This window comes from Candidatus Limnocylindrales bacterium (assembly GCA_035559535.1).
In the GTDB taxonomy this organism is placed as follows: Bacteria; Moduliflexota; Moduliflexia; order Moduliflexales; family JAUQPW01; genus JAUQPW01.
On the sequence record DATMBG010000044.1, the window covers coordinates 173,015 to 230,685 of the forward strand.

General features: G+C 44.7%; 49 protein-coding genes (1 of these 49 cut by a window edge). 27 read left to right on the forward strand and 22 right to left on the reverse strand.

The window, feature by feature from the left end; all coding sequences use genetic code 11:
• From VNM22_17170 to VNM22_17185, 4 genes are all read left to right on the forward strand, one after another.
• On the forward strand, positions 1-135 hold the 3' portion of the coding sequence (locus VNM22_17170; GenBank protein HWP48889.1) for a hydantoinase/oxoprolinase family protein. The gene continues 924 nt to the left of window position 1, outside the view; 135 of the gene's 1,059 nt are visible here — the last part of the coding sequence; its start codon lies beyond the left edge, outside the window; it ends in the stop codon at positions 133-135.
• A gap of 27 nt (positions 136-162) precedes the next feature.
• Positions 163-843, forward strand: a complete 681-nt coding sequence (locus VNM22_17175; protein ID HWP48890.1) for a hypothetical protein — start codon at positions 163-165, stop codon at positions 841-843.
• Between the two features lie 6 nt (positions 844-849).
• Positions 850-1,764, forward strand: coding sequence for an ATP-binding cassette domain-containing protein (locus VNM22_17180; GenBank protein HWP48891.1), 915 nt, complete (start codon positions 850-852; stop codon positions 1,762-1,764).
• 244 nt (positions 1,765-2,008) lie between these two features.
• Complete coding sequence (locus VNM22_17185) at positions 2,009-2,812, forward strand: ABC transporter permease (GenBank protein HWP48892.1); 804 nt, start codon at positions 2,009-2,011, stop codon at positions 2,810-2,812.
• Positions 2,813-2,847: 35 nt separating this feature from the next.
• On the opposite strand, the gene VNM22_17190 is transcribed toward VNM22_17185, so the two are convergent.
• The 4 genes from VNM22_17190 to VNM22_17205 form a co-directional block, all read right to left on the reverse strand.
• Positions 2,848-4,257 carry a tetratricopeptide repeat protein gene (locus VNM22_17190; protein HWP48893.1) on the reverse strand — a complete coding sequence of 470 codons (1,410 nt, stop codon included), beginning with the start codon at positions 4,255-4,257 and terminating at the stop codon, positions 2,848-2,850.
• Positions 4,258-4,273: 16 nt separating this feature from the next.
• Positions 4,274-4,975, reverse strand: a complete 702-nt coding sequence (locus VNM22_17195; GenBank protein ID HWP48894.1) for a hypothetical protein — start codon at positions 4,973-4,975, stop codon at positions 4,274-4,276.
• 42 nt (positions 4,976-5,017) lie between these two features.
• A complete protein-coding gene (locus VNM22_17200; protein HWP48895.1) occupies positions 5,018-5,335 on the reverse strand; it encodes a hypothetical protein in 318 nt (105 codons plus the stop codon).
• Between the two features lie 76 nt (positions 5,336-5,411).
• Positions 5,412-6,389 (reverse strand): hypothetical protein, encoded by a 978-nt coding sequence (locus VNM22_17205; GenBank protein HWP48896.1) that lies wholly within the window; start codon positions 6,387-6,389, stop codon positions 5,412-5,414.
• 358 nt (positions 6,390-6,747) lie between these two features.
• On the opposite strand from VNM22_17205, the gene VNM22_17210 reads away from it, so the two are divergent.
• The 3 genes from VNM22_17210 to VNM22_17220 all read left to right on the forward strand — a co-directional run bounded on the left by VNM22_17210 (position 6,748) and on the right by VNM22_17220 (position 10,493).
• Positions 6,748-7,908, forward strand: coding sequence for a pyridoxal phosphate-dependent aminotransferase (locus VNM22_17210; GenBank protein HWP48897.1), 1,161 nt, complete (start codon positions 6,748-6,750; stop codon positions 7,906-7,908).
• Between the two features lie 206 nt (positions 7,909-8,114).
• Positions 8,115-8,471, forward strand: a complete 357-nt coding sequence (locus VNM22_17215) for a c-type cytochrome (GenBank protein HWP48898.1) — start codon at positions 8,115-8,117, stop codon at positions 8,469-8,471.
• A 381-nt stretch (positions 8,472-8,852) separates the two neighbouring features.
• Positions 8,853-10,493 carry a hypothetical protein gene (locus VNM22_17220; protein HWP48899.1) on the forward strand — a complete coding sequence of 547 codons (1,641 nt, stop codon included), beginning with the start codon at positions 8,853-8,855 and terminating at the stop codon, positions 10,491-10,493.
• 258 nt (positions 10,494-10,751) lie between these two features.
• On the opposite strand, the gene VNM22_17225 is transcribed toward VNM22_17220, so the two are convergent.
• The 5 genes from VNM22_17225 to VNM22_17245 all read right to left on the reverse strand — a co-directional run bounded on the left by VNM22_17225 (position 10,752) and on the right by VNM22_17245 (position 17,556).
• A complete protein-coding gene (locus VNM22_17225; GenBank protein HWP48900.1) occupies positions 10,752-11,681 on the reverse strand; it encodes a c-type cytochrome in 930 nt (309 codons plus the stop codon).
• 32 nt (positions 11,682-11,713) lie between these two features.
• A complete protein-coding gene (locus VNM22_17230; protein HWP48901.1) occupies positions 11,714-12,460 on the reverse strand; it encodes a transporter substrate-binding domain-containing protein in 747 nt (248 codons plus the stop codon).
• A gap of 215 nt (positions 12,461-12,675) precedes the next feature.
• Positions 12,676-14,397, reverse strand: a complete 1,722-nt coding sequence (locus tag VNM22_17235) for a PQQ-dependent dehydrogenase, methanol/ethanol family (GenBank protein ID HWP48902.1) — start codon at positions 14,395-14,397, stop codon at positions 12,676-12,678.
• Between the two features lie 545 nt (positions 14,398-14,942).
• Entirely contained in the window at positions 14,943-16,685 is a 1,743-nt protein-coding gene (locus tag VNM22_17240) for a methanol/ethanol family PQQ-dependent dehydrogenase (protein ID HWP48903.1), read from the reverse strand.
• Positions 16,686-16,953: 268 nt separating this feature from the next.
• The gene (locus VNM22_17245; protein ID HWP48904.1) at positions 16,954-17,556 is read right to left on the reverse strand and encodes a Rieske 2Fe-2S domain-containing protein; all 603 of its coding nucleotides are present in this window, start codon (positions 17,554-17,556) and stop codon (positions 16,954-16,956) included.
• Positions 17,557-17,899: 343 nt separating this feature from the next.
• Here VNM22_17245 and VNM22_17250 point away from each other — a divergent pair, with 343 nt between their 5' ends.
• Positions 17,900-18,502: a 5-formyltetrahydrofolate cyclo-ligase gene (locus VNM22_17250; GenBank protein ID HWP48905.1), complete on the forward strand. Its 603-nt coding sequence runs from the start codon at positions 17,900-17,902 to the stop codon at positions 18,500-18,502.
• A gap of 25 nt (positions 18,503-18,527) precedes the next feature.
• Positions 18,528-19,415, forward strand: a complete 888-nt coding sequence (fhcD, locus tag VNM22_17255; protein HWP48906.1) for a formylmethanofuran--tetrahydromethanopterin N-formyltransferase — start codon at positions 18,528-18,530, stop codon at positions 19,413-19,415.
• Positions 19,416-19,842: 427 nt separating this feature from the next.
• Here the strand turns inward: fhcD and VNM22_17260 are convergent, their stop codons facing one another.
• Entirely contained in the window at positions 19,843-22,203 is a 2,361-nt protein-coding gene (locus tag VNM22_17260; protein HWP48907.1) for a hypothetical protein, read from the reverse strand.
• A gap of 488 nt (positions 22,204-22,691) precedes the next feature.
• Here VNM22_17260 and VNM22_17265 point away from each other — a divergent pair, with 488 nt between their 5' ends.
• The 13 genes from VNM22_17265 to VNM22_17325 all read left to right on the forward strand — a co-directional run bounded on the left by VNM22_17265 (position 22,692) and on the right by VNM22_17325 (position 35,848).
• Positions 22,692-23,672 (forward strand): beta-propeller fold lactonase family protein, encoded by a 981-nt coding sequence (locus VNM22_17265; GenBank protein HWP48908.1) that lies wholly within the window; start codon positions 22,692-22,694, stop codon positions 23,670-23,672.
• A 122-nt stretch (positions 23,673-23,794) separates the two neighbouring features.
• A complete protein-coding gene (locus tag VNM22_17270) occupies positions 23,795-24,301 on the forward strand; it encodes a TQO small subunit DoxD (GenBank protein HWP48909.1) in 507 nt (168 codons plus the stop codon).
• Positions 24,302-24,423: 122 nt separating this feature from the next.
• Entirely contained in the window at positions 24,424-25,896 is a 1,473-nt protein-coding gene (locus VNM22_17275) for an ATP-binding protein (protein ID HWP48910.1), read from the forward strand.
• 118 nt (positions 25,897-26,014) lie between these two features.
• Complete coding sequence (locus tag VNM22_17280) at positions 26,015-27,406, forward strand: sigma-54 dependent transcriptional regulator (GenBank protein ID HWP48911.1); 1,392 nt, start codon at positions 26,015-26,017, stop codon at positions 27,404-27,406.
• Between the two features lie 318 nt (positions 27,407-27,724).
• Entirely contained in the window at positions 27,725-28,258 is a 534-nt protein-coding gene (locus VNM22_17285; GenBank protein ID HWP48912.1) for a DUF2380 domain-containing protein, read from the forward strand.
• A 96-nt stretch (positions 28,259-28,354) separates the two neighbouring features.
• Positions 28,355-29,236, forward strand: a complete 882-nt coding sequence (locus VNM22_17290) for a creatininase family protein (protein ID HWP48913.1) — start codon at positions 28,355-28,357, stop codon at positions 29,234-29,236.
• A gap of 69 nt (positions 29,237-29,305) precedes the next feature.
• The gene (locus VNM22_17295) at positions 29,306-30,307 is read left to right on the forward strand and encodes an LLM class flavin-dependent oxidoreductase (GenBank protein ID HWP48914.1); all 1,002 of its coding nucleotides are present in this window, start codon (positions 29,306-29,308) and stop codon (positions 30,305-30,307) included.
• Between the two features lie 149 nt (positions 30,308-30,456).
• Positions 30,457-31,014 carry an isochorismatase family cysteine hydrolase gene (locus VNM22_17300; GenBank protein HWP48915.1) on the forward strand — a complete coding sequence of 186 codons (558 nt, stop codon included), beginning with the start codon at positions 30,457-30,459 and terminating at the stop codon, positions 31,012-31,014.
• A 92-nt stretch (positions 31,015-31,106) separates the two neighbouring features.
• The gene (locus tag VNM22_17305) at positions 31,107-31,511 is read left to right on the forward strand and encodes a hypothetical protein (protein HWP48916.1); all 405 of its coding nucleotides are present in this window, start codon (positions 31,107-31,109) and stop codon (positions 31,509-31,511) included.
• Between the two features lie 25 nt (positions 31,512-31,536).
• Positions 31,537-32,532, forward strand: coding sequence for an LLM class flavin-dependent oxidoreductase (locus tag VNM22_17310; GenBank protein ID HWP48917.1), 996 nt, complete (start codon positions 31,537-31,539; stop codon positions 32,530-32,532).
• Positions 32,533-32,638: 106 nt separating this feature from the next.
• Complete coding sequence (locus tag VNM22_17315) at positions 32,639-34,273, forward strand: FAD-dependent oxidoreductase (protein ID HWP48918.1); 1,635 nt, start codon at positions 32,639-32,641, stop codon at positions 34,271-34,273.
• Positions 34,274-34,450: 177 nt separating this feature from the next.
• A complete protein-coding gene (locus VNM22_17320) occupies positions 34,451-35,401 on the forward strand; it encodes an ABC transporter substrate-binding protein (protein ID HWP48919.1) in 951 nt (316 codons plus the stop codon).
• A 153-nt stretch (positions 35,402-35,554) separates the two neighbouring features.
• On the forward strand, positions 35,555-35,848 hold the full coding sequence (locus VNM22_17325; GenBank protein HWP48920.1) for a GYD domain-containing protein: 294 nt from the start codon (positions 35,555-35,557) through the stop codon (positions 35,846-35,848).
• A 300-nt stretch (positions 35,849-36,148) separates the two neighbouring features.
• Here VNM22_17325 and VNM22_17330 read toward each other — a convergent pair whose 3' ends face one another.
• The 9 genes from VNM22_17330 to VNM22_17370 form a co-directional block, all read right to left on the reverse strand.
• A complete protein-coding gene (locus VNM22_17330) occupies positions 36,149-36,922 on the reverse strand; it encodes an SDR family oxidoreductase (GenBank protein HWP48921.1) in 774 nt (257 codons plus the stop codon).
• Between the two features lie 23 nt (positions 36,923-36,945).
• Positions 36,946-37,548 carry a 4Fe-4S single cluster domain-containing protein gene (locus VNM22_17335; protein HWP48922.1) on the reverse strand — a complete coding sequence of 201 codons (603 nt, stop codon included), beginning with the start codon at positions 37,546-37,548 and terminating at the stop codon, positions 36,946-36,948.
• A 79-nt stretch (positions 37,549-37,627) separates the two neighbouring features.
• Complete coding sequence (gene ltaE / locus VNM22_17340) at positions 37,628-38,668, reverse strand: low-specificity L-threonine aldolase (protein HWP48923.1); 1,041 nt, start codon at positions 38,666-38,668, stop codon at positions 37,628-37,630.
• A 96-nt stretch (positions 38,669-38,764) separates the two neighbouring features.
• A complete protein-coding gene (recJ, locus tag VNM22_17345; GenBank protein HWP48924.1) occupies positions 38,765-40,489 on the reverse strand; it encodes a single-stranded-DNA-specific exonuclease RecJ in 1,725 nt (574 codons plus the stop codon).
• 86 nt (positions 40,490-40,575) lie between these two features.
• Positions 40,576-40,950: a hypothetical protein gene (locus VNM22_17350; protein HWP48925.1), complete on the reverse strand. Its 375-nt coding sequence runs from the start codon at positions 40,948-40,950 to the stop codon at positions 40,576-40,578.
• A 107-nt stretch (positions 40,951-41,057) separates the two neighbouring features.
• Entirely contained in the window at positions 41,058-43,076 is a 2,019-nt protein-coding gene (locus VNM22_17355; protein ID HWP48926.1) for a PQQ-dependent sugar dehydrogenase, read from the reverse strand.
• 129 nt (positions 43,077-43,205) lie between these two features.
• On the reverse strand, positions 43,206-45,011 hold the full coding sequence (gene mutL / locus VNM22_17360; protein ID HWP48927.1) for a DNA mismatch repair endonuclease MutL: 1,806 nt from the start codon (positions 45,009-45,011) through the stop codon (positions 43,206-43,208).
• 69 nt (positions 45,012-45,080) lie between these two features.
• Positions 45,081-45,419: a PilZ domain-containing protein gene (locus VNM22_17365; protein ID HWP48928.1), complete on the reverse strand. Its 339-nt coding sequence runs from the start codon at positions 45,417-45,419 to the stop codon at positions 45,081-45,083.
• A 21-nt stretch (positions 45,420-45,440) separates the two neighbouring features.
• A complete protein-coding gene (locus tag VNM22_17370) occupies positions 45,441-45,644 on the reverse strand; it encodes a hypothetical protein (protein HWP48929.1) in 204 nt (67 codons plus the stop codon).
• A gap of 553 nt (positions 45,645-46,197) precedes the next feature.
• Here VNM22_17370 and VNM22_17375 point away from each other — a divergent pair.
• From VNM22_17375 to VNM22_17390, 4 genes are all read left to right on the forward strand, one after another.
• Complete coding sequence (locus VNM22_17375; protein HWP48930.1) at positions 46,198-47,169, forward strand: kelch repeat-containing protein; 972 nt, start codon at positions 46,198-46,200, stop codon at positions 47,167-47,169.
• Positions 47,170-47,348: 179 nt separating this feature from the next.
• Positions 47,349-49,613 (forward strand): DNA translocase FtsK, encoded by a 2,265-nt coding sequence (locus tag VNM22_17380; GenBank protein HWP48931.1) that lies wholly within the window; start codon positions 47,349-47,351, stop codon positions 49,611-49,613.
• A 19-nt stretch (positions 49,614-49,632) separates the two neighbouring features.
• The gene (locus VNM22_17385; GenBank protein ID HWP48932.1) at positions 49,633-51,636 is read left to right on the forward strand and encodes an ATP-dependent DNA helicase; all 2,004 of its coding nucleotides are present in this window, start codon (positions 49,633-49,635) and stop codon (positions 51,634-51,636) included.
• Positions 51,637-51,740: 104 nt separating this feature from the next.
• A complete protein-coding gene (locus VNM22_17390; protein ID HWP48933.1) occupies positions 51,741-52,079 on the forward strand; it encodes a hypothetical protein in 339 nt (112 codons plus the stop codon).
• A 52-nt stretch (positions 52,080-52,131) separates the two neighbouring features.
• Here VNM22_17390 and VNM22_17395 read toward each other — a convergent pair whose 3' ends face one another.
• Positions 52,132-53,490 (reverse strand): aspartate aminotransferase family protein, encoded by a 1,359-nt coding sequence (locus VNM22_17395; protein ID HWP48934.1) that lies wholly within the window; start codon positions 53,488-53,490, stop codon positions 52,132-52,134.
• Positions 53,491-53,732: 242 nt separating this feature from the next.
• On the opposite strand from VNM22_17395, the gene VNM22_17400 reads away from it, so the two are divergent.
• Entirely contained in the window at positions 53,733-55,004 is a 1,272-nt protein-coding gene (locus VNM22_17400) for a sodium:proton antiporter (GenBank protein HWP48935.1), read from the forward strand.
• A 139-nt stretch (positions 55,005-55,143) separates the two neighbouring features.
• Here the strand turns inward: VNM22_17400 and VNM22_17405 are convergent, their stop codons facing one another.
• Both VNM22_17405 and VNM22_17410 read right to left on the reverse strand, forming a co-directional pair.
• Positions 55,144-55,563, reverse strand: coding sequence for a VOC family protein (locus VNM22_17405; protein ID HWP48936.1), 420 nt, complete (start codon positions 55,561-55,563; stop codon positions 55,144-55,146).
• A 106-nt stretch (positions 55,564-55,669) separates the two neighbouring features.
• The gene (locus VNM22_17410; GenBank protein ID HWP48937.1) at positions 55,670-57,511 is read right to left on the reverse strand and encodes a hypothetical protein; all 1,842 of its coding nucleotides are present in this window, start codon (positions 57,509-57,511) and stop codon (positions 55,670-55,672) included.
• Positions 57,512-57,671 lie beyond the last annotated feature (160 nt).

Sequence of the window (57,671 nt, forward strand, 5' to 3'; positions counted from 1 at the left end):
TGCTGTGAGCGATTGGGATTGAAAGTTGAAGGAGTTACAGAGATTTTAGGCTCTCAGGCCTCTCGGGTTGCCCCCTGTGTGGCTCTGGCTTATCTGTTGGCTGAAAAACTGGATCAGGCCGTCCGTTGTTCCTGACAGGACAATGGATGGGACAATAGATCAATGACTATAGATACGGTGATAAAAATAGGAGGAAGCCTCAGCGCCGGTGGGAATCTACATCCCCTCATGCAAACCGTTGCGACTCTGGCCCATGACCATAACCTTTTGGTCGTTCCGGGAGGAGGAGGATTTGCCGATACGATTCGCTATTACTATCGAAAATACCGTTTGAGTGAGATAACTTCTCATCATATGGCCATTTTAGCTATGGATCAATTTGGACTCCTTCTCCACGATATAACCCCCCACAGCCAAGCGGTTAGGACGATTTCCGAGGCCAGACAAGCTCTGGCCCATAAGCAATTACCCATTTTGCTCCCTTCTACACTCTTATTTAACCTGGATCCTTTACCCCATTCCTGGAGTGTTACCTCAGATTCCCTCGCAGCCTATATTACCCGAATCATAAAAGCGCGCAGGCTCATTTTAATAAAGGATGTCGATGGAATTCTCTCTTTGGACCATAACCTTCTTCGTACTTCAGAAGAAAAACAGATTTTACCTGTACTTTTACGGTCCGTATCCATCTCGGATCTTCATCAATATAAATGTGTAGATAGTTACTTTTCTAAGGCTTTAGAAGGCATCTCAGAATGCTGGATTCTCAACGGAAACCATCCGGAACGATTAACCCAGCTTTTAGAACAGGGTCAGGCCCTGGGAACACAAATACGATTTTAAAACCTTATGACAGCCATTGAAGTTAAAGATTTGGTAAAAAAATATGATTCCATTACCGCCGTAAACGGAATTTCTTTAGAAGTTAAACCAGGAGAGTTTTTTGGATTTCTGGGTCCTAACGGGGCAGGGAAAACAACGACCATCCATATCCTGTGCACGCTTCTTAAACCGACGAGCGGAAGTGCTAAAGTTAATGGATATGACTGTATCACGCAGGCTCTGCAGGTCCGTAGTTCCATCGGACTTGTATTTCAGGAAACTACCCTGGATCGAGAACTCAGTGTTTATGAAAACCTGCTTTTCAATTGTTATCTTTACAACTTAAAGAAAAAAGTTACAGAAGCCCGAATCGACGAAATCCTGGAAGTTTCCGGCTTAAAAGATCGCAAGCATCACTCCATCATGAAGCTTTCCGGCGGGATGCGCCGGAACCTGGATATAGCCAGAGGCATTCTACACCGTCCCAAGATCCTTTTCCTGGATGAACCGACCATTGGACTGGATCCTCAAGCCCGTATTCATATCTGGGATTTTATTAATAAACTCCGTAAGCAAGAAGCCATGACTGTCTTTCTCACCACACACTATATGGAAGAGGCCGAGAAGTGTGATAGAATCGGAATTATCGATCATGGTCGGTTGATAGCTTTGGGAACTCCTGCCGAGTTAAAGCGAATGATTAAAGGAGATGTTATTCATCTTCGGACAACTCGGGATCTTGAAGTTGAACAACTGATCCAAAAACAGTTCCAACTCAGTACCAAACGTACACCGGAAGGGATTTTTTTGGAAGTAGATTCCAGTGAAGCTTTTATTCCCCTTCTCTTTAAAACTTTTGGAGATCAAATTCAGGCTATCAATATCAACCGACCTTCCTTAAATGATGTATTTCTTCATTTAACGGGAAGGGAGTTTAAGTAAACTAAAGTGTCTTTTAAGCACCTGAGGGGGATTTCGTTTCCATATCTTATGTTGGTGGTAAGTTTAAGTAAACTAAAGTGTCTTTTAAGCACCTGAGGTGGCAAAAGTCTCTACCTTGCTGTTTTTAAATATTTATCTTGAAGGATCGTGAAGAGTGTATAAGGAAGTATAGGAGTAGAGGGGTAAATTCTCCTCACTTCCATACTCTTATACTCCCATACTTCTCTACTTCCACACCTCCACTATGTTGGCTTTTAAACCTATTTATATTATAATGGTTCGGGAATTTAAGCGGTTTTTTCGTCAGAAAGGACGATTTTTCAGCGCATTGGCCCGACCTTTGATATGGCTTTTTGTGATTGGATCAGGCCTTGCCCAAATCGTCCAGGCACCTGACGGATTTTCTTATAAACAGTTTATTTTTCCCGGAATTCTAGGCATGGTTGTCCTTTTTCAGTCCATGCTTTCTTCTTTATCCACTGTGTACGATAGGGAATTTGGAATTGTCCGTCTATTGCTTGTCGCTCCGATCACAAAATTAACGGTTGTCATTGGAAAAATAGCCAGTGGTTCCTTTTTGGCTACTACCCAGGGGGTTATTTTATTGATTCTGGCCCCTTTTTTAGGGATTAAGATTGGATTTGTGCAGTTCCTCAGCATGTTAATCTTTCTCATCCTCACGGCCATCGCAATCAGTTCTCTGGGAATGCTGATAGCGACCCAGATGAACTCCCTGGAGAATTTTGCTGGAGTCATGAATTTTGTTATTTTCCCTATGTTTTTTCTGAGCGGTGGGCTCTATCCGGTAAAACTCCTTCCTAGGGTCCTTCAAGTCATTGTGTATATCAATCCCCTTACCTATGGAATTGACCTCTTCAAACATACGTTACTTCCTGAGATTTACCGTACCGGAAGAGGTACCGATTTTCCGATGGAATTTGATATTTTTATGCTGTTACTCTTTACCACGGTCATGGCCTCCCTGGCCGTAGCGTTCTTCAATAGGGAAGGAAAATTGGTTTTATTGGGGCGGAGACCGAGGGGATAAGAGGATAGAAAAGGCAAAGAAAGATCTTAAGGTGTTCAGCCTGTCATCGAACTATAGACAGTTTTGGCCGGGAGTTGTTTAAGCTCTACTGGAGTTAAGGGATAAGACTCTTGGGAAGGGGGAAGAAAGTCTATTAATGTTCCCCAGTTATTGCAAAAATGACAGTAATCTCGCCACGTATCATACAAAGCCTTACATACCTCGCATTCAAAATGAATCAGCCTGGAGTCTGTAAGTTTCATGGCGGTTTGATAGGCTTCAAGGGCGGCTTCGGTTTTAGAAGAGCGCTGATAGAGAGTTGCCAAAAGGTAATATATCTGAGGGATCTCAGGATTTTTAGCCTGTAGATCTAGAAGTTTTTCTTCGGCCTGTTCTCGCATTTCCAATCTCAAATAAAGTCTGGCCAGTGCTAATTTAAGCTGGGGTAGATCTTGCTTGGTTAAAAGATCTTGATAGAGGGCAATCGCTTGCTGGGGCTTACCTTGCTGGTAATAATAATCTTCTATTTTCTTTAAAACCACAGTAGATAGGGTATTCTCCAGACTTTTTTCCCAGATCTTGCGGGCATTTTTCTGCTGATCTTCGCTCAGGTAGAGGTCTGTAAGCGCCAAAATTGCCGGCACAAAGTTGGACATAACCTCTAAGCTACTCTCCAGAGAGGATCGGGCTTTTTCTTTCTCCCCCTGATCCCTTTGCCGTAAGCCCAGCCTATAATAAAGAGAAGCTAACAGACGTTGATCTGCTTTGGACCGACTCCGTATCCGTGTAAAGGTTTCAATGGCTTCTTCATAAAGTCCTGCTTTCTCCTGTAATTCCAGAAGTTTACTTATAACTGCGGGGGCATAATAATTTATCTCCAGAACCTTTCGATAAGTTTTAATAGCCTCTATGAAATTACCCAGCAACGTCCAATCTTCGGCAGCACCCAGGAGTGCAGAAATGTTTTCGGGATCTTTAGAGAGTACGAAACTATCATGTTCCAGGGCACTTTTATAATCCTGTTTTTGTCGATAAACCTCTGCCAACTCCAGATGAAGCTCCGGTTCATCGGGCATCCTCTTAAGAATTTTTTGATAGTCCGCAATTGCCTTATCATACTCTCCCATTAAACTGCTGGCTTTGGCTCGGGCTCGAAGCGTTAAGATGGTCTGCTCTCGACTTTCAGCACGTTTTCGTTTCAGATAAGGATATAAAGCCAGAAGTGCAGCTCCCAGGGAGAGAAGAAAGGCTGCAAGGACACCAAAAAAGAAGGACATTAACACTACCACCGCAACTGAAACCTCCCCTGTTCGCCACTCCTTGTCCAAAAGAAACGGAATATGAAGATGGTAGCGCAGCTCTAGAGTACCTGGATTTTGAAAAGTAAAAATGCCTACCAAGATACAGGCGATAAGGAACATCAAAACGGTTGGAATGATAACAGCCATTGCAGGCAAACGTTTCATAATCAGGCAGTTCTTTTTACGATTGTTCTGGTTTCTTGGTTGGGGTCCCAGTGGGTTTTTCTTCAGGGCCGGGGACCGATTGGGTTTCAGGTTTTACAGGTGGCGTATTGTTTACGTTTCCGAGCTTATCCAGGATGTCGCTTAAAAGCTTGGCAACAGAAGGAGTCGGATTTTGAAGTTGAACCGCTATATCCTGCAGAGATTGCTGAAGTTTTTGAATACTGAGCTTTTGATCTCCTGCCAAAGTTTCTGAAATTTTAGATAATCGATTCCTGGCTTTCTCAATTTCGCCGGCTGCTTTCGCATAATCCCCATCCCTCAAAATAGCCATATGGGCATGTTCTATAAAACTATAAACTCCCTGAAGCTGGATAAGCGCATTTATCTGATTCACCCGTGCTTCCGTAAGCTTTATTTGTTGATCAATCTGAGATTTTGCCGATTGAATCTCATCGCTTAAAGCCTTAGATACTAACTTAACATTCTTGTCTGTATCTTGTTGGATTTTGGTTAAGTTTTGTTCGGTTTCCAACAGCTTACCTTGTAAAATCTCAATTAAAGCAGAATGTCTCATGACTTCCGATTTATAAGAAAAAGCTACGACCAGGGAGAAGAGGCTTATAATAACCGAAATAAGGGTGAGACCCTTCCAAAACAATTGGGAGGAATATCTTGTATTTTGCTTAATCCCTTGGGAGATATTTTCTGGAATTGTCATGCTCTTGAACAAAGGGTAAACTAGTCTTTTGAACACTCAGCTTTATTTAAGCTCCAGGCTCAACTTACTAATTTCCCGATCCTGTTCCGCAAGTTCTTCAATCAAGCTTTTAAGTGAAGGATCCAGGGAAGCATCCGATACTCTGTTTACAGCCGCATTAAAAACGAGCTTACCTAATTCCTTAAACTTTTTTAATCTGGTCCTTCTCAGATGGGCAAGACGTACTTTTATTGAAATTCTTCGGGTAAAATCACCGATATACCTTCTTATTTCTGAAATCCAATCTTTTACCACAGATGGAGTAAGGGGTATGGGAGTGTGGGGGTATGGAAGTAGGGGGGTATTAAAAATTTCTCCCACACTTTTCTACTCCCACACTCCCATACTTCTCACTCCTACCCTCCCATCCTGACACTCCGCTACTTCTCTATATCGGTTATACAAGTACCCATAAAATACCCATGGAATGAACAGTAATATCTAATTTCTCGGGCTTTATTTGAATACTCTCGGTCAACTTCAAATATTCTTTAAACCTCTCTTCAATGGCTACAACTTCCTGCTCTAATTCGAAGTTGAGGTCATAAAGCTGTTGTCTCAGTTCATCAAATGGGTCCAGTTTATCTGGCCTATTTTTCACTTTGTTCAGATTATCATGATCTTTCCCACTTTGAACTATCTCATCCACGGATCTCCTTCCCTGTAAGAAGGCCAAGACAGGTTCCCCGGCGGTCAAGAGCACTTCACGTTTTCTGGCTGTATACTCCATCTCATCGGATATAAGCACATCTTTCTCACTCATGAATCTCTTTTCTATTTGGTCAAAGCGTCTTTGGTAAACATTTCGGAGATTTTCAATGGCATCTTGAATTTTCTCATCAATAATCCCTTCACATTTAAGCTGAAACTCCTCCAGAGATTCTTTTAAGCCAGAGTAAATTTGTAGTCCAGGGTTATAATATATAACCAAAAAATAGTCCCTGTAAAGATGTTCTTTAAGCTCTTTCTCAAGCTCCGTGAAATCATTCATTTTACTTAAAGCACTGGGAAGTCTATCGTGAAGGGCATCCTCCTCAGGGGTAGCCTGTAAATCTGCTTTAGAGATCTGGAAGGAACTCCGGCTCCAGTCTACAAAGGGATAAAAATCCATGAATGGAGCGGCGAGATGGAACTCCTTAGACACATGAATATTGGCGCGTTTATAATCAAAATTAATCTCAACTCTGGCATAAATAGCAGGTTTATAAAGCTTTTTCCCCTTAGCTCCTTCTCGCCAGTCATCAAAAGACTTTAAGAATTTATCTGCTTCTTCTTTCAACAGAGCAGAACTTTTTAAATAAAGCTGATCCCCTGTTAACAAAGTTGAAAGCAAATGTTGAGATCTACCCTGCTTATGCATTGTAATAAAACTCACTTTAAGAGCAGATTATCCATAGGTTAAAAACCTATATTAACTTTAATGTGTAAAGCTCAGAGTTATTTTTCAAAATAACAACCCTATCATAAAAGGAAATATTTTGCCTTGTCAATAATAAAGTTGTAAGACGTAACTGTAACAATTTAGTAGATGTCACTTTTTCTGTCTGAATACCCCCCCCCGCTAGCCTCCCTCCAGGGGGGCCAGCGGGGGGGTGTTTCTTTTTCCATCTACTAAATTGATATGAATACTTTCAAGACTAACTGAAAGGCGTAAGGAAGGAAGTAGTCCTTGATGAGTTCTCTCTACCTGTGACTTTTCATCAAAGAGTACTTCATCTTATGATTCTACAGGAATGATATCTAAAAAAGCGATGGAAATATCTCCCTTTATTGTTATGGAAGTTCTAGAAAGGGCCCATGAGATAGAAAAGCAGGAAAAAGGTTCGGTCATTCACCTGGAGGTTGGGGAGCCTGATTTTAACACCCCTTCCTGCATTATCGAAGCTGCCGTAGAAGCCCTTCGACAGGGAGATACCCACTACACCCATAGCATGGGGCTTCTAGAACTTCGAGAAGCCATTGCCCGGCATTATCAGGAAAAGTATCAAGTTTGTATTTCACCGGACCAGATTATTGTAACTTCAGGAACGTCCCCGGCTCTATTTCTCATTTTTGCTTCCCTCCTTGAACCTGGGGATGAAGTTATTTTATCTAATCCTTGCTATGCCTGTTATCCCAATTTTATAACCCTGCTAGGTGGAGTTCCCTGCTATGTGGAGGTTGAAGAAAAAGAAGGGTTCCAATATACGCCGGAGAAAATTAACGAAAAACTCTCCAAACGGACCAAGGCTATTTTACTTAACTCTCCCTCAAATCCTACCGGCAACCTGTTATCTGCAGAAACCATGCAACGTATCGCTTGTTTTTCGCCTTTTATTATTTCAGATGAAATTTACCATGGTCTGGTTTATGAAGGAAGGGAACATTCTATCTTAGAATTTACCCGTCGTGCTTTTGTTTTAAACGGATTTTCCAAGCTATACGCTATGACAGGATGGCGTTTAGGTTATGTAATAGCTCCCCCGGAATTTGTTCGTCCCATGCAGAAAATTCAGCAGAACTTTTTTATCTCTGCCAGTTCCTTTGCTCAACGGGGTGGAATTGCAGCTTTAACTCTTCCTCAGGTTAAAGAAGAAGTTCAGAGGATGGTCGATCTCTACAATATAAGAAGAAAACTCATGCTAAGAAAATTACGAGAGGGTGGATTTGAAATTACCGTGGACCCTACCGGTGCCTTTTATGTATTTGCCCGCGCCGATAGGTTTGGAAAGGATTCCTATAAACTGGCCTTTGATATTTTAGAAAATGCCCATGTGGCCGTTACCCCTGGAATTGATTTCGGAAAAAAAGGAGAAGGATATCTGCGATTTTCCTATGCTAACTCCATAGAGAACATCGAAGAAGGTCTTCGAAGAATAAATCAGTATCTTCATCAAAGAATCCCCCTGGGTTAGTTAAAGAATGTCAAAATTTTTTCTTGACTTTAGATAGATAAGTCTTTTATAACAATCCGCGTAGCAGTTCTACCCTGGAAGCTATAGGTTGGGATATGGATAGGCTTCCAGGGGAGTAACTAAATAGCGTGCTGTTCCCAAAATTCAGATTACTGGAAAGGAGGGTTGGAGTGATAAGGGAAATCTTGAGGAGGACAGGTTATGGGATGGTGGCTTTTGTGCTCATGATAGCAGGTATCATGCCTCACGTGATATCTGCTGCTGAAGGAAATCCGCCTGCAGCCGGAGATCCCGAACATGGAAAAGCACTTTTTCTTAGATATTGTCAGGGGTGCCATGGCCCAGATGGAAGGGGAGGAGCCCAGACTTTTATGCCCCACGTGGATAATCTCACCCGAAAGGGATACATCGAGAAGCTTTCTGATGAGTATCTGTTTCAGGTAATATCCAAAGGAGGAGCTGCCATGGGAAAAAGTGCTTATATGCCAGCCTGGGAAAAAGTATTGCAGAGGCAAGATATCTTGGATGTGATTGCCCATATCCGGAAACTTCCTACCTATTGATATGTTTATACTCGAGTTCTAGACGGGAGTCGATCCGGGACCGGGGAAAGATGATAGGGAATCCTAAAGAAATGGAAAAACCTGGTCTTTTTCTTATCCCTCAATCTTCGATCCTCTCTCCTCGATCTTCAAACCGTTTAGTACAAAAGTTCAGTGTCTAAAGTCACCTGATGGCTTATGCGGTAAGGTGATTCAAAGAATCGGTAAAGTTTTGTAATTGGCTGGATAGAAGGTGTTGGAGAGGTTTATGCTTTTGATCTATTTCTAAAAAGATACTCATGAAAGTAGCTATATAGGTCTTCTCCTTTCTCCCAGGGCATAGAAGAGGAATGAGGAGCGGGGATAACCTGAATAGTTACAATCAGGAAGAAGGAGAAAATAATGAAAAATTTTACCTGGTTAGTACTTGCTGGGATTGTAGGGATTTTTGCTATCATGATACCAACCGATTTACAAGGAGCCAGTAAGTCTGGGGATTGGACCAGGCGTACCGCTGTAAAACCGGATCCATCAAAGATTGTAATAGCTCCCGGCTACAAAGTAGAAGTTTTTGTGGCCGGATTGGATACTCCTTCCTCTGCAACCGTTGATAAAGACGGCAATGTTTGGGTAGCGATTTCAGGGCCTTTGTTTGGAGGTCCAGACCCGACCGAGCCACCCCATGTAAAGGTTTTCGATAAAAACGGTAAACTTCTGAAAGAAATTGGCAAGGGGGTCTTCAAGACGGTAATGAATGAAATCGGATACTGCCCGGATAATAGTATTACCTATATTCCCGAATATGGCGAGAAGATTTGGGAGATCGAAGGAGTTAATGGAGAGTTACGTCTGATTATCAAAGATCTCTTTATAGGGGATCACCGTAATGGTGGGATCACCTGTAAGGATGGATGGTTATACTTTGCTCTGGGTTTTCCCAGCAATACCGGCTTTGCGGATCCAGATAATCATGGATGGACCGATATTCCCAACGATCCCTTCTGGGTCAAACACCCGGATGGGTTAGGCACCACCCCCCATGACCCCGTCTGTCGGGATATTGTCCATACAGGGTTAAACATTAAATCCTCCGATGGCCGGATGACGGGTGCCTTGATGCCGGTAGGTGTGCCGGCTAAACCTGGGCAGATCGTCAAAGCGCAGGTTCCCTGTGGTGGATCTATTATGCGGGTGAAAATTAGCGATAAGGGTCCGGATGGGATTTATCCCCATGAAAAGATGGAAGTCTATGCCTTTGGCTTCCGGAATCAATCGGGAGTTGCCTTTGGGCCCAAGGGGACGCGATTCGAAAATGCTCTGGCAGTCACCGATAACGGTGCCAATGACCTGGGTCACCGTCGGATTGCCAATGGTGCTGAAAAACTATTTATCGTAACGGAAAAGGGTCAGGATGCCGGCTTCCCCGACAAGGAAGGCTTTGGCTTTGTAACCAACAAGCGCTTTGGTTGGGAAATGTATGAAGGTAATCCGGTCAAAAATCCTTATCCTAACCTCTATATCGGGGACAAACCCTTCGTCCCTACGGTTTGGCCCTATCGCTTCCAGGTCCATGTGAGTGGTACTCGAGGAGTCCCTCTCATCGCTGCGAATCCTAATCCGAACGGTTATATCAACCCTGTTTTAGAATGGGATACCAATAACCCTATTGACGGTATTGCCTGGAGCTTCAGTGATCAGTTTGGATTCAAAGGAGACTTATTCGGGGCCGTGTACGGTATCCTGGATACGGGACCTGAGAGCCTGGTACCAACCTGGCCGGCCGTCCTCCGTATCCACTTCCTGGAACCTACCGGGGTGAAGTGGGAGTATTTCATGCGGAATATCGATATGGGACCTAACGCCTATCAGAAGCCTGAAAATGTTGGAGGGTTGGAACGCCCCAATGATGTCGTCTTTAGTCCCGACGGAAATATCATGTATGTGGTAGATTATGGGGAAGTAGCTGTGGATTTCTATGAACCAAGACCCTTTTACACCACCCCGAAGTCCGGAGTAATCTGGAAAGTAACAAAAGCCCAATAAATCTTAGCAGGGGTGACCCTCCCTGGTATCAAATTAAGGATTAGACCTGGCTCTAGAAGTGGAAATAAGGTTTCTCCCTTGCTCAGCTTAATATTTAGGGGGTGATCTCAGAGTCACCCCCTACGGTCTCAAGAAAATCCTCTCCATACCTGGGTGCTTCTTCGGTTTTCTTTTTATCCCTACGAAACCCAGGTTATCCCGACCCTATTCCTCTGAGAAGTTAACAGGAATAATTAATTATAATCTTATCCCGATTTGCTATTTCAAAGTTAGCAAATAGGCGACAATGTCATAAAGTTCTTGATCGGTTAGATTAATCGTGGGCATAAGGGATACATTTCGAGGAACCTTATTTTGAAGGTCATTCTTTGAAAAAATCAAAGATTCGTCCTGGGCAGTCCGAATTTGGATGGAGTAATCGTCCTCATGCTTGATAATCCCAATAAATCGCTTTCCCTCCTTGGTCACAATTTGTACGGGTGTAAATTCTGGAGCGATATAGGCGCTGGGATTTTGGATAGATTCTAGAAGATACTCTGGAGATCTATCTCCAATATGGCTCAAATCGGGTCCAACTTTTCCACCTTGCCCGTTTACGGTATGACAGTTAATACAGCCTGCCTTACCGTTTGGATCCTTAAATAAGGCTTCTCCGGCTTTGGGATCCGGTGTAATTCCGGCAGGAGGTTTCCATTCTGAGGTGGTTACTTTTTGAACTTCTTTGGAGGGATAACGCTGAGCCCAATCTCCATAGGTTGCCTGACTTCGAAGGTAGGCAATGATCTTCCAGATTTTATCTTCATTCAGTTTCTCAGCCGTCAGAAAAGCCCCCATCTGAGTTCCGGGTCGTCCATGGGCGATGGTCTCAAACACTGCTTCATCCGTCCCTCCCCATTTCCAAAACTCATCGGTTAAGTTAGGGCCTTTAGCCCCCCTGGCGCCTGTTCCATGACAAAAAGCGCAGTAGCTTTTGTAGAGGGCAGCTCCCTCCTCTACTGCCTGGGCATTCCCCTCGTAGGGATTTTTTACCCCAGAGCTCTGGACGGCCAAAGCAAGATTTTCGTTTAAAAATAGAAAACTAAATCCAAATATCCCCAGGAAAAGAAAAAAAATTAAAGCAGACTGACTGACCAAAGGCTTGAGAAGTTTTTTCACAACTATTCCTGTCCGTGTTCCTGAAACACTCATAGCTTTGACTCCTTTCTTTTGAAGACCCACCGCTATTCCTCTGGAAAAGGAAGATAAAAAGGTACTCCGTATTTGGAGAGAATCTCTTTAATCTGTCCACCCTTTAAGAGCTCTTCTAATATGGAATCCAGAGCCTCTTTTAAATCTTTATCTTCTTTCCTTATGGCAACGGCAATGTTCCATCGTAAAGTAGCTTCAGGTGTGTAGTTCTCAACCAATTTAGCATTACTTTCCGGGTGTTCCTTTAACGAAGACCCTGCCATGGGGGCCCAAACCAGGGCCACCTCTAATTCTCCTTTTTTCATAGCTTCCAGGATTTCAGGGACAAAGCGATATAAACTTCGCTCATATCCGTTCTTAAACAAATACCAATCGGCCGGGGTCGTCATCTCAACCCCTATCTTTTTCCCCTTGGCACTACTGAGATCCTTAATGGCATTATCATCCCGGCGGGTTAGAAGTATAAAACCGGTTCCGAAATAAGGTCTAGTAAGTATAAGCCCCTTTTCCTCCATTTCTTCCTCGGCTTCTTTACCGGTCGGTAAGCCCATAAAGGCCTCGCATTTTTTCTCTAAAATGGAGTTACGCAATGCACGCCCTAATCCACCCCGTGTACCGGTATCAATCCAGAAAAATTGAGCCTGTACCCCAAGCTTTTGGGCAATTACGTTCGCTATTTCCACATCAAACCCTGGATTTCCCGGATTATTAGCCGAAAAAGGAAAGTTGTAGGGATCTGCACAGAATGTAATCACCCCCATGGTTTTTATTCGTTCCAAGGCACTCCTTTTTTCTTCGGCTCCTTCAGAAATGGAGCAGAGTATAAGTAAGGATACAAAAAATGTTATCAATGGCTTTAGCATCGTATAGTCCTTCAGATAATTCTTCACGTTACTTATCTCCTTTTAAAAGGAAGAAGGGCAGAGAAACTCTGCCCTTCTTCCCATAAAGATATACTCCTGGAGCGACCCGATCCTTGCCTGTGGGTGATCTTTTACTCAGGAAGACCGAATACAAATACCGCACCACCTTTGGATTGGGTCTTCATCCATTCTTTATAATGTAACGGCCATAATCCACCACCCCCAGGACCTACCACGATAGCTACCAGCTGTTTACCATTCGCCGTAAAGGTAGTGGGGTTACCATGAATACCGGTCCCTACGTTGAAGCTCCAGAGCATTTCACCTGTGGTATCATCTAAGGCCATAAACATACCCTGAGGGTTCCCGTAGAAGACCAGCCCTCCGGCTGTAGCGAGAACACCACTTGTGGAAGGTGTAGAATCGGCCCGCATCCATTTAAGCTGACCCGTAGCTGCATCGAAGGCCTTTAAAGCACCGTTTCCAGGATTCAAACGGATCACCTTTGCTCCCAGATACCATTCCCCGCGTTTCCAATCCATTTTCAGAGCCTGGAGATCCATGGAAAAATTATAGGTAGGCACATAGGCCATCTGGGTTTTGGGGCTGTAGGCTATCGGATGCCATTCTTTCCCTCCATCCAGGGTCGGAGCGATATCCTTCGTAACTTTATCATAAACGACATCTTTCTCGGGCCAGTTCATCTCAGGTTTACAATTCTCACCAAATTTCTTGACCCAGTTCACACGTCCCAGAGGAACTACATAATTACACTTTGCAGTCGTCCGATCCACAGAGTAAAAATGGCCGTTTCGATCTCCATGAAGCCAGACTTTCTTTCCACCTACATCGGCTAAAACCACCTCATTAACCCCATCATAATCATAGGGATCGTTGGGAGTATACTGGAAATACATTTTTATTTTACCTGTATCCGGATCTAAAACCAGGGTTGAATTGGTATAAAGGTTATCTCCAGGTCGGACATGCCGGTCAAAATCAGGACCCGGGTTACCCACCGGCCAGTAAAGGTTATTGAGCTCAGGATCATAGGAACCCGTAATCCAGGCAGAACCACCTCCGTATTTCCAGGACTCTCCACCCCAGGTCTCAGAACCCGGCTCACCGGCTGCAGGAATTGTGTAAGTTTTCCAGACCTGTTCTCCGGTCTCTGCATCCACAGCAGCAATCCAGCCCCGCACGCCATATTCTGCTCCAGAGGTTCCAATGATGATCTTACCTCGAAGGGCCATGGGCATAAGGGTCAAACTCTCCGAGTATTTATAATCCCCCATGGGTTTATCCCATACCACCTTTCCTGTAGCATTATCCAGGGCTACAAGATGGGCATCCAGCGTAGCCAGGTAAACCTTATCATGATAGAGGGCTACTCCACGGTTTACCACATCGCAGCAGAGATGGGGATAAAGATCTGCGGGCAGTTCACGTTCATATTTCCAGAAAACTTTTCCGGTTTCACAATCTGCTGCAAAAACCTTATTAAAAGAAGAAGTTACGTAACATCTTCCGTTATAAGCAACAACTTGGCTGTCCTGACCCTCCAAAGCTCCAAAGGAAAGAGACCATTTGGGGACCAGTTTTTTCACATTGCTTTTATTGATCTGACTTAGAGGACTATACCGTGTGCTGGCATAATCTCGTCCGTACAGCAGCCAGTTATTGGGGTCTTTATCGGCATTGAGAAGCATATCATCGGTTACATATTCAGGACGTTGAACGGCTTCTATAACCTCCATACCCGGTATCTGAGCACGTACTGAAGCAGGTAACAACAGGACCAAAGATACAAACAGGACTACCACTGCTGTAGCAGAAAAAATAACTTTTTTCATGACTTTATTCCCTCCCTGGTTAAAAAATCTTACCTTACAAGGAGAATTTTTTTACCGGCCTGTTAAAAATTCCCCTGTAAATTTCAGGTTTTCATTATTTATTTAACAATCCAACTATCCGACTTTAAATCACCTCCTTCCCATGGTGAAGACGCGGCTTAGGAAAATTATAACCACCTCAGATCAACCTATTTGGGTTATCATGGGTTGAACGATTAAAATCTGAATAAATTTCTTTAAAGAAACCTCGAAATCTCCTTTACTACCAGGAATACCAAGGATTCTATCTATTTAGCGAAATTTGTCAACACAAAAAATTCCAAAATATCCCTGTCCATTAAATCGGTACTAGATTAACTCTTTTGGTGCAGTCTAAGTTTGATTGTTCTTCATAGAGCTTTCTAAGGTACCGACCAGATTAATACTGATACGCCTCCAGCATTGAAACCTATTTTCTTTGTAGTTTCTATAGTTCTAGAAAAGAAGGTGGGAACCAGCTGCCTTCTAGGGCAGCTGGTTTGGAGAGAAGAAAGCTTTCAGGATACTTATTCACTGAGTGCGAAGACCCAGATCACTCCACCTTGCAGGATGGGAATATCTTTTGAGTAGTACTTACCTTTATATCCCGAATCAATCAAGGCACCTTGCATTCTCTCGGCGTCAACACCCCAACCAGATTGGACGGCTATATATTGAACACCATCCACCATGTAGGAAACCGGTGGGGCCATAATGCCGGAATTCGTACGGAATTTCCAGAGTTCTTTTCCAGTCTTTGCATCAAAAGCTCGCAGATAACGATCATTGGTACCACCCTGGAAGACAAGGCCACCGCCTGTGGTCAATACAGGGCCAAAGGTATGACCCTCGTACTTATACGACCAGACTTTCTCCATCTTAGACAGATCCCAGGCCTGCAGATCGGCGATGGTCTTTGCCCCTTCAGCCGGGAAGGTCTTGATATCTTTAACTTCCACACCCAGATAGAGTTGACCTGGTTTTAATTCTTCCTTTTCTTTCGATTTCAGACTCCCACAATGGTTGTCGTTGGCCGGGATGTAGAGGAGCTTTGTTTTTGGATTGTAGGCTTCGGCCTGCCAGTCCTTACCACCCCACAGCGATGGACAGAATTCTATCAACTTACCTCGACCTGGTTTCCGTTCTGCAACGTATTCAGGGCGACCGGTTTTCGGATCAATACTCTTGAATACATCCTGTTTAACAAAAGGCTTGGCGGTTACAAAGGAAATTTTATCTTTACCTCGCTCTAACAGCCAGAGATAGCCATTACGCCCAGGGTGTACCAGGGCTTTAATGGTCTTTCCCTCTCTTTCTACATCAATAAGCAGAGGGGGAGTAATTTCATCCCAATCCCAGGAATCGTTCCAATGATATTGAAAATGAGCTTTTATCTTACCGGTTTCAGGCTCTATGGCCACTACAGAAGTGGTATAAAGATTATCCCCCGGATGAAAATCACCGGCCCAGGGAGCGGCGTTTCCAACACCAAAATAGGCTAGGTTAAGCTCCGGATCATAGGTGCCCTGGATCCAGACAGATCCTCCACCATTCTTCCAGGCTTCGCCGGTCCAGGTTTCAGAACCCGGCTCACCAGGACCCGGAATGGTATAGGTTTTCCATAAGATATCCCCGGTTTTTGCATCCAGTGCCGTAATATAACCTCGAATGGCCAGCTCTCCACCGGAAGTTCCCACCATAACCTTACCTTTCACAATAAGAGGAGCTATGGTGAAGTAATACCCGGAGTGATAATCCTCTATGGCTTTATCCCAAACAACTTTACCCGTTTTAGCATCGAGGGCTACGACATGGGTATCCACCGTGGCCATATAAACCTTATCTTCGTAGAGAGCGACCCCGCGGTTCGTCGGGTGCAATTGGAAAAGATCCTCCGGTAACTGCCGTCTATATATCCAGAGGACATCTCCGGTCTTTGCATCTAGAGCAATAACTTGATTCTGTGGGGTTGAGACGAACATAACCCCGTTGTTTACGATGGGTGGAGATTCATGACCCTCGATCACCCCCGTGGATAAAGTCCAGACCGGAACCAGCTTCTTGACATTATTCGTATTAATCTTGTCTAAGGGACTGTATCCCCACCCGCTATAATTGCCACGGGTCATTAACCAGTTTTCAGGTTCCGGGTTTAAAAGTCTTTGATCCGTTACCGGAGTGTAATTCTGGATTTGAGCGGCTACCAGTAAGGGGGATAATCCAACTACAAAAACGGCAAGGACCAATATACTGATACTTTTAATTTTCATAGCATTCCTCCTCATCTTTTGAATCTTTAAAAGTTACTTAGTTTTAGATTCCGAATAGCCTAAACCCTGTCAGTTACCTGACATTAACCCACTTAAAAATCATCTGGACACCTTATCTTTTCCTCCTTTTGGATAGAGTCATGATCCAGGTCATTGAAATTATTTATCCATCACCTCCCTTCAGATAGAACAACTTTGAAAATCCAGTTATAAGTCTACTTAATCAAAGTTAATATTTCCTTGTCAAGTAGAATTTTAAACTTTTCTTTTATAGACTCCTTTTAGGTCCTACAGAACCCAAAAATCCTCCGGCAGCCATTAAAACACCGTCCCCTACCTTAAGGGGAAGTGCAGCGAGCTTCCGAGGAGCCGGTCCAGCAATAACCTTGGCACCATCTTTAGGATCATATAAGGACTCGTGACAGGGGCATATAAAGATTTTCTTCACATCTTCCCATCCAGCCACATCACAGGCTTGATGCGTACAGATGGCCGAATAAGCCAGGATCCCATCCGCTGAATGGGCCCGAGTTTCTTCGGAAAGTTCGGCAGGATCTAAATGGATGAGCAGGATTCTGTTAAAACGAGATCCATCCTTCACAACCCGTGTCTTGGGATCCATGGGATAAGCCAATACCTGAGGTGCATTCAAAGGAAGATCTTTGGGAGTAATAATTTCCCCCTTCTTATCTCCGAATATGAAAACGAATTGATCACCTTCTTTCGGGGGAGCGGTTTTTGGATCCATTTCTTGAGCGGCAACAAAATCCAAAGTCTGCAAACCCACCACCATACCAAGGGCTGCCTTCAGAAGGGTACGACGCTCCAGTAACTGATTAGAATCAGGACAGGTTTTGCATTTGTTAGTCATAACTTTAATTTTTATATCCAGGATGATGAGGAAGGGGCCGATGGGTTTTTTCAACCAATTTACCGGTCATAAGCACTCTATATCCTCTATACACCCTTTGTAAGGTAAAATATTCCTTTACACTATTTCACACGACCCCTTAACCGGTACCACAATTAATTATGAGGTAATTATAAGGATTACCCAAAACTGGAAAATATCTTATCCTTTGAAGGCTTGTCAACACTTAATTAAGAAAATTTTCTTTAATTCTTGACAGATCTTTCTCCACTCCCCATTATAAACAGAAACATTAAATAACTTTTCTGTTTAAATCCCTCTAAAACCAACTTGAAATCGAAATATGCTATCCAATAATCAAGATAAGAAAGCCATACGTGAACAGGCTCATGCAGCTCGCCGGGCAGAACCGGACAAAGATGAAAAAAGTCGACAGATTTGTGAGCGTTTATGGACCCTTCCGGAATTCATAAACGCACAAGTCATTCTCTTTTACATCGATGTTCGAAGTGAAGTTCGTACCAGGAATTACATCCCAAAAGCTATGGCATTGGGTAAGAAAGTGATAGTCCCCTATTGTGTGGGGGATGAACTATCTTTATTTCCCCTGGAATCTATGGAAGAATTGGAAATCGGAGCGTTTAAAATTTTAGAGCCTAAAAAAGAATTAAGAGAAAAAGCAGAAAAACAGTACGATGTAAAAAACGTAGATCTAATTATTGTACCTGGAGTTGCTTTTGATAAAAGAGGAGGACGCATGGGCCATGGTTGGGGGTATTACGATAAGCTCCTCCATAAAGCAAAACCAGAAACCCCCAAGGTAGCCCTGGCTTTCGAATGTCAATTGTTTGACGAACTTCCCATGGATCCCCATGATATCTTTATGGACAAGATTATAACCGAGAAAGAAGTTTATGACTGTAGAGCTGCTCGTGGTTTAACCTAATCCTTGAATTCCTTATTTTCAGATTATGATAGTCGACAATACCTATGCTGAAGCTTTTAAAAGTGTTTATGCAGAAATCCTTGTAACTGCTAGAGATCGGCTATGGTTAGATCATGCGATTAACGCCGCTACCGGACATGCTTCCAGCACCATTTTATGTGATTGTGAAGCCGGATTAGATCATTATACCCAGAATACTCCAGATGGTCGTCTGGGGGCTGTTTTACAGTTTCATGTTCCGAAATTCAAAAAAAATCACCTCCGGGCTCTGGAACTTGCCCTGATTCATCGGATTGGACAAAATATCTTGACCTGTCCGACCACTTCTGTCTGGAATTCCCTGGATACTCCGGAAAAATTTAAAATTGGGAGAAAACTGGCTTACTTCGGAGATGGGTTTCAGAGAAAGTCGAATTTTTACGGGCGAAAGGTTTGGGTTATTCCCATTATGGGAGGAGAGTTTATAACGGAAGCTCTGTTCGGTTATGCAGAAGGGGTTATGGGAGGGAATCTATGGTTCATGGCAGAAACCCTGGACACCGCTTTAGCTGCTGCAGAGAAGGCTCTGGCCGCTGTTCACCGGATAGAAGGGGTTATCACTCCCTTTCCCGGAGGGATTACCTGGTCCGGATCTAAAGCCGGCAGCCGCTATTCCTTCCTCGTAGCTTCGACCTTTCATACCTATTGTCCAACCCTGCGAGATAAGATCCAAGACTCTCAGGTCCCACCTGGAGTGAACTCCATAATGGAAATTATTATCAATGGGAAGAATCCGGAAGTTGTTCAACAAGCCATGCAGTCCGGGGTACAGGCTGCCCTAAACTCCCCAGGACTTATCAAAATCTCGGCCGGAAACTATGGAGGAAGATTAGGAAAGTATAAACTCTGGCTTCAAAATAATAATAGCCAGTAGGGTAAAAGCAGGAAAAAGCCATAGGGAATTCCGTAAGTAAGGTCCTCCGACTTATTTGGATTTCATAAAATAACCTGTTCCTACCAGCAATCAGGTAATAAAGTGTATCTATATCCCTTGAGGTGGAAAAAGAAACACCCCCCAATCTTCCCCTCCAGGGGGGACTAGGGGGGTGTTCAGACAGAAAAAGTAACACCTACTCAATTATTACAGTTACTAACAACGTAATCTGGATACCGAAGGATTACTTCCCCTGAGATAATAAAAACTAACCCGTCATCCCCACTTCTAAGATCTCTATGGTCGTTTTCGTGGGGATAGGGGTAGGTTTGAACCAGCCCCTAAAGGACCCTTCAGAAATTTGCTACCTTTTACAATCTTCTGGGTACGACTGGTTATTTTCTAACCACTGCTTATTACCCCTTGCCTACTGTCGATTCGGAGCCGGTACTGTTACCGGGCTTCTCTCCATCAAGGTCCTTTCGGAAAGAATCAAAGAACTCAATCTCCCTTCCACATCGGCCAATTTGGACCTGGCAGTCTCTTTAAACTCTACAAAACCTGCAATTTGCTGATTCAAATGGGTTAAGCTGTCATCGAGTTTAGACAGGTGAGCTTTTGTATTTTCCTTAAATTCGGCAAAACTGGCTACTTGCTGGCTTAAATTGGTGAGACTGGTGTTAACCCGATCGAAATAAGATTTGGCCAGTTCGTTAAATTCCTCCATACGACCCATCTGACGATCCAAGGTACTCAGGTTCTCTGTGGCTTTGGTCAAAAGGGCATTCAGTTCACTTTTGGCCGTGCTATAGTTGGTTAAATCGACTCGTTGGGTGAGGGCACTTAAGTCCTTTCCGATTTCTGCTATACGGGTCTTAACGGTATCCTGAAATCCGGTAAAATCGGCTATCTTTCGATTAAGAGTATCCAGATCTTTTTCCAACTCTGCCAAACGAGATTTGGCCCCTTCTTCAGCTTCCCGAGCAACATTTCGAATTCTCTGACTCATCACATTGAGATCTTCCTCGATATTCCCTAACTGGGTTCTTATACTGGCACTCCACTCCTTCAAGCTGCTTACTTCTTGATTGAGTTGTTGGAAATTTCGGTCAACTTCAGTAACTCGCTCATCCATATCGGCCCTTACATTGGCGATTTGTTCATTGGTGGCATTCACATTTCCTTCTATCTTTGCAAATCGGTTATCGGTTCCCTCCTTTAAATCGGTTAATTGCTGATTGAGCAGATTCAGTTTTTCCGTTGCATCTTTTAGTTGTATATTGACGGTATCTCGAAGTTCTTTTAAACCTTTGTTGACTTCGGCCAGGCTGGAATCCATGGTTTCTTTTAAACTCTTGCTGACTTCCGACAAGCGGGTATCCACTTGCTGGAGGTTCTTATGGATCTCGGTTATACTCGCATCGGTTGCTTCTTTTAAACTCCGACTGGTCTCGGCCAGACGCGTATCGGTTTCCTTCCGTAAGTTTCCAATTTGTTGCTTGATATCTGCTACACTCTTATCCAGCAGAGACAACTGGTTTTTCTGACTATTCTCTAAGCCGGTTATCTTCTGAGTATGAAAAATAATATTCTCACCCGTCTCTTTTAAACTCTTGTTTATATGGGTCAATTGATTATCCAGCTCTGTTTTTAACTGTCTAATATCCGCTAAATTTTTCCCTATGAGAGCGGATTGATCTCTCTGATTATTTTCTAAGCCGGTTAACTTTTGGGTATGGAAAACAAGGTTCTCATTGATCCGAGCGAATTGAGAAGCTATATCCTCTTTAAAAGTTTTAAGTTGGGTATCTATCTTTTGAGCAAGTTGTTGAACAGTTACTTTGACTGGGTCCATCAACTTCCGTTGGGCTTCGTTGAGTCCACTTATCTGTTGGGTATGATAGAGAATGTTTCCTTCCATACGGGTCTGGGCCTCTGTCAGGCTTTTTACCTGGGCATTCAGGGGGGTCACAGTTTGTTCTAACTTCTGAACGGCTGCCTTGGCTTGATCTAACCCCTTAACCAGGCGAGCTTCTGCTTCCTTCTGAGCAGTTCCCAGTGAATTAATCTGTTGAGTATGATAGCGCAGATTATCCTCGACGCGAGTTTGGTGGGAAGCAAGATCTTGATTTAATTTCCCAGTTTGCTGTTCGATGGCAGCCAATCTCTGATCTGTCCGACCCATATGATCCTTTATCTCGGTCTGCAGGTTCTTCTGAAGATTAGATATTTCGTTGATTTGCCTGGTAAGATAAACAAAATTGGCGTTGATCCGGTCCTGGGAGCCGGAAATATCTGAACTTTTACTCTGAGCAATCTCAGGATTTAGCTGTTGACCCATCCGTTTATTAATTGTAGCTTTTACTTGATCGATAGCCTGAATCAACTTGGCTTCGGTATTACGCTGGGCTGTTCCTAGAGCCGTAATCTGCTGGGTATGGTAGAGCAAGTTATCGTTGACCCGAGTTTGAAAGGCTTGATTCTCTTCTTTAAGTTTTCCGATTTGCTGATCGAGCGTAGCCAGTTTATTGAGCCCTTCTAATTTTTTGTTCAATTGATTTATCTGATCCGTCTCTGTCTGTTGCAAAGCCGTTATTTTTTGCTCAACTTCTGCAAGTTTTTGGTCTACCGAGGTGCGGAGCTCTTTAACAGCAGGAGAGTTTTCCACCTTTCTTTCGATGCCCCCTGGGAAAAATAGCCCTAAAAAGGCAATGATCAAGGCTACCATCGCAATAATCCCCGCATTGTCACGTAATATATTTCCCGTCGGTCTTTGTTCGTTTGCCATGTTAAACTCCTTTTTTCTTTCTCCAAGAGACTTAGAGATCCAACGACCTCTACCTCCCTTTGTTAAAAGTGAAGAGTGGCTCTAAAATTTTTTATCATTTTACTAGCTAAAAGTCAAAATCTCCAGCTATGTACCCTGGACTTTATCTGTTGGAACTCAAAGTCCCAAAATGTATAATTTGTCGAATACCTTCAACTCCTTTTTGGTTATCTTGGATAGGCTGGGTGAACTCCTAAGTTTTTGGTATACATAATGACGATGTATATAAAAAAACTTCCTGGCTTGTCAATAAAAATATCTGTCATCTGATTTTCTCTTGACAATCGACTTTTCTTTATAAAAAGCTTTTTAAAGTTTTTAACTTTCCCGAATAACAGACCTTGCAAATTTTTGTAAATAAGATGTAAATAAAAGAATAAGTTGATAACTGGAACCGTCAAATCATTCATTGAACCTGGGTTATTAACACGCCAACCAAGGGAGGGAAGATGAAATATCCATTCAGATTTATCTACTCGTTAATCAGTGCTCTTCTTATCATTTCTGTAGTGTCAGACATGGGTTTTGCACAAACCCGGCTTCGGGCCTATGTTACCAATGAAAAATCCAATGATGTCCATGTGATTGATATAACGACCGATAAAGTCATTACCAAGATACCGGCCGGGGATAGACCTCGTGGAATTGCTATTACACCGGATAAAACCAAAATCTATGTATCTAACGGTAAATCCAATGATATAACCCTTATCGATCCGGTTACGAATAAGGTCATAGAGACCATTCCAGGTCCTGAGGACCCGGAAGGTTTGAACATTACCCCTGACGGTAAGCAACTTTATATTGTCAGTGAAAATGGTGGATTTACCAGAGTTTTAGGATTACCCGACCATAAACAGTTGGCCGACATTCCCGTGGGTCTGGAGCCAGAAACCGTGGTGATCAGCCCCGACGGAACGAAAGCCTATGTCCCTCACGAAAGCTCCAACGATGTCTATGTAATCTCTACCCAAGAGCACAGGGTTATTGCAAAAATTCCCGTGGGACAAAATCCACGGGGAGTGGCTTTTTCTCCAGATGGAAAAAGGGCCTATGTATCCAACGAACGCTCGGGAGATCTTTATGTTCTAGATACCGAAAAGAATCAAGTCCTGGAAAAGGTTAAATTGGGGGAAAGACCGGTGGGAATCTCTGTTTCTCCCGATGGGAAGAGAATCTACATTGCCCACGGTAAATCCGATGAGGTTAAGGTTTTGGATGGGACAACACTTAAAGAGGTAACTTCGATTCCGGTTCAAGGGGGAAGGGCCTGGTGGACTGGGCTGACTCCGGATGGGAAGAAGCTTTATGTGACCGTAGGTCGAGCCAATTCGGTAGCGGTTATAGATACGGCTTCCAACAAAGTCTTAACCATGATTCCGGTGGGGGAACTTCCCTGGGGGATTATCATTGCAGAAATTCCGAAATAAATAAGAAAGAAAGGTAAGGAACCGTGAGTCGTGGATGTGGATAAAAATAGATGGGTAAAGGGGTCCGCCGATCGCCTTTACTTTCTATTCTTTATTGCCTACAGCCCGCAGTTCTACTATTTATGAACTTACAATATCCCTTGAAATCAACGCCATATCATCCTGATTATGGATTGGCTGTTATTCGAATTGTAACCGGAATCTGGTTTCTTAAATCGGCCTTTACGAAATTAAGTTTACCCCTCCCCATTGTTTCAGAGGATTATATTAATCGACTTCCCAAGCTTTTACAAAGATATGCCAGTGAGAATCCCATAGAGTGGTATAAAAGTTTCCTGGAACATACGGCCATTCCCCAGGCAAAGCTTTTTGCTTTCTTAACGGCTTATGGTGAAACCGGGGTTGGTTTAGGGCTAACTTTAGGTCTTTTAACCGTTTTTTGTGCTTTTGTGGGTTTATTCTTGAGCATTGTCTATGGTCTGGCAACTCACTGGATGAGCCCAGGACAAATGGGCTTTCACGTTTTATTGGTTACCTGTATGCTGGTTTTCTTATTTACCCGCGCCGGTCGTACCCTTGGGATTGATAGATGGCTGGCTCAGAAATTTCCGCAGGGTCTATTTTGGTGAATAAAGGGATATTGAATTTTTCAAATAAACCTTTGAACCTGATGATTCCTTTCCTAGCCCGATTAAAGATAGAAGATGGAAGGAACCTTTCCAGGTTTTGGAACCCCTGAAAGGTCCGTTTTATGAACGTCCGAACTAAATTTCAGATCACCTATTTAATTATGTTTCTCTCCACCCTATTCGTCGGAGGGGTAGCTATCTGGGCTATAGAGAACTGGAATCATACGGCCAATGAGCTTACCCATGCTTATCATCAAGGCCTTCGAACCGAGAAGCTCCGGAGTAATATCTATCGACAAATCAAAGATACTCTGTTTGCTTTCATGGATGGGGAGGATTCCCAGACCATTGAAGCAGAATTTAGCCGATTGGAGGAGGAGATTAAAGAACAGTTTAAAGAACTTGATAGAAATGTAAAAACCGACGAGGAACGCACCTACGCCCAGGATCTCCAGCGAACTCACCAACAAATTGCAGATTGGATTCATACCATGCTCATGCAGTTTGATAAGACGACCGATGTCAGTAAGTGGGCTTTTGAGTATCGGTTGGAAAGATGGACCTTCAAGGAGCAAGAACGCTTGGTTGATCTTCTCAAAAAATATTATGAGAAGGAAGCCAATCGCCTGGTCCAACACGCTGCTTCTGTGGAAAGTCTGGCCAAGATCCTGGTTATTTTAGTTTTTGGCCTGGTCCTGGCACAGGTGATCGTTTTTATCTTGAGCACCCATCGCTGGCTGGTCTTACCCATTGCTCAAATCAGTCGATCCACAGAGATCATCAGTACAGGCAATTTAGATCACCGAATCGATATTCAATCCCGAGATGAACTTGGAAGACTGGCCCAGTCGATAAATAAAATGGCCTATTCTTTACATGAAATTCAGAACCGACTCATCCAGTCAGAGCGTTTAGCAGCCATCGGAGAATTGACTTCCTATGTAGCCCATAATATTCGCAATCCTTTAGCAGGCATACGATATGCGGCTCAAGTCAGCTTGGATGACCTTAAAGAACAAGACTACAAAGGGGTTAAAGAAGCATTGGAGGATATTGTCTCGGCCACGGATAAATTGGGAAACTGGGTTCAGCATCTGCTCTCTTATATTCGTCCTCTTAAACTGAACCTTGTTAAATGTGATCTTCATCAGCTTATCCAGAACAGCGTTTCGGTACTTAAACCCAAGGTTTTAGATCAAGACCTATCCCTGGAATTGGATCTTCAACCTTCTGTGCTTGAGGCATGGGTAGATGCCAATTACCTGGAACAGGTTATCACGGCACTTATTCTGAATGCCATCGAGGCCTCTTCCTCTAAAGGAAGGATTACCATAAAATCTCGAATTCTTCAAGAAAATTCAGGGACGGAATGGATCCATATTCAGGTTGCAGATGAAGGTAAAGGGATGCCACCGGAAGTATTGGCTAAAATCGGTACACCGTATTTTACCACCAAGAGTTATGGAACCGGCTTAGGTCTAGCTATGGCCCATAAAATCATTGCGTACCATCAAGGTACACTGACGTTTTCAAGTGAGCAAGGTCACGGTACTGTAGCTGAAATTAAATTACCTCTTAAAAGAGAGAATAATTAAATAATTAAAATTAAAAGGCAAAAAGTGGGGGTAAAAAAATAAAGGAATTTTTTCCTTAATTTTTGCCTTTGGGTGGTTGGTTTATGTTTGCTTTTTGCCTTTTGATTTTAATTTAAAAATGGCACGGATCGTTATTATTGAGGATGAGACCATCCTGGCAAAATCTATTGCCCGATCGCTGATGAAGATTGGTCATGAATGCTTACTGGCCGAAACGGCCGAAGAAGGACTAAAGCTGATCGGAGAGAAAAGACCTGATTTAGTTCTCCTGGATATGAAATTACCCGGTATGACCGGACTAGAAGCCCTACACCAGATCAAAGCGATCGATCCGGATATTCTGGTTATTATTATTACTGCCCATAGTACCGTCGAAACGGCTGTGGAGGCCATGAAATCGGGTGCGTATGACTATCTGCAAAAACCTCTAGATAAGGATGAGTTGATTCTTATTATCGACAGAGCTCTGGAGCGGGATCAACTTAAACATAAGCTTTCGTACTATCAACAGAAAGAAGCCGAGCAGTTCAGTCAGCTAAAAATCCTGGGGGAATGTCCGGCTATTCAGCAGATTAAAACCTTTATCGAACGAATTTCTCGATTTGATCCCAATTCCAGTGCAGATCTTCCAACGGTTTTACTTTCTGGAGAAACCGGAACCGGTAAAGATCTGGTTGCCCGGGTCATCCATGCAAAAAGTCCGTTTGCCGACCAGCCTTTTGTTGAGATAAACTGTACGGCTCTCCCCGACAGTCTCATTGAATCGGAGCTTTTTGGTTATGAAAAGGGGGCTTTTACAGATGCACGAACTTCCAAGCAAGGATTATTTGAGGCCGCAAATGGAGGTTCCATTTTCTTGAATGAAGTCGGAGAACTCAATCTGCAAGCTCAAGCCAAATTGCTGAAGGTCATCGAGCAGAAACAGGTTCGTCGACTCGGAAGTGTTCGAGATCGCCGGGTGAATGTCAGGATTATTGCCGCGACGAATCGAGATCTGGAGAAAGCCGTTCAAGAAGGGAAGTTTAGAGAAGATCTTTTTTATCGACTAAAAGTTATTACGATCCAGCTTCCTCCTTTACGGGAGCGGGGAGAGGATATCCTCCTCCTTGCGGAGCATTTCCTGAAAGAGTTTATTCGTAAATACAACAGCCCGCCCAAGTCTTTTAGTGAGGCGGCTATTCAAGCCATGAAGCAGTATTCCTGGCCAGGTAATGTAAGGGAGTTGGCCCATGTCATTGAAAGAGCGGTTTTGATGAGTGATCATCCTACCCTTTCGCCGGCTAATCTAGGTTTAGAAAATCAGTATCCCATCTTCCATACCACACCGGATAATCAACTTCAGATTGAATTTCCCAGTACCGGTATCAATCTGGAAGACGTTGAGCGGCAACTTATCGAGAAAGCCCTGGAAATTACCCGGGGTAATGTGACAGAAGCAGCCCGTAAATTAGGAATCGGTCGAGAGGCTCTCCGATACCGGGTACAAAAACATGGTATCAAAATCGGTTGAAATCAACCAATGGTTTATTTCAACCAGGTTATATGCCCCATTTAAAAATTTTTAAGTAACCTGCCTTTCCTGCAAGTCTTTAACTTTAAATATCTTACATATCCTCCCCCATAAAATTTGCTTAGATGGTATAGTTATTGCCTATGAAAGAAGCTGATAGAAGATTTATACCCATGGAACAGATAACCCTTTGCCTCACAAGAGGGATACGAGAGGCTGGAGTTTCAGTTCCTAAAAGGAATGGATGGGAAATTAGGCTTATACACTAGACAAAATTTGCCCATAGATAAGGTGAAACCTTTACTCTAAAGGACTATTATGAAGATAAAAAGAATTGTAATTCTTATCTTTTTTGCAGTAATGATTTCTCAATTGGTTTTTGCCCAGGAGCAACCCCAGCTTAAGATAGCCGTATGGGATCTTAAGCTAGATCTTAGCCTGGCTAACGCAAGTGCTCCTGAAGATCAAGAGGTTGTGAAAAGAGCGAGCGATCGGTTACGGGCAGAAATAAATAAGAAGGTCCATTATGCTTTGATAGATCCAACCCAAGTCAATCAGGTCCTTGAATCCCTGAAGGCAAAGGGATCTGGGTGTGGGAGTTATGAATGTATTTTAGAAGCTGGAAGGATTCTGAAGGCAGATCGCGCGCTTGTAGGTAAGATTGTCAAGATCAGTACACTTATTTCCATCGTATCTGCCCAAATGGTAGACGTAAAGTCGGGTAAAATTTTAAAAGAAGAAATTTTTGAATTAAAGGGAAATTTTCCGGATATTATACCTCAGGGTATGCCTGCTTTATCACGTCGGATAACCGAAGAATCGGATGACAGGTTTCCCCTGTCTTTACAGTGAGGATAACCTTAAAGGAGGGATAACGGGACCGGATCAATGATCCCTCATCCAGGGTTAAAGAGATGAAGGATCATTGTTGAGGAGTGATTAAGGCTTATGAGTCAAAAGGAACGAAACGAAGAGATTTTAAATATCCAGGAATTAGGTTCAGGAGAAATCCAAAAAAAGATGGCCCAGGGTTGTGATACCGTGCTGATTCCCATTGGAAGTTGTGAGCGACATGGCAATCCTTATACTCCTTTGGGAACCGATGGGCTTGTGAGTTTTGCCATAGTGGAACGGGCTGCCCGAAAAGCGGACGTATTGTATACCCCTCTTATGCCATTCGGGTATGCTCCCCACCATATGGGAAAAGTAGGTGAGGGGGCTGGAACGATCACGCTCTCTGCCGAGACCTATCGACGGGTTCTCATGGATATCGGTCGAAGCCTTATTTTTCATGGATTTAATAAGCTCATTTTTGTATCTTTCCACAGCTTCAACGTAACCAACGCCGAAGAAGTGCTTTTTTCGCTTCGATTTCATACAGGGGCTTTTGTAGCCTTTTACGGTGGGCGAGAAACCCCCAATGTCCAACAAATACTTGGGTCTACCCCGGATCGATTGGCCAGTGATTTTGAAGCTTCCATGATTCTTGCGCTGATGGGTGATAAAGGTCTTCATGAGGAACATATGAACCGATCGTACCGGATTCATGCACCAGAATGGATGGGGTCTGCATTTACAAAACGAGCTGGAACCGGTATGGCTGTGAACTTCAAAGGCTCTGAAAATATCTTCTTGGGCATGGACGATTTTGAATTTGTCGAACCGGTTTCTCGGGTTGATCAGGGAGTTTCCAAGGCCAGTGCTGAAAAAGGCAGAATGATTCTGGATCGGGCCGCACAAGACCTGGCCGAGTTTGTAGAAGAAGTTAAAAAGATGAAAATCGAAGTCAGGAACCGAGACTTCCCAGACAGAGCAAGACCTCTCTTTTAGCTTGAGACTTAAGGTTTGAGGCTTAGGATGCCTGAGCCTTAAGCCCCCGTCTCTGGCCTCTTAACTAAAATGAAATTTGGATTTTTCGTAACCGGAACCGCTTCGGCGGATTATGCAGAGCTATTGGAGCAGGCTATATATGGTGAAGAATTAGGATTTGATACGGTCTGGTTAAGGGAACGGCACTTCAATACCGTTGCCGGGCGTAATCTTTGGCCATCCCCTTTGATCATTGGGGCTTATATTGCTGCAAAAACAAGTCGGCTCCGCATTGGAATTGGGAGCCGTATTTTACCGCTGGACCATCCCATTCATATCGCTGAGGATGCGGCTACAGTCGATGTAATCAGCGGGGGAAGACTGGATTTTGGAGTTGCCAGAGTGGGAGAAAACGAGCTCTACCAACGAGGATTTGGAGTACCTCAGGAAGAGACCCGGGGAAGGTTTGAAGAAAGCCTGGATATTATTCTTCAGGCCTGGACTCAGCAACGTATTTCCTATCAAGGTAAGTATTATAAAATTCCAGAAGTAACCATTCTCCCCAAGCCCATTCAGCGTCCTCACCCCCCGGTGTTTGTGGTCGGAAAGGGTCCGGAAAGCCTAAGCCTGGCCGCCAGAAAAGGTTTCCCTATTTTCATTGCGGCGGCTCAAATGATTCCAGAAGTGAAGAAAACCCAAGAGTTTTACTGGAAAGAGCTGGAAGCCGCAGGCCACAGCCGGGATCGAATAGAACTCCCTGTTAACCGCTTTATCTATGTGGCGGAAACCATGGCAAAGGCCAAAGCAGAAATGGAAGAACCCTTCATGGCCTTCTTGAGCCGGGGCACCACGTCAGATATTAAAGAATATTTCTTCCGGGAAGAAAAAGATTTAACATTCGATAACTTGTTCAAGGAAGCCTGTATATTTGGAGATCCTGATTACTGCATCCAACAAATCCAGCGACTCCAGAAAGAAATCGATTTAAAATACCTGCTCTGTACCTTTAATTATTTCACCATCGATCTCAAGCAGAGCCTCAAGTCCATGGAGATGTTTGCGAAATACGTCATGCCCCATTTTAAAAAGTAAATAGTTAAGGTAAATCATACCGGCTAAAGAGGGGGCTTACAGATGTAGAGATTCGGAGCCAGGGGAGGAAAAGATCTCCGGCTCCGGGTTTCCATACTCTGGTCCTCTGGTTATTGATGCTCTCATCATTAAAGAACGCTGCGCTTCTCATGATAGATTTACAGAGGGATTTTTGTGGAGTGGATGGGGCATATGCCCGAAATGGGGTCCCGGTAAACGAAATTCGAAAAATTATACCCCCTTTACAAGAGGTAGTTAAAGTTTGTAAAAGGGGAAAAATTCCGGTTATTGCTTCTCAATATCTTATTTTAACGGATTTAGAAGGCCAGCCTCTTTTGTCCCCCCAGATTCTTAAAGTGAGACCTTTTCTGGCTAAAGAGGGTTTCCGACTCGGAACTCCCGGGTTTGAAATCATTGAAGAACTTCCACCACCTGATTATAAAATCGAAAAAGTAGCTTTCAGTGCCTTCTATAATACGCGTTTGGAGTTTTTATTGAAAAAACTCAATATTACTTCCCTGCTTATAGCAGGGGTTGGGACAAATGGAGCCGTAGAATCAACGGTACGAGATGCCCATTTAAGAGATTATACCCTCTACCTCCTGGAGGATTGTATGGCCGGATTTAATCCGGCTTTACATGAAGCCAGCTTAAAAAATATGGCAACCCTTGGACAGGTTATTAACTCTTCCGTTGTCCTTAGTTAATAATCTGTTGTCCGTTGTAGCCCCACCCCTACCCTCACAGGCGGGGAGGGTAGGGGTGGGGCTACAACGGACAACCCTTCACGGACAAAGTTATGCCGCGATCAGAAACGCTGAGTACTTATATAGATGCCCCGTTTGATAAAGTTTGGGATTTTATTGCCAATCCGGAGAATCTTCACCTCTGGACGGTGGATTTTGCGCAGGCTCCCCCTCAAAAGGTAGGTGACCTTTATAAGGTACAAACACCTCGTGGTGAGCGAGATTTATTTGTTAAACAGAATAAGGAGTTTGGAGTTATCGATTTTTATTTCGGTACGGGAGGTAATTATGGCTGCTCCCCATCTCGGATTATCAGATCTGGAGATGGCGTGATTTATATTTTTACCCAATTTGAACCGACAGGGGCTCCCCCTGGGCTGTTTGAGGTTCTGGTTGGAAATGTTAAAAAGGAGCTGGCTATTCTGAAAGATCTCCTGGAATCTAAAGAAAAAATTTAACCTTACTAAACACGGAGGGAGTGATATGAAATTCGGGATCTTCATTATGGGCACGCAATGTGGAACCTATTTGGATATTTTAGATCAAATGGAATATGCGGAGGAGCTGGGATTTGACGCCGTATGGCTGGCCGAGCGCTATTTCCAGCATAGCCCTCTTCTTTGGCCATCTCCTTTAACTATTGCGGGTTTTCTGGCAGCCAGAACCAAAAGGATTCGGATTGGACTTGCTGCACGAATTCTACCTTTTCATCACCCTCTTCATGTGGCTGAAGACGTGGCTACGGTGGATATTTTAAGCCAGGGACGTTTTAACTTTGGGGTTACACGGGCTGGCCTGGATGAACTCTTCCATCAAGTTTTCCAGGCTCCCCTCGAAGAAACCCGAGACCGCTTTAAGGAGGCTTTGGATATTATTTTCCAGGCTTGGACTCAACCCAAGGTTTCTTACCAGGGTAAATACTATCAAATACCCGAAGTAACCGTCTTTCCCAAACCTTTTCAGAAACCGCATCCACCCGTATTTATGGTGGCGAATACCCCAGAATCTATTCAGTTTGCTGCCCAACGAAAGTATCCCATTTTTATCAACGGGGCACAGAGAATCCAAGAAATGCAATATAATCAGCAACTCTATTGGAAGGCGTTTGATGAAGCCGGACACGATCGATCTGGAGTTCATTTGCTGGTAAATCGTTTTATCTATGTAGCCGATACTACGAACCAGGCCCGGGATGAGATGGAAAAACCCTTTATGACCTTCATCGATGAAAAAGCCCCGGACTTGAAACAATTTCTTATCCGTAAATACGGAGAGAAAGGCCTGGATTTCGATTTCTTAGCCGATAATATTTGTATCTTCGGAGACCCGGCCTACTGTGTTAACAGACTTAAAGAACTTCAAGAGAAAATCGACCTTCGTTACCTGCTCTGCACTTTAAACTTTATCACCGTAGACCACCAAAGATGTGTAAAATCCATGGAACGATTTGCCCGGGAAGTCATGCCCCATTTCCAATAAAACATAATCCCAAAGAGCCTGAAGGATATGCCCCACCCCAAACCCCCCTGTGTACTGGGAGAGGCATATCCTTCAGGCTCTTTGGAGTTAAAACTCTTCTGTATCCATGAATCAGACTATACCCTGCGATGTCCTCGTCATAGGTGGTGGAGGAGCAGGTCTTCGCACGGCCATTGAGGCAAAAAAACTCGCAAACAAGGTTGTCCTGGCCAGTAAAGGAGAAGCCGGACGCAGTGGAAGTACCATGTATTCAGGCTGTTCCATGATTGCCACTCTTCCCACAGACCCTGAGGAAGCCTTTCGCCTGCATTTTCAAGATACGCTGTTTGTCGGTAAATTTCTTAACGATCCAACCCTGGTAGAAGATCTTGTTAATCGGGCAGGGGAAGAAGTTCTGGCCATTGAACAAATGGGTGTTAAGATTCACAAAAAGAAAGGGGGTTTCCTCATGGGAAGGCCGGATGATGCACCAAACCCCAGTGCTGTGGAACCGGATTATACGGGATACGAGTTTCGGGTTCGAGGAGCTGCGTTAACACAACCTCTGAGAAAATATGCCGATCAAATAGGGGTTCAGGTCATGGATGGGATTACAATCCTACAGTTGATCGTCGAAGATGGAGAAATAACCGGAGCGGTAGGGGTAGATACTCAAATTGGAGAAACGTATGTTTTTGCAGCCAAGGCGGTGGTTCTGGCCAGTGGGGGGGCCGGTCAATTGTATGCTTTTACCAGCAACAGTCCGGATATTACTGGAGATTCCTATAGCCTCGCCCTAGAAGCCGGAGTTATACTGCGGGATATGGAATTTGTGGAGTTTAACCCCTGCCGCCTGCTCTTCCCTGACATGCCCACCAACCTACCTCCCGATCTTTTTACCTATGGAGCAGTTCTACGGAATGCTAACGGAGAGAGATTCATCTTGAACCATAATCCCAAAGGAGAAGAAAACTCTTTCCGGGAAGAAATGCCCCGACTCGTATACCTGGAAGTCAAGGAAGGCCGCGGGGTTCAAGGAGGTGTGTATCTCGATGCAACGCCAATTCCCCTAGATATTTGGGAAACCCGATATCCGGCTTTGTTTACCGCATTAAAAAATCAAGGGGTAGATCCTCAAAAGGATTATTTAATTTTTGGAGTGCGCGCCAACATGTTTGCAGGGGGTGTTAAAATCACCCGACAGGGGGAAAGTAACATTTCAGGGCTCTTTGCCGTCGGTGAAGCCGCCGGGGGTGTACATGGAGCAAAACGGTTTGGTGGAAACTCCGTAGCCCATACCCTTGTCTCAGGTGCCATTACCGGTCGGGCGGCTGCCTGGCACGCTCAGAAACGCAGAGAAATTCCAGATTTACAGGGTCACTTAGAAAATGGCTTTGTAAAGAGGTCGGGAACCTTATCCGTAGAAGAAGTCAGTCAACATCTCCGACGAAGTATGTGGGAAAACGTCTCCTTTATCCGCTCAGAAACCTCCTTACAAAAGGCAAGGGCAGACATTCAGGCTTGTAGAAAGGCTCTGGAAGATTGTAGAATCGATGATTTAGCAGACTGGCTGCAGTATAAAATTACCTGTGGGATGTGTCTGGTTGCTGAAGCCATTACCGCATCTGCCCTTTACCGTAAAGAGAGTCGAGGACCCCATTACCGGGAGGATTATCCAAATCAAGATAAGGGTTGGCTGGGCAGTGTAGAGGTTCAGAAAATTGGCTCAGACCTGGTATTAAGTTTTAAACCCAAAACATAAAATTATTTTATTTAATCCTAAAGACACAAAGAGTATAGAGAGGATCAATATGGAGACCCCGGAGACGCAGAGATATAAGGGATCGCAAGATTTAATTCCCTTCTCTCTATGTCGTTGCCTCCTGGGGTTGTGGAATTCCTCAAAGTGTTCTTTGGGCCTTTGGGGTTTTAAGTAATTATGTCCGAGACGCAAAGACCGAATGGTGTTATGAGAGGAGCCTTTGAGACCACGGGGAGCTGCCGGTTGGTCATGTATGTAATCAAAAAACTTGAGTTAGACGCCAAGCATGGTTTTCTGCTGGATATCCGTTACGTAAAAGATGAGGTTCAACGCTCTTTGGAATCGGTAGAAGTCGCTCTTCAGGAAGGTTCCACCGATATTATCAGCATCGATTGGATTTCTGTAGCCCGGGAACGTGCCCATGGAATTCCCATCACGGCAGGAGTTCCGTATGGAAGAACCATTGGAGGACTCGTCGCCCGTCAGGATTCTTCCATTCAAAGCCTGGAAGACTTGCCGGGGAAACGAATTGGTGTGGTCCGAAAGGTAGATAAAAACTGGATTATAACCCGTGCGGCCTGTCTTAAAAGATATGGATTCGATCCTCAAAGGGAAGCTACGGTGGTGGAAGCTTTATCAAAAAGCAAACTCACCTACCGATTGGAAACCGGAGATGTCGAAGCCGGACTTCAGTTCTGGCAATTGATCCCCCATCTGACAGTATCGGGCAAGTTCCGTCAGGTAGTGGATATGATCGACCTCCTCCCTTATCTGGGCGTCCAGAAGATGATCCCCTTCTCGATCTTTACTTTCCGTGATGAGTTTGTCCAGCGTCAACCCCAGACCATTCGAGCCTATGCCCGTGCCTTTGCAGATGCAGTAGATTATATGAAGCAAAACGATGACATCTGGGAAGAACTCCGAGAGAAAATGCTCCCTGAAGAGACCCCGGAAGTGGTTCATGCCCTGCGAGACCGATGGCGGGCACGTGTAATGACCAACTGGAATGAAGAAACCATTCGAAATATTAAGCTTTTCTTTGAAGAAATGTTGAAGGTAGGAGGAAAAGAGGTTCTCGGAGTCGACAGAATTCCAGAAGGGACGTTTACCCTGGGGCTTACTGCTTGAGAGAAAATAGAAAAATACTCCCCTAGGTTCCGGTTCCCATGTCAGATTTCAATAGAGAATAAAATAGAAGCTCAGAAAGCCCCTTTAGCAAAACCTCTCAGGCATCCGTAACTTGCTTCATGAAAATTTATTTTGAAAAAAGGAGTAAAGAATATGGCAACATATATTTTATTAAGTACTCTCACCGATGAGGGGAGAGAGACCGTCAAGAAACACCCGGAGCGCATCCAGGAGGTTAATAAAGAACTCGAAGCTATGGGGGCCAAAGTGATCAGCCAATACGCGGTGTTAGGTCCCTATGATTTTGTTAATATTGTGGAAGCTCCAGATAATAAAACCATCTATCGTATCTCCGTGGAACTGGGTTCACGGGGTACCGTCCACATTATAAGTTTGCCTGCTATTCCTGTTGATGAGTTTGTGACCATGCTGAAAAGTAAAAGTTAGTTTCCAGACCTCTTTTTAAGCTTTCAAGAACTCTCCTCCCAGGAAGTTCAAGGATGTTGCCTGAAAGGAACGGCTACCCTGTGGAACAGCGGCATTAAGTTACCTAATGTAATAGAGATACCAGACATGGCGTCTTTACAAAGTTCTGAGAACCTGTCCTGAGTCTCTGGATAGAACTCAGGACAGGTTTATCAAAGGACGAACGGGGAAGAAACTGAATCGTTTACAGCAGACTTCGGCAGGAAACCGGTTCTACCTCTTTTAGGTAGATAAGGGGGTGAATCTGTTTCTCCAAGTACCTCAAGAAAGTTCCATCCCCCCTGAAAAGTTAAACCGTTCTGCCGTTACGTAGGCTGCGGCATCTGAAGCCAGCCATACAGCCGCTTCAGCTACCTCTTCTGGAGTTACCCGCCGTCCCATCGGAAGATCCCTGGTACGCTCGGCTTTGAGCTGTTCTTCCGTTTTACCGGTTAACTTCATCATTTCTTTTTCTATGGCGTCTACCATACCACCGGTCATTCGGCCCGGAGCTATGGTGTTGACGGTAACCCCATAGGGGGCCCAGGCCACTGCAGCGCATCGCGTCATGCTATCGACCGCCGCTTTACTTGCACAATAAGAGGTAAAAAAAGGAAAACCTGATTTGGAAGCAGGACTTGTAATGTTGATGATTCGTCCAAACTTTTGGGAAATCATGACCCGGGCAGCGGCTTGCATGCAGAAGAAAGCACCCCTTGCATTCACGGCAAATACTCTATCCCAGCGTTCGGGGGTTACTTCCAGGATAGGATCAACCAGGGAAATGGCGGCACAATTAACCAAGATATCTAATCGACTCCATCGGTCTACCACGGTCTGGATCAGTCGCTGACACGCTTCAGCATCTGAAATGTCTATCTGATAAGCCATCCCTTTGTGACTCTGATTAATTTGTGTGAGGGTTTCGACGGCTGCGTCATAATCCAGATCGGCTACGATAACAACGGCCCCCTCCCGGGCATAAACTTTGGCAATGGCCCGGCCCAGACCATTTCCACCCCCCACCACTAAAGCAATACGATTATTCAGAATCATAGAAAAACTCCATTCCCGACCGGTCAAAATAAGGGATCAATTCCACTCATTACCATATTCCCCTCAGGGGTAATGATAACCTCAGCGTGGGGTACAGACTGGATATCGACCATGGTATATCGGTTTGTAAGAAAATGGATGGTTTTATTGGCCGAACCCCTTAAATCACGGGCAAGGCGTTGGGAAGCCTCATAACGACCTGCGAGGAGAACATCAATATAGGAAAGGACTTCCGGCCCCTCCCCTACTCTCCTCTGCGCTCCGGATCCTACTTGCCCAGGTATCCGATCTTTCATTTTTTTAATTTCTTCCCAGGTAAAGCCTGTAAAGAGAATCACGGAAAGGGAAGTCTCGGTCTTAACCCGCCGTAGCAATTCTGTAATTGCAACCCGTTGCTGAAGAGGTTCGCCACCGCTGATGGTAATCCCCTCAATCTGATCTTTAAGTGCCACAATGCGTTGAAATAACTCCACAACGGATGTCCACTTTCCCCCGATAGCAGAATGTGTTTCTGGATTAAAACAACCCGGACATCCTAAACTACAAAATTGGGTCCAGATAACGGCCCTCTTTCCCGGTCCATTGGCTACACTTAAAGGAACAAAGGCATGAAGGTTGAGTAGCATACCCCCTTCACTATCCCATCTTATATCCCTTTGCATTTCAGGTGATAATTAAACAGCCCTTATAGAAGGATAGCCGGAGTTAGCTTTCCAGTACCTTTTTCACGATCTCCACGGCCTCTTCTATATCCTTCCGGGTTACATCCAGGTGGGTAACTCCTCGCAAGAAGGACTTTCCAAAGAAGGTAAACAAAACCCCATGTTCTTTAAGCTTACTGGCCACTTCGCGACTGGTTTTACCAGTCTCGGCTACGTCGAAGATGACAATGTTGGTTTCGACAGAATCAGGATCTAAGCGGATTCCTTTGATGGTACTCAGACCCCGGGCCAGGATTTTAGCATTTTCATGGTCTTCGGCCAGACGATCCACATGATGTTCCAGGGCATAGAGTCCTGCAGCAGCCAGGATGCCGGCCTGGCGCATGCCCCCACCGTACATTTTTCTATACCAGTGGGCTTTATCGATGAATTTGGCAGAACCTGCTATAACCGATCCAACGGGAGCCCCTAATCCTTTAGATAAGCAGATGGAGACCGAATCAAAATACTGAGCATATTCTATGGGTTTGATCCCGGTGGCCACACAGGCATTCATCAAGCGAGCCCCATCCAGGTGCATGGCAATTCCATACCGATCGGCTACCTTTCGAATTTCGATGATCTTCTCCAGGGGATAAATTTTGCCACCACCCCGGTTATGGGTATTTTCGATGCAGATTAACCGGGTGGGCGCAAAGTGATGGTCTGTAGTCGGACGGATGGCTTCTTCAATCTGTGCAGCCTCCATAACTCCCCGATCCCCTTTGATCGTATAGAATTGAATGCCGGCCAGGGCAGCGGAGCTCCCGGCTTCGAAGTTGAAGGGATGAGCACCCGCCTCAATAATCACCTCGGTTCCAGGTTCAGTATGGGTTTTGATACAAAGCTGATTTCCCATGGTCCCGGAAGCCACAAAGAGTGCTGCTTCTTTACCTAACAGGTTAGCTACTTTCTGCTGTAAGACATTTACGGAAGGGTCTTCTCCAAACACGTCATCTCCCACTTCGGCCTCGAGCATGGCCTGACGCATGGCGGGAGTCGGTTTAGTAACGGTATCACTGCGAAGATCAATGATTTTTGTCATTGGTTTATTGTGTTGGTTGTCCGTTGCCGGTTGTTTTTTTGTCCAGCGTTGTAGGAGTTTATTCCCCGACACAAAAAACAGCCAGTAACGGAAAACTTAGAATTTAATATCCTTGAGGCGAAGCTGGATACGGGGCTTCCCATTCCGGTTGTTGATTTGAGGACTAAATACCACATCTATCCGAGGCAAAGAAGGAAAAACTTTTTCCAGTAAACTTTTCATTCCAAAACCGATGGCCTCGGCTGGAGTCTGGGTTATAGACTGCCGCACTTTCATCTTCAAATGATTTTCTCCGACAATGCAAGGAGATCGCATAATCTGCAGACCACGGGCTACAAAAACAGGTTCTGGATTCCCTAATCCAAACGGAGCACACTTTTCTAACTCCTTAATAAGCTGGAGTGTTATGCAATCTAAATCAACCTCGGCATCTATTTTGATTTGAGGAATCAGATCTTCTCGGGAGAGTTTTCCGGCTCCAATTTTATTAATCTGGTCTCGAAAGGAACTAATCGCCGAGGTTTCAATGGTCAAACCTGCAGCGGTCATATGACCGCCAAAATTTTTTAACAAACAAGCACATTCCCGGAGCGCCTCAAAAATGGAAAAAGAAGGGATACTTCGGGCAGATCCTCTGCCTATTCCATTGAATTCTGCAATTAAAACGGTTGGGCGATAGTATACTTCCACGATTTTAGAAGCGGCTATTCCAATGACTCCCGGATGCCAATTGGGAGAGGAAAGGACTAAAATATTTCCCTGATCCAGATGATGTTCCGTCTCAATTTTAGCGAAGGCTTCGTCCAACACGTTCTGCTCAACTTCCTGCCGTTCTCTATTCGCCCGATCCAGATGACCAGCTATCTCGAAGGCCAGGCGATAATTATCGGTCGTTAACAGCTCGACAGCCTCTGAAGCATTTCCCAATCGTCCGATGGCATTGATCCGGGGGGCCAGACTGTATCCTATATGCCTGGACTGAATCTCTTCTTCTTCGAGTCCGGCAACCCGCTTGAGTTCTATGACACCGGGTTTTTTACTCCGGCTTATCTGCTTTAAACCGTATTTAACCAGGATTCGATTCTCACCCAGCAGAGGGGCTACATCGGCGATAGTTCCCAACGCCACCAGATCCAAACAGTTGTAAGGTGGAATTTCTTCCGAAGGAGGAATTCCTAAGGAGGACATCAGGGCAACGGAAAGTTTATAAGCAATCCCTACACCGGCCAGGGATTTAAAGGGATACAAACATTCTTTTTGCCTTGGATTTAAGATGGCCGTGGCTTTTGGAAGGACCGGAGGGGCCTGATGATGATCCGTAATCAGAACCTGAATTCCCAACTCATTGGCCAGTTCAACTTCCTTACAAGCAGAAATACCACAATCTACCGTAATAATCACTTTGACTCCTTGTTGTTTAGCCTTTTGGATGGTCTCACAGCTCAAGCCGTATCCTTCTTTGAGACGTTGGGGAATATAGTAAGAATAATTTGCATAGAGTTCCCGGAAAACCCGTACCAGTAAAGCAGTACCCGTAATCCCGTCTACGTCATAATCCCCATGGATCATGATGAGCGATTTATCTTGAAGGGCGCGTTGGAGACAGGTGACCGCTTTATCCATATCTTTCATAAGAAAGGGGTTATGAAGGTTGGTTAAAGAAGGCTCTAAAAAATCACTGGCGGCCTCCAGAGTTTCCAGGCCTCGATTCAAAAGGATAGAGGCTAAGATCGAAGAAATCCGAAGCTCTTTGGAAAAGAATTCCAGCTTTCCTTGATCTATCCGGGGTATAACCCATTGCTTTGGTAGTTTAATCCTCATCTTAAGAATCGAGTTGAGAAACCCGCTTTCTTACGTCCAATAGGTTTATAACCGGTCCATGAAAACGGGCTTCTAGAAGTTATTATCTAAAGATCAAGCTCCAGTTCCGGCATTTCTTTCCATTTGGGAGGGGCCTGAGGTTTAAAATTATGGGTAGCGACGAAGGTCGTTCCATGATAAAAATTAACCTTAAACTTTCCCCCTCCGAAATTTTCCCGGATAAATTCCAGGGGATTTTTCAAAAGTGGCTCCATTTCTTCCCCACGGTAAAATGCCAGGGTTTTGAACCGAACCGTAGACATCCAGGGTTCTTGTACCAGCAACTTCGCCGAAGAATCTTTAAAAATCCTCTCAAACTCCTCCTGTACAGCCTCCTCACTGGGAGGATCTCCCAGTTTATACTTAAGTGCTTTAATAATATAGTCTTTGTAGAGATTAAATACCCATTCTGGTTTTTCCATAGACATTTAAGACCCTTAGAAGCTATATTAAAACTCCGTGGAGGTTATCTTTGATCTTAAGTTTATCGTGTAGGAAAATAAGGAGGATGTCAAGCTGAAAATACGACTTAAGGGGGGGCAATAAGCCACAGGCCACTTCTATTTTGCCAGACCGCAATATCCGCCTTTCCATCTCCATCAAAATCTGCCGGAACCGGGGTATCGCCCTCCTGGCCCCATTTTATCACACGGGAACCGCCACTTGAAAAGAGGAGATACCAGTTTCCCTCTGCAGGCCGCCATACGGCTATATCGGCCTTCCCATCTCCATCAAAATCTGCAGGGACCGGTACATCTTGAGAAAAACCCCAGGAGATTACGTGGAAACCACCTCCTGAGAAGAGGAGATACCAGTTTCCCTCTGCAGGCCGCCATACGGCTATATCGGCCTTCCCATCTCCATCAAAATCTGCAGGGACCGGAATATCTCCCGGAAGCCCCCATCGAACCCTTCTGGAACTGTTTTGTGCTGAATACCCTGGATTACCGGAAGGTTGAATCACCCATTCCCCTCGAAGGGGTCTAAAGACGGCCAGATCCGTGATTTTATCCCCATCGTAGTCCTTCGGAACCGGGACATCCAGGGAATTTCCAAATTTTTGTATGAAGACGCCATCCCGAGATTTTTGAATAAGCCAGGTTCTACGGGAAGGTCGAAAAACAGCCAGGTCTGCATGACCGTCCCCATCGTAATCACCCGGGACGGGTTGATCTCCCTGCAAACCCCAGGATTGGACAATAGGAGCCGTCGGTGGGTTATTTTTACTTGGTAAAATGTACCAGATGCCATTACTCGGTCGCCATACAGCTATATCGGCTTGATTATCCCCGTCGTAATCTTTAGGGACCGGGGTATCTCCAAAAATTCCCCAATTTACAGAACTTGGAGTGGGGGTAGGCGTTGGGAGGGGGGGCGGAGTGATCGAAACAAACTTATAGATTTTCCCATCGAAAGCACAAACATATAACTCGTTCCGTTTATCCACTCCAAAGGAAGCAATATTCAGCCCGCTGTTCAATAACAACGTGTTCACGGGCGGATTAACTCCGTCATAACTCAACGTCCAGATTCTTCCAGAAATATAATCCCCATAAACATATTTTCCATAAAGCTCAGGAACCCCCGTTCCCCGGTAAACATACCCTCCGGTAACCGAATCACCTCCGTTGCTATCATGGCCATATTCCCATATGGGAAGGGTAAGACCAGAAGTGTCACAACCGGAAGGAGGATCATAACAGTGATTTCCTTCCATAATTCGCCAACCATAATTCTTTCCCTTTTCTATAAGATCAATCTCTTCCCATAAATTCTGACCTACATCTCCTGCCCATAGCCATTTTGTAACAGGATCGAAACTAAATCTCCAAGGATTTCGTAGTCCATAAGCATAAATCTCCTCTTTATAACCCGAGGTGTTCCCCACAAAAGGATTATCAGGGGGGATGGCATAGTTATTACCACCTGAAGTCTTATTTACATCGATCCGCAGGAGTTTACCCAGTAAAACCGATCTATTTTGGGCGTTATTTTGAGGATCCCCGGCAGAACCGCCGTCCCCCAGACCAATATACAAATAACCATCCGGTCCAAAAGCAAGCTGGCCCCCGTTATGATTAGGGTAGGGTTGAAGAACTTCAAGCAAAACAACCTCGCTGTTTTTATCAGCAGAATCCGGGTCCGTAGAACTGACCATGTATCGTGCAATTACAGAACGAAGTGGATTCGGTGCGGTATAATTCACATAAAAGTAGCCGTTGTTTTTGTAATTGGGATGAAAGGCCAGTCCCAGTAATCCCAATTCACCTCCACTGATGACCCGGGCGCTGATGTCTAAAAAAACTTTTGCCGAAGTGACCGAGGGGGAGTTATTGAAGACGTAAATAACACCAGACTGGGTCACAACAAATATTCGATCGGTTCCATCTCCTGGGTGTTGTAAATCCAGAGGATTGTTAAAGGAAAGGTTGGGGAAGGCCGGTTGGAGTGAAACCTGCGCCTCAGAACGGGGTACTATAACAAGGAAAAGAAAGGAGAATATGAAAAAATTTAAGCGTTTCATGGTTTCTTCTAAGTAACCGATCATAGCCTTTTGTAATCAATTTTTGGATGATCCGGTAGGATGGGCTTCAAATCCGCTCCTACCTTTCCACGAAAAGGATGGTAGAAATCCCAAAGTTATTTACGACCGTCGACTTAGAGCCACTTCCTTTCGTCACGTCCTGCGGAACTTTTTTTCCAGTTCATATACACTGATTTTAAATGTTGTAGGACGACCATGGGGACAGGTATAGGGAAGCTCTACCTGATCCATCTGGCGGAGCAGAGCAGTTATTTGATCCAGGTTAAGAGGATCATTGGCCCGAACTGCCGCATGGCAGGCCATCACCGTAAGGATCTGGTCCATTTTTTTCTCAGGGTCTGGAGCTCTTTCTGGGTCTGCTAACTGATCCACCACATCGGCCAAAAGTTTGGGATAATTAGCTTTCATTAGCAGTGCAGGAACCGCTTTTAAGATATACGTACTTCCCCCAAAGGGTTCCAATTCTAGACCGTATTTACTTAAAAATCCCAGATGTTCCAACAGAAGATGACTCTCCCGGTAAGAAAATTCTAGAGTGACCGGAAAAAGTAAGGGTTGGATATCTATCTTAGAGGTTTTCAGCTTTTTTTTAAATTCTTCATAGAGAACCCGTTCGTGGGCTGCGTGCTGGTCTATCAAAATCAACTCGTCTGAAGTCTGGGCCAGGATGTACGTTTCATGGAACTGCCCGATGGGATGAAGGGTAGAAAAAACCCGGCGAGGAGATTCCGAGTCATAGGATTGGATGAGTGCAGGACAGATTTCCCTATCTTCACTTTGCCACTCCTTGCTTTTATCTTCTCTCTCTGGAATCGAAGACCAGTCTTCAGAACTCAAAATGGCAGGCCAGGAAGTATTTGAGATTGCCTGTTGAACTGAATCTTCGGCGTGGAGTCGATGGGAGGAGGGAAATTCTCCGGGGAAAGACGGTAAGGTAGAGATTTTTAAAGAGTTTCGGAGGGTGTTACGAATGGCATCCACGATAAAATCGTGGACGCCCTTTGGGTCTAAGAATCGAACTTCCACCTTAGCAGGATGCACATTGACATCCACCCACTCTGGGGGGATTTGAAGAAATAAAATTGCCACAGGATAGCGCCCTTTGGGTATTAAGGTTTCATAAGCTTCCTGGATAGCGTGGGAAAGAACTCGATCCCGGATTGGTCTTCGGTTTACAAAAATTTTCTGATAGTTTTTATTAGCCCGATGAAAGGAGGGAAGGCCCAGGAATCCGGTTAAAACCAGTCGATAGGCTTCTTGATGAACCTCTACCAGTTCCCTGGCAAAGGATCTTCCAAAGATGCTAGCAATCCGTTCCAAAGGTTGAACCCCTCCGGCTGCCTGGATGGTTTCCCGAGCATTATGAATCAGGGTAAAGCTTATCTCTGGATGGGCTAAGGCTTCATCAATCACGACGTCGCTGATATGGCTCAACTCCGTCATGGTACTTTTTAAGAACTTTAAACGGGCCGGGGTGTTATAGAAAAGATCTCGAACTTCCACCGAAGTCCCCGGGTTGGCTGCAACTTCTTCGACCTTAAGGATCTTGCCACCCTGGACTTCCACCCGAACCCCGGTAAGCATTTCGTTCATTTTTGAGGTCAGGCTAACCTTTGAAACGGAGGCAATACTCGGCAGGGCTTCTCCTCTAAATCCGAAGGTTTGGATACGAAAAAGATCTTCTAAAGAAGCAACTTTACTGGTAGCGTGGCGCTCAAAGGCCAATATTGCTTCTTCTGGATTCATACCGTAACCGGTATCGGTTACACGAATATAACCTTGACCACTACCTCGAACTTCGATAATTACACGGGAAGTCCTGGCATCCAGGGCATTTTCCACTAATTCTTTGACCACCGATGCCGGACGTTCGATCACCTCCCCTGCCGCAATTTGATTGGCAACTTTTTCTGGAAGTACTTTAATTCGGGAAGACATAAAACGAGTCAAAGGTCAGAAGCCAGAATTATTCTTAGCTTTTTACTTCTGGCTCCTGATTTCTGACTTCTAAACAAAGTACTCCCAAGTCAGATAACTTTGGAGAATTTCTCGATCTTCCTCGCTCATTTCTATAAATTCCACGCCTGTCATGAAAACCTTGCCCTTGGCCCGCACATTGGTTATTCTTGCCTTACATCTAATCCTGGCTTCCCCTAGCAGCATATCCAGATCCAATATACTATTGGGCTCGAATTTTTCTCTGAGTTCCAATAGGGCTCCTCCCTTCCCCAAGTCCAGAGTTCGAATTACATTTCCGTCACTGTCTATGGTCCTATCATCGGCATAGTGTCGGTAAGTACCTAAATGAATAGAACTAAGCCGGGTATATCTACGCTGCTCTTGCATAAGACCCTCCTCGTATAGGCCTTAATCTCTTAAAACCCTTACCCGTTTGAGTATTTTGCCGTACCGATTCAAAGCCCTTCGATACAACATTAAAGCATAGATATTCCTCGATCTGGCAAGGTTTTTAAGTTTCATACACGCCTTCCTGGCCTGTACTATTTCTTTTTTTTCCTTCGGTGATAAAAACCATCGTTCTTCAGGGGATAACAACCCTAATTCTTCCATACCGATCACCTCCATGTCAATTGGGAGAGGTGATACTCTCTTGAGATTTCCATCCTAAATAAAAGTTTCTTGACTAACTATACAAAATTCCCTATGCTAAGTCAAGCACTTTAGTTGATTTGATCTTTGTATCCCTTTAAAGAAATTATCTCAAACGGTCCAAACCGAAGCAGGAAGGCATGGCTGAGTTTTCTATCTTAAGGTAGGATGATATTCTGCCTTACTTCCTGGACAGGTTTAAGGAATAGCGGGTTGAGATTTTTATTCCCGAATCATCCATTGACCTTAACCCTTGAAATAAGAACTGTTTCCCGGACAGTTTCTTAAAGGTATATGAAAGAAAAATACCCTTCCGCCCCCCCCCCTTGAGGGTTGTGGTGTTAAGTTAAAAACTAAGAAGTAAATTTTTAGCCCTGTTGAACCGATTCCTGGGAGGAAGCTTTGAGAATTTTTAGAATTTTATAACTATAAACAGGCGGTCTCTACAGGATTTTAGCCTTTAACTTACTATCATGATCCTTGAGGGGTGGGGGATGGAGGTTTAGATAGAGAATTGATTTACCTACAGAAAAAACAGAGAATTGGAAAAGTTATAATTTATTACCTTTTACCTCTTACCCTTTGCCTTCTGCTTTTTGCCTTTTTGTTGACAGCCGCTGGAGAAGGAAGGTGGGAGAAAAAGGCTCCCCTTTTAACCCCTCGAACAGAAGTAGCGGCAGTGGCTATAAATGGAAAAATTTATGTGATTGGAGGACTTAGTTCGAGAGGTACTACGGGAGTTGTAGAAGTTTACGATCCGGCTACAGATAAATGGCAGCGGAAAACCCCCTTGCCGGTACCCTTACACCATGTCGGAATTGGAGTAGTTCTGGGAAAACTTTATGTAGTTGGTGGATTTAAAGAAGATTGGAAACCCGTTAACACCAACTGGATGTATGACCCAAGCCTGGATAGATGGGAAGCCAAGGCTCCCATGCCAACGGCCCGTGGAGCCTTAAGTGTAGGAGTAATAGCCGATAAACTCCATGCGGTAGGGGGAGTTGGAAGTGAGGGAGATTTAGCCACCCATGAGGTCTATGATCCTTCAAAAGACGCCTGGGAATCCAGGAAACCCATGCCCACAGCCCGGGATCATCTGGCGGTAGGTGTAGTTAAAAATAAGCTATATGCCATTGGAGGAAGGGTCGCAGGTTATGCCCACAATATCTCTACCAACGAGGAATACGATCCTGTCACAGATACCTGGTCTACTAAAGCTCCTCTCCCCACGGCCCGAAGTGGAATTGCCGGGGCTGTTTTAAATGATAAAATTTATGTGTTCGGCGGAGAAGCCCCTTCCGGAACCTTTAACCAGAATGAAGCTTATGATCCTCTGAAAGACCAATGGACCTCGTTAGCTCCCATGCCAACTCCTCGACACGGTTTGGGTGCGGTTGTTGTGAATGGGCAAATCTATGTTCTTGGAGGGGGAACCCGACCCGGTGCTTATGTCAGTGATCTGAATGAGGTTTTCAGACCAGAATAAATAGAGCTGCCGACTAAAGAAAACCTCATTTCCTTTGAGGAACCGGACATAATCTTTGAAAAGGTCGTTAAATTTATTTACTTTCTCGAGATGAAACTTTCTTGACAAGCGGAAAAGTTTGTATAAAATTTGCCTTTAGGGGTAAAAAAATCAAGCAGAGGGGGAAATAGGACTTATTCATGGCCAAGAACAACTCAAAAGGTAAAACCAAGATAACCAAATTATCTGTGAAATCTCCTGGGGATAACCGTCATGAGATCCAGGGCGTCTTCTTCCTGGCATTGGCTATATTTTTACTTATCAGCCTCGTCTCCTATCATTCCATGGATTCTTCTGGTAACACGGGTAGTTCTGGAGATATTCAGAATTTCGGAGGTTCTATTGGAGCCCAACTCTCCGATTGGCTTCTCCAGTTTTTTGGCTATGGGGCTTTTCTGATCCCACTGATGCTGACTTACCGGGGGGTTCTTAAATTTAAGCCAACTCCCGAGAATACGGGTACCTCTAATCTGCTGGGATCTCTTCTGTTACTGATCTGTTTTTGTTCTTTTCTGTCCCTTCTCAATTTAGACCATCCCGATTCAAACAGGGGATTTCTCATGGGAGGAGTTTTCGGTCAGTTGGCTTCTCAAATTTTTTTGCCATTTTTTAGTACCCTGGGCACACTCATCCTGGTCCTGACAGGTCTATCGGTGGCCATCGTTCTGGTATTTCCGGCCTCCTTACTGGATGCCTTGATAAAATCAGGCACACGACTTATGGGGTATTCAGTAACCGCGGTGGAATCCCCTCCACCCCAGGAAATTAATATCCTGGATTTGAAATCATCTGAGGTAAAGCCTAGGAAAAAAGAACCGAAAAAGACGTCCCTGGTTAAAAGAGGAATTCAAAAATTATCTGAAACCTTATCGGGAAAAAGCAAGGAAGTGGAACCTGACTATGTACGCTCGAATCATGGTTATCAGTATCCTCCGCTCAGTATCTTGGAATCACAACCTCAATCCCTTCAACCGGAGTTGAGACGGGATCTGGTTCATAACTCACGGGTATTAGAAGAGAAACTTTGGAATTTTGGTGTGGAAGGTCAGGTTACCCGGGTCAGTCCCGGACCGGTTATCACCCGTTATGAATTTCAACCGGCCTCAGGGGTAAAAATTAACAAGATCGTTAATCTGGCAGACGATCTGGCTTTGGCCCTGAAAGCTATGTCGGTACGTATCGTTGCTCCCATTCCGGGAAAAGACGTGGTTGGGATAGAAGTTCCCAATGCGAAACGCGAGATAGTTTATTTGAAGGATATCCTGACTTCCAAAGAGTTTCGGGAAAGCAAATCCAAATTGACCCTGGCTTTAGGGAAGGATACGGCCGGGGTTCCTTATGTGGCCGATCTTGCCAAGATGCCACATCTTCTCATAGCCGGGGCAACGGGATCCGGAAAAAGTGTTTGTTTAAACGCCCTCATCTGTAGTCTGCTTTTTAATGCCTCACCCCAGGAGATCCGATTTATTCTGATAGATCCTAAAATGCTTGAATTGGGCGTTTATGATGATATTCCTCATTTACTTACTCCCGTGGTAACGAATCCTAAAAAAGCGGCCAGTGCTCTAAACTGGGCCACTTTAGAGATGGAACGTCGTTACCGGGTGTTGGCCAAAAAAGGAGTTCGAAATATTGATCAATATAACCAGGCCATAGATGAGGTAGAGGTTACAGGTCGACCTCCTTTACTCTTTGGACGAGATAAGGAAAGAGGGGAAGAAAGACTTCCCTATCTGGTCATTGTGATCGATGAACTTGCCGACTTGATGATTACTTCGGCAGCTGAAGTCGAAGGACCTATTACCCGACTGGCCCAAATGGCTCGGGCGGTTGGAATTCATCTGATCCTGGCAACCCAGAGACCCTCGGTAGATGTTATTACCGGAGTTATTAAGGCCAACTTCCCGGCCCGGATCTCCTTCCGGGTTTCCTCCAAGGTAGATTCCCGAACAATCCTGGATACCAATGGAGCCGAGAAACTCTTGGGAGATGGAGACATGTTATTTTTGCTCCCGGGCACCTCCCGGATTAAGCGAATCCATGGATCCTACGTGTCGGAGAAGGAAATTAAAAAACTAACTACTTTCCTCAAAACCCAAGGAACCCCCCGGTACGATAATTCCATACTTACCCAAAAGCCCCAAGGTGAGACCGAAGAAATCACCGATGATATCTATGAAAAAGCGGTCAGACTGGTGGTCACCAGTGGAATTGCCTCCATTTCTATGCTTCAACGGAAGCTTAAAGTCGGCCACAGTCGTGCTTCTCGACTGATAGATATGATGGAAGCCGATGGGATCGTGGGGCCCTTCGAAGGAAGTAAACCCCGTGCTATTTTGATGACCCCAGAACAGTTAATAGCCCGGTTTGGGGAAGATAAGAGCAGTCATGACAGCGAGTACTGAATACCGAGGGATTGAGATAATGGATTCTGATCACTCTGTATTCCGTACCCGGTACTTATTGAGTAAATCCCCTTTAACCCTTAAAGCTATCTTTGGCGAAGACGGCCTTTTGGCCAGATCTCTGCCCTATTATGAATACCGCCCTGGGCAAATTGAAATGAGTGAGGTGATTGCAGAAGGTCTCCGGCAGGGTCGTCACGTCATTGTGGAGGCCGGAACCGGAGTCGGTAAAACACTGGCCTATCTGATCCCGGCCATTCTCAGTGGAAAGAAGGTGGTGATCTCTACCGGAACCAAGAATCTCCAGGAACAACTTTACTTGAAGGATATTCCTTTTTTAGAAAAGCACCTTCCCGTTAAATTCAAAGCAACCTACATGAAGGGACGGAATAACTACCTCTGTCTCCGGCGGTTTAATCAATTTCGGCAGCAAGGGTTACTGTTTCAAGAAGATATGAAGCAATTCCAGGAAATCATCCGCTGGGCCCATCGTACCCAAACCGGAGACCGGGCTGAATTAGCCGACCTTCCAGATAACTCTCCCCTCTGGCGAGAGATCGCTTCAACCACGGAAACCTGCCTGGGTTCCAAGTGTGAGTATTTTGCCACCAAGTCCTTTACTGCCCGGGTTAAACGAGCAGCCGGGATGGCAGATATTATCATTGTAAATCACCATCTGTTCTTTGCAGACCTGGCCCTTAAAGCGGCCGGACGGGGGGAAGCTATTCCCCCTTATGATGCGGTGATTTTTGACGAAGCCCATCAGCTAGAAGATATCGCAACCAGCTACTTTAGCGTACAGCTCAGTAATTATGGCGTCGAAGAGTTGATCAGGGATATAGCCAGGGAACTTAACCTGGCCGAAGTGGAGGAGCCTGAAATCAGCAAAACCCTAGATGCTTTACAGAAAAGGTCTGAACAGTTTTTTACCCCCTTTGTGCCCGTTCACATTCTATCTCAAAAACCCGCTTTCTCCGAAACCTCTGGCTTTTCCCTGCGTATCGACCATAAATATAGATTAAGTCCAAAGATCCTGCCGGAGCCTTCGAGAAAGATCCTGCCGGATCTTCTCAATACCCTGACACTTCTCGAATCTCTCTTGAAAGGATTAAAAAAGCCAACGGAAGGCCTCCGGAATCAGGCAGATCGAACGGCTATCATGAAAAGCAACCTGGCCTTCATCATGGGTTTAAACGAACCCGGTTACGTTTACTGGTGCGATATTCGAGGTAGATGGATCGGCCTGGGGGCTTCGCCCATTGATATCTCCGCCGATATGCGCCAGAATGTTTTTCGCAATATCGAAACGGTCATTCTCACCTCGGCTACCCTCTCCACAGGGGGAAGTTTTCAATTCTTGAAGGATCGTTTGGGCCTGGAAGATGCCCTTGAACGTATCGTTCCTTCTCCCTTTGACTATGAAAAGCAGGCTATTTTCTATATTCCTCCTCATATGCCGGACCCACGAGAACCTCGATTTATCGATGCAGCTGCCCGAGAGATTGCCAATATCGTTAACAAAACCCGAGGCCGGGCCTTCGTCTTATTTACCAGTTATAAAAATTTGGAAGAGGTTTATACCCGGCTCAAACCGGTCTTAAAATTCCCCCTGCTCAAGCAAGGAGAAGCTAGCAAATCGGCCCTCCTTGAACGTTTTAAAACCAGCGGTCAGGCGGTACTTTTCGCAACCAGTAGTTTCTGGCAAGGAATCGATGTCCAGGGAGAAGCGTTGAGTTGTGTAATCATCGATAAACTCCCCTTTGCAGCCCCTTCAGAACCCCTGGTCGAAGCCCGTATCGATCAACTTAAAGAACAGGGGCGAGATCCCTTCCATGAATATCAGATCCCTTCGGCCATTATCACCCTCAAACAAGGCCTGGGTCGCCTTATCCGGAGTAAAAAAGATACGGGAGTCCTGTCGATTCTGGATACCCGAATTCTGACAAAGTCTTACGGTAGAATATTCCTGCAAAGCCTGCCTAAATGCCGAATTACGAGAAATCTGGAGAACTTTTGTTTATAAAAATAAATGGGGTTTACAGGAAGGACGGCATCATCGGTTACTTCATTTTGGATGCGCCACTACACCCGACCCGGGCATAGGGGCCCACCGCACACTTCAATCTTTTGGATGATGAGACCTTTTTTTACTTTTCACAACGTAACCCTCCGGTCTGGTCCAAATCAGGTAAATGGCTGGCCTTTGTCCACAATGGGGATAGCTGGATAGCCCGCCGCGGCAATAAGCTGGATGAGGAGGTCTGGGGAAGAAAAGGACGCTGGGAGGGGGATGGGCAAGGGGATGAATCTAAAGATTATCTGCTAATCAAAGATGGCGAGGATCCTTGCTTCTCCCCAGATGGAAATTTCGTTGCTTATCCTCACGCTGGAAACATTCTCAGGGCCTCCATCCATGGTGAAATTAAAGCTCAACTTATTAAAAACGCTGAACAACCGGCATGGTAAAGAAATCCCGGATCCAGAGCTTCCTTCCTTTTGGGGGGTCTGGAGTTTCCGATTATAACTCCTCCTCCATATCTGAAATTCCTTTATCTACAGCATCCACGATTTGCTCTATCTGCTCTCTTTGGATGATCAGGGGAGGAGAGAAGGAAATAATATCTCCGGGTAAGGGTCGTAAGATTACCCCATGATCCATAATTTTTTGAGCAGTTCGTAAGGCCACAAAGTGATCGAATGGAAAGGGTTCTCGCGTTGTTTTATCCTTGACCAACTCGACCCGGGCGAGGAGTCCGAGTCCATTGACATCTCCCACTATTCTGTGTTTTTCCAGAGACCTAAGCCCTTCCAGTAAGTAAGCTCCCATCTTTCGGGAATTTTCTACCAGATTCTCCTTCTCCAAAATGGCCAGATTGGCAACTCCGGCAGCGCAGGCAACGGGATGACCGCTGTAAGTAAAGCCATGTTTGAGATCCTTTCCTTCCTTCAACTCACCCAAGAAGGTCCCATAAATTTCATCGGAGACCAGGGTAGCCCCCAGGGGAATGTAACCACTGTTAATACCCTTGGCAACGACCAAGATGTCCGGTTGAATGGGACCATGGCGAACGGCAAACATTTCTCCGGTTCGCCCGAATCCGGTAATGACCTCATCGGCAATGAAGAGAATTTCGTTTTTGCGGCAGATTTCTTGAATCCTTGGCAAATATTCCTTGGGCGGAATGATCACACCTCCGGCTCCCATGACCGGTTCGGCAATAAAGGCAGCTACCGTATCCTTTCCTTCGAAATCGATCATCTGCTGCAACGTATCTGCACAGGCAACCCCACAGCCAGGATAGGTCATTTTTAACTCACATCGGTAGCAGTAAGGCGGTGAGATATGGCGAAACCCGGGGACTAAAGGCTCAAACATCTTCCGATAGGCGGTTACGCCGTTGGCGCTGAGTCCTCCTAGAGAAACCCCATGGTAGGCCTTACGACGAGCGATGATTTTGTATTTTCCAGCCTTTCCCTGAAGTCTCCAATACTGGCGTGCTATTTTAAGGGCAGTTTCGACAGCCTCAGAACCCCCGTTGGTAAAAAAGACCTTTCCCATTCTCTCAGGCCGTGTCATCTCAATAAGCTTCCTGGCAAGGGCTGTAGACGGTTGGTTGCCGAACCCCCCAAAGTGGGAGAAATATTCCAGCTTCTGAAGCTGCTCGATGATAGCCTGGATGACCTCCACCCTTCGATGGCCGATATTGACGTTCCAAAGACCTCCTTGACCATCGATATAAGTTCTTCCTTTGTCATCCTTGACATAAACCCCTTCTCCCTCCACAATAACAATGGGATCTCGAGTATCCAGATCCTTCATCTGAGTGAAAGGATACCACTTATAGTTCACTTCATCAGCATATCGGTCGTTTCTCATAAAGAAAACGGATGGGATTAAACAAGATCGCCAGAATAAAAATTAAGGTCTTGTAAATCTTATAAATCCCATCGATTTTTATAAAAGATTTTTATAAAGAGATAACCTCCTGAGTAGGAATTTATTACGAAAATAAAAGGAAAAGCATAAACCAGATTAACAGGATTTACGAAATTGACAAGACAAAAGAACATAAAAATCCCGTAAATCCTTGCAAGTCTGATTTATGATTATCTTTCTAAATGGATGTAATTCATTCAATGGATGTTCCGCCGCTTATTAGCGTACTTCCCTTTATCCTTCTTCTACTGGCCATTGCCTTTTTACCCTTAATAAAGGGATATTGGTGGGAGAGTCATAAAAATAAGGCCCAGGTTATTGGAATTTTTAGTTTGCCTATCCTTCTTTACCTTCTCTTTAAAGATCCCTTTCAACTGGTCCATGCCTTCGAAGAATATATCGCTTTTATTCTCCTTCTAGGATCTCTATACACCATATCCGGTGGAATTGCACTGGTTGGTGAAATTATACCGACCCCCGCTGCGACGACCCTGCTTTTGGGATTGGGGATGGTCCTGGCCAATCTCATCGGAACCACCGGGGCTTCCATGCTGCTGATCCGTCCATTGTTAAAAATAATGACCACCCGAAAGACCGTTCACCACACGGTTATTTTTTTTATATTTTTAGTAAGTAATATCGGAGGTTGTTTAACCCCTTTGGGGGATCCACCCCTATTTTTAGGATACCTCAATGGAGTTCCTTTTACCTGGACTTTTAAACTCTGGAAACCCTGGTTATTATTGGGAAGCGGGCTTCTGACTCTACATTTTGTACTGGATTATCTGATCTGGAAAAAAGAAAATCCTTTCAACATGTCCCGGATCCTGGAAGGCAATTGGAAATCCCCTGGGGTCAAGCTTCACCTGGAAGGGAAAATTAACTTTGTATTTTTATTCGGAGTGGTCCTGAGTGTTGCTTTTTTAGGCAGTCCTTATCGAGAGATTTTTATGATCGGGATGGGAATTTTATCCATACTGGCTACTCCGGATGAACTCCGTGCCCGAAATAGTTTTACTTATGATCCCATTTATGAAGTAGCCATTCTCTTCCTGGGAATTTTTATCACCATGCAACCGGCGCTTCTGATCCTGAGGACCCAGGGTCAGACCCTTGGGATTACAGAGCCCTGGCAGTTTTTCTGGATAAGCGGGACCCTTTCCTCTTTTCTCGATAATGCTCCAACGTACCTGACCTTTTTTAATCTGGCCAAGAGTTTGGGGACCTCTGGCTCTATACCAGGTATACCCGAGGAGAGAATTTTAGAAGCTATCTCCCTGGGTTCTGTCTTTATGGGGGCTAATACTTACATCGGTAACGGACCCAATTTTATGGTTAAATCGGTTGCCGAAGCAACCGGGGTTAAAATGCCGACCTTTTTTGGTTACATGCTCTGGTCTATGGGGATTCTCATCCCGAGTTTTTTAATTACCAGTTACCTATTTTTTGATTAAGTGTCCGCTATCCGGGATAAGGTTACCGTCCTACTTTGATAAGGTTACCGTCCTACTTTCCATTGCTATTGGGAATTACTCCAATCACCCTTTCCGATCAAAAAACTGTTGTCCGGTGAACAACGGACAACAGCTAAATTTATCGATCATATACCCCCAACTCTACCAGGTGCCCATCCGGGTCCCAGCAGAACAGTTGTCGAAGACCCAGTTTTGCATTACGGCCTTCTCGAAAAGGAACCCCCTCGCTTTCCAGGATCTTCTTAGTTTCTTCATAATTTTCAATTATAAAAGCGATATGATGGTCATCCCGCATATAGGGTTCAGTTTCCTGCTGGGAACCTTCAACGATAGTTTTAGCTGTGTGGATGGAATTGGAGCCGGGTTTTGGCAAGATAAGATGAAGTTGATAGGGTCCAAAACCGTACCAGGCTCCCGGAAAGTCGAAATCAGGTCTGGCAATTTCTTTAAGTCCCAGGATTCTCCCGTAAAAATCTTTGGACCTTTCTAAGTTTGTAATGGTAATGGATACATGGCTAAAATCTACGATTTTAATCATAGGGGATGCTCCTTTGATATAACAAAACCATGAACTATGAACGATGAACACACCGAACAAGCTAAGAGGGTTCAGGGTGCTTTGTCAAGGGTTAAGTGTTCTTTGTTTAAACAAAGCGAGCTACCATTCGATAGATTAACCAGACCATTAAGAACAGGATAAAAAACACCAGGGTCCAGAAAAGGAGAGGAAACAGCATAGAGTGAAGTCCTAGAGTCCGGCCTATTGCATGTAGAAAATCATTTATCAGGGAAGGATGGGTCAGGAAGAGAGCCGCTACCGCACCCCACAGCCCGTATTTGAGAACTTTCTGCAGGTAGAAGTTCAGCGTGCCTGGGGGAAGAGATTTTAGAGCCGCCAGGCCGATTTTCCCCTGTCGGGCCAGATGGAGTCCCTGGTCTCCATACCGGGCTAAATACGGAATAACTTCATCTCCATTCTGTCGGGCCAATTGAATGGCCTCATCTCCATAACGCTCGACGGCTTTTACTGCATCCTCACCGTACTTTGCCACGTATTTAAGAAAATCCTCCCCGTAACGGATCGTATGGGGTACGATACTGTCTCCATAAAGTTCACTCAGTTGAACCACCTCTTTTCCGTAGGTCTTGACAGCCTGAAATCCCGTGTCTCCATACTTAACCACCAGGGGAATAGTGGCATCCCCATGCCGAGCGGCCAGTTTAACCAGATCATCTCCATATCGGTTTACTACCTTAACCGCCTCATCCCCATATTTCGCACTGTACCTGACCATATCTTCTCCATAACCCTTTGAAAGGGTTAAAACCTCTTCTCCCGTTGCACCCTTGAGAGCCTGAAGACCTTCATCCCCATATTTAGCTACGAAAGGTATGGCCTCTTCTCCATACTTAGCTATAAGAGCAGCCTCCTCGGAAGAAAGTTTTACAAGTCCTTTAACCCCTTTGGAAGTTTTGGTCAATCTGAGTCCTTTTCCCACCATAGCCACCCGAGCCCCTTCGGAGAAAAGGGCTCCCACCGGAAGAATTCCTACGATATCTAAAGCTACTGCCAGCCGGTCCCAATTGGTAACAGGCTCTCCTCGCGTCTTCTTGCGCTCATACTGCTTGACCCCACCTGTAAAGAAGTTTCCAACGGCATTACTTCCGGTTGCTATATATTGTCGAACAACCCGACCATCCTCCAAGATCTCAAATCTATCCAGATAGTTATTCCCGAGTTCATCGATATTATCCAAAGCTTCTTCCGCCTTATTATCCGGTAAGTAATAATACAGAATGGGGATGACCTGGTGATAACCATACCGTTTCAAGACCTGTTGGAATTTCTCCTGGGTACCGAAACGGTGAAAGATGGTCTGGGCTTTTTCTCCATACTTATTGAGAGCGGCAACGGTATCCTCTCCAAAACGAGCTACCAGATCAAGGAACTGATCATCATAGTAGTTTTTAACAAACTCTAAACCATACCGGCGAACAACGGGAAGGACAATATCTCCCTTTTCCTTGACAAGTTGAAGTAAATCCGGGCCGTAGGCTTGGAATAAAAAGTAATTTTCCGGATCTTCTATCACATAAGATATCCCTTCCTTCCCAAACTTCTTATAAAAATCAGCGAGGGCAGAAGGATGAAGGAGGGTGGTAAGGTTATCAAATCGCTCACCAAAGGTGGTATAGAGGGTATAAAGGGCTTCTTTATCCAGGAAAGCCATGGATCTGGAAAGACGATCCCCATACTTTTCTAAGAGGAACAAGCCATCGACAGAGTAATCTTTTAAAAACTCCAAGCCCGGTTTTCCATACTTTCTTGAAATTTTTTCTGCATTATTTCCAAAAGTTTTGAAAACCTGGGGATATTCCCGATGAAGATAAGGGGGTTGCGCCTGGATGGGAAAAATATAAAATGTATTGAGAGTTCCCAGGATAAAGGAGATGAGAAGAAATGGGGTTAAAACTTTCCTGATCATACTCTTAGCTTACAACCAGTTCGTTCGCCTGTCAAAGGGTATGCAATGAATTTACTTAAATACTCTAAACTTGACTTTTTAATGCAAACACTATAAACCTTTCTTAGGAAAGTTGAAGATTCTAAGAAGAGGGATAGTCCTGTTTTCCAGGCGAAGCTCA

Bases quoted from the DNA above. Each gene is read 5' to 3' on its own strand.
- VNM22_17195 (HWP48894.1), bottom strand. From the start codon at position 4,975: ATGACAATTCCAGAAAATATCTCCCAAGGGATTAAGCAAAATACAAGA.
- VNM22_17380 (HWP48931.1), top strand. From the start codon at position 47,349: ATGGCCAAGAACAACTCAAAAGGTAAAACCAAGATAACCAAATTATCT.
- VNM22_17245 (HWP48904.1), bottom strand. From the start codon at position 17,556: ATGACTAACAAATGCAAAACCTGTCCTGATTCTAATCAGTTACTGGAG.
- VNM22_17310 (HWP48917.1), top strand. From the start codon at position 31,537: ATGAAATTCGGGATCTTCATTATGGGCACGCAATGTGGAACCTATTTG.
- VNM22_17210 (HWP48897.1), top strand. From the start codon at position 6,748: ATGATATCTAAAAAAGCGATGGAAATATCTCCCTTTATTGTTATGGAA.
- VNM22_17370 (HWP48929.1), bottom strand. From the start codon at position 45,644: ATGGAAGAATTAGGGTTGTTATCCCCTGAAGAACGATGGTTTTTATCA.
- VNM22_17355 (HWP48926.1), bottom strand. From the start codon at position 43,076: ATGATCGGTTACTTAGAAGAAACCATGAAACGCTTAAATTTTTTCATA.
- VNM22_17295 (HWP48914.1), top strand. From the start codon at position 29,306: ATGAAATTTGGATTTTTCGTAACCGGAACCGCTTCGGCGGATTATGCA.
- VNM22_17250 (HWP48905.1), top strand. From the start codon at position 17,900: ATGCTATCCAATAATCAAGATAAGAAAGCCATACGTGAACAGGCTCAT.
- VNM22_17305 (HWP48916.1), top strand. From the start codon at position 31,107: ATGCCGCGATCAGAAACGCTGAGTACTTATATAGATGCCCCGTTTGAT.
- VNM22_17285 (HWP48912.1), top strand. From the start codon at position 27,725: ATGAAGATAAAAAGAATTGTAATTCTTATCTTTTTTGCAGTAATGATT.
- VNM22_17335 (HWP48922.1), bottom strand. From the start codon at position 37,548: ATGCTACTCAACCTTCATGCCTTTGTTCCTTTAAGTGTAGCCAATGGA.
- VNM22_17240 (HWP48903.1), bottom strand. From the start codon at position 16,685: ATGAAAATTAAAAGTATCAGTATATTGGTCCTTGCCGTTTTTGTAGTT.
- VNM22_17300 (HWP48915.1), top strand. From the start codon at position 30,457: ATGATAGATTTACAGAGGGATTTTTGTGGAGTGGATGGGGCATATGCC.
- VNM22_17320 (HWP48919.1), top strand. From the start codon at position 34,451: ATGTCCGAGACGCAAAGACCGAATGGTGTTATGAGAGGAGCCTTTGAG.
- VNM22_17290 (HWP48913.1), top strand. From the start codon at position 28,355: ATGAGTCAAAAGGAACGAAACGAAGAGATTTTAAATATCCAGGAATTA.
- VNM22_17180 (HWP48891.1), top strand. From the start codon at position 850: ATGACAGCCATTGAAGTTAAAGATTTGGTAAAAAAATATGATTCCATT.
- VNM22_17365 (HWP48928.1), bottom strand. From the start codon at position 45,419: ATGCAAGAGCAGCGTAGATATACCCGGCTTAGTTCTATTCATTTAGGT.
- VNM22_17215 (HWP48898.1), top strand. From the start codon at position 8,115: ATGGTGGCTTTTGTGCTCATGATAGCAGGTATCATGCCTCACGTGATA.
- VNM22_17385 (HWP48932.1), top strand. From the start codon at position 49,633: ATGGATTCTGATCACTCTGTATTCCGTACCCGGTACTTATTGAGTAAA.
- VNM22_17225 (HWP48900.1), bottom strand. From the start codon at position 11,681: ATGAGTGTTTCAGGAACACGGACAGGAATAGTTGTGAAAAAACTTCTC.
- VNM22_17190 (HWP48893.1), bottom strand. From the start codon at position 4,257: ATGAAACGTTTGCCTGCAATGGCTGTTATCATTCCAACCGTTTTGATG.
- VNM22_17325 (HWP48920.1), top strand. From the start codon at position 35,555: ATGGCAACATATATTTTATTAAGTACTCTCACCGATGAGGGGAGAGAG.
- VNM22_17410 (HWP48937.1), bottom strand. From the start codon at position 57,511: ATGATCAGGAAAGTTTTAACCCCATTTCTTCTCATCTCCTTTATCCTG.
- VNM22_17330 (HWP48921.1), bottom strand. From the start codon at position 36,922: ATGATTCTGAATAATCGTATTGCTTTAGTGGTGGGGGGTGGAAATGGT.
- mutL (HWP48927.1), bottom strand. From the start codon at position 45,011: ATGTCTTCCCGAATTAAAGTACTTCCAGAAAAAGTTGCCAATCAAATT.
- VNM22_17350 (HWP48925.1), bottom strand. From the start codon at position 40,950: ATGGAAAAACCAGAATGGGTATTTAATCTCTACAAAGACTATATTATT.
- VNM22_17175 (HWP48890.1), top strand. From the start codon at position 163: ATGACTATAGATACGGTGATAAAAATAGGAGGAAGCCTCAGCGCCGGT.
- VNM22_17235 (HWP48902.1), bottom strand. From the start codon at position 14,397: ATGAAAAAAGTTATTTTTTCTGCTACAGCAGTGGTAGTCCTGTTTGTA.
- recJ (HWP48924.1), bottom strand. From the start codon at position 40,489: ATGAGGATTAAACTACCAAAGCAATGGGTTATACCCCGGATAGATCAA.
- VNM22_17265 (HWP48908.1), top strand. From the start codon at position 22,692: ATGAAATATCCATTCAGATTTATCTACTCGTTAATCAGTGCTCTTCTT.
- VNM22_17400 (HWP48935.1), top strand. From the start codon at position 53,733: ATGGATGTAATTCATTCAATGGATGTTCCGCCGCTTATTAGCGTACTT.
- VNM22_17405 (HWP48936.1), bottom strand. From the start codon at position 55,563: ATGATTAAAATCGTAGATTTTAGCCATGTATCCATTACCATTACAAAC.
- fhcD (HWP48906.1), top strand. From the start codon at position 18,528: ATGATAGTCGACAATACCTATGCTGAAGCTTTTAAAAGTGTTTATGCA.
- VNM22_17185 (HWP48892.1), top strand. From the start codon at position 2,009: ATGTTGGCTTTTAAACCTATTTATATTATAATGGTTCGGGAATTTAAG.
- VNM22_17260 (HWP48907.1), bottom strand. From the start codon at position 22,203: ATGGCAAACGAACAAAGACCGACGGGAAATATATTACGTGACAATGCG.
- ltaE (HWP48923.1), bottom strand. From the start codon at position 38,668: ATGACAAAAATCATTGATCTTCGCAGTGATACCGTTACTAAACCGACT.
- VNM22_17315 (HWP48918.1), top strand. From the start codon at position 32,639: ATGAATCAGACTATACCCTGCGATGTCCTCGTCATAGGTGGTGGAGGA.
- VNM22_17280 (HWP48911.1), top strand. From the start codon at position 26,015: ATGGCACGGATCGTTATTATTGAGGATGAGACCATCCTGGCAAAATCT.
- VNM22_17395 (HWP48934.1), bottom strand. From the start codon at position 53,490: ATGAGAAACGACCGATATGCTGATGAAGTGAACTATAAGTGGTATCCT.
- VNM22_17275 (HWP48910.1), top strand. From the start codon at position 24,424: ATGAACGTCCGAACTAAATTTCAGATCACCTATTTAATTATGTTTCTC.
- VNM22_17220 (HWP48899.1), top strand. From the start codon at position 8,853: ATGAAAAATTTTACCTGGTTAGTACTTGCTGGGATTGTAGGGATTTTT.
- VNM22_17270 (HWP48909.1), top strand. From the start codon at position 23,795: ATGAACTTACAATATCCCTTGAAATCAACGCCATATCATCCTGATTAT.